This window comes from Streptomyces sp. NPDC007084 (assembly GCF_040703595.1).
GTDB lineage: Bacteria > Actinomycetota > Actinomycetes > Streptomycetales > Streptomycetaceae > Streptomyces.
Window position 1 is genome coordinate 172,466 of sequence record NZ_JBEYFY010000007.1, and the last position, 56,766, is coordinate 229,231.

Below are 56,766 nucleotides of genomic sequence, written 5' to 3' on the forward strand. Positions count from 1 at the left end.
CGCCGTGCAGGACGTCGCCGGTGCGCAGGGCCCGGCCGCCGTGCCCGCCGAACCGGCCGAGGGTGAAGGTGGCGGTACTGCCGAGGAAGGCGGGCACGTCCAGGCCGCCGCCCGCGAACAGCACGTAGGTCCGCAGGCCGTGGCCGGAGGGCGCGCCGATCTCCAGGACCGACCCGGCCGGCACCGTCACCGGGGTCCAGTGGCCGACCTCCGCGCCGTCCACCGTCACCGGCGCGGGCGCCCCGGTGACGCACACCGTGGTGGCCTGGGTGAACCTCAGCGCCGGTCCCTGCACGGTGCATTCGAGTCCGGGCGCGCCCTCGGGATTGCCGAGGGCGCGGTTGCCGAGCCGGAAGGAGAGGTCGTCCATCGGGCCGCACGGCGGCACCCCGACCTGCCAGTAGCCGGTGCGGCCCGGCCAGTCCTGCACGGTGGTGAGCGTGCCGCCGGACACCACCTCGATGCGCGGGGTGCGGTCGGTCACGCCGGTCAGGGTGGCGGTGGAGTGGTCCGCCCGCCGGAAGGCCGGCTCGGCGAGCGCGGCCCGCAGCAGCCCGAGGTTGGTCTCGATGCCGTCCACCCGGGTCCCGGCCAGCGCCTCGTCGAGCCGCTCCAGGGCGTGGGCGCGGTCCCGGCCGTGGGCGACGACCTTCGCGAGCATCGGGTCGTACGAGGCGGTGACCTCGGTGCCCGTCTCGACCCAGCCGTCCACGCGGACGCCGCCGGGGAACTCGACCCGCGTCAACAGGCCCGCGCTCGGCCGGTGTTCACGCGAGGGGTCCTCGGCGTACAGGCGGGCCTCGACGGCGTGCCCGCGCGGTGCCCCCGGGTCCCGTACGACCCCGGTCTCGCCGCGGGCCAGGCGCAGCATCCAGGCGACCAGGTCGACGCCGTAGATCTCCTCGGTGACCGGATGCTCCACCTGGAGACGGGTGTTGACCTCCAGGAAGTAGGCCTCCTCGCGTTTGGCGTCGTACACGAACTCGACCGTCCCGGCCGAGCGGTAGTCCACCGAGGCGCACAACTCGCTTGCCGAGCGGGCGAGTCGGTCCCGCACCGCCGGGGGGAGGCCGGGCGCGGGCGCCTCCTCCAGGACCTTCTGGTTGCGGCGCTGGAGCGAGCAGTCGCGGTCGCCGAAGGTGACGACCCGGCCGCGTCCGTCACCGAAGACCTGCACCTCGACATGGCGGGCGTCCGTGACCAGCCGCTCCAGGAACACCCCGGACGAGGCGAACGAGGCCGCCGCGACGCGCTGGACCCGCTCCCAGGCCTCGGTCAGCTCGGCTGCCGAGTGACAAGCCGACATACCGATACCGCCACCGCCGCCCGTGGCCTTGAGCATCACGGGATAGCCGATGCGCCCGGCGGCTTCCAGCGCCCCGGGGAGATCCGCCAGCAGCCCGGTGCCCGGGGCCAGCGGCACGCCGGCGGCCTTTGCCGCCGCCCGCGCGGTGTGCTTGGCCCCGAACAGCTCCAGCTGCTCCGGCGTCGGCCCGACGAACACGATCCCGGCGTCCTCGCAGCGCCGGGCGAACGCCGCGTCCTCGGACAGGAACCCGTACCCGGGATGGATCGCCCCGGCCCCGCTGTCCTTGGCCGCCTTCAGGACCAGGTCGGCGTCGAGGTAGGACTCCTTGGCGGGCGCGGGGCCCAGGCGTACGGCCTGGTCGGCGAGCCGGACGTGCGGGGCGGCGCGGTCGGCGTCGGAGTACACGGCGACCGTACGCAGGCCGAGTTCGCGGGCGGTGCGGATGATCCGGACGGCGATCTCGCCGCGGTTGGCGATCAGCAGGGTGTCGAAGGTCATGCGGACGCTCCGATCGACATGGCGACCGCGGTCGGTTCGAAGCCGTTGCACGGGTTGTTGATCTGGGGGCAGTTGGACACCAGCACGAGGACGTCGCGCTCGGCGCGCAGCGTCAGCCGCAGCCCGGGGGCGGAGATGCCGTCCACGATGCCGAGGGTGCCGTCCTTCTCGACCGGCACGTTCATGTACCAGTTGATGTTCGAGACCAGGTCGCGCTTGCCGAGGCCGTAACGGGCGCCCTCGGCGAGGAAGTTGTCCACGCAGGCGTGCTGCGACCAGGTGTGGTGCCCGTACCGCAGGGTGTTGGACTCCTTGGAGCAGGCACCGCCGACCGTGTCGTGCCGGCCCACCTCGTCCTCGGTGACGGTCATCAGCGGGGTGTGTTCGTTCGACATCAGCACACTGCCGGTCGTCAGGAAGATGTTCCCCTGCGCCTGGATGGTGTCGGGCGCGCTGTAGCGGACGGACGTGTCCCCGGCGTCGTACACCAGGAAGTCGACGGCCTGGTTGCCGTGCAGGTCGGTGACGGTGAGCGTCTCACCGGCGCGGACGATTGCCGACCAGGCGGCCCGGGCCGGGACGGTGACGTGGGTCATGCGAGCCCCCTCGTGGCAAGAAACTCGGCGGTGTTGAGGAAGGCGCGGCGGCCCTCGGGGGTGGCCTCCCACAGCGGGTCGCCCGCGGAGGTCGGCCCGGCGCGCCAGGCCAGCACCTCCAGCGGGGTGCACGTGTACGCGGGGCGCGGGTCGGCCGGGTGGGGCACGTTGGCGATGAGCACGGTGACGTCCTGTTCGGCGCGCAGGGTGACGCTGCCGCCGGGGCCCGCCGAGCCGGTGAAGTCCAGCGAGCCGTCCTCGCGTACCTCGACGCCCTGGAAGAAGGAGAGCGACGGGGGCAGATCACGTGGGGCGAGCCCGTTCTTGGCGGCGGCCAGCGTGAACAGCTCGCGTCCGGCCGGGGACGCGGACTGCGGCGTACCGTCCCCGTAGCGGGCCGTGTTGCGTACGAGGGTGGAGGTGCCGCACAGGGCGTCGTGCCGGCCGGAGGAGTCGCTGACCACCGAGGCCAGGACGCGGCCCTGGTCGGAGAGCAGGAGTCGGCCCTCGCCCAGGTAGGCGTTCCACTGGACCTTGACCGTGTCCGCGACGTTCAGCCGCTCCCACGGGCGGTCCGCGACGTAGAGCAGCAGATGGGCGCAGGCGTCGCCCGCCAGGTCGGTCAGCCGCAGTTCCGTGCCCCTGGCCAGCACCTTGTGCGTGTAGTTGCCGCCCGCCACGGTCTCCGCCCACACCAGATGGCCCGCCTCGCAGGGCGGCGCCGGCCAGGCGTCCGCGGGCACCACGGGCATGGCCTCGGCGCCGGTTCCCTCCTGGGCGCGGGCGTGGTCGCGTGCTCCGTGCGTGGTCGCTGTCGCCATCGCGGGCCTCCGGCTCCTGGGTCGTTTCTGTCGCCCGACAGAAATTAGGCGCGGGGTGGGTCGGCGCCATGTCCCGTGTGTTGCCGCCCCGTTACCGGTCCCTCACGGGCGGCGGGTGCGCGGACGCCGGCGGACGGCGGGCCCGGGGCGAGGCCGGGCGTCCGCGTTCCGGCGCCGGGGCGGTGTACGTGTCCGCGCCGCGGCGCCCGGCCCGGGGCGCGCGTCCGCGTCCCCGAGTGCGGGGCTGGTGCGCGCAGCCCCGTCCCGGCCGACCGGCCGGTGTACGTCCCGCGTCCCGGCGCCCGGCCGGTGGGTGCCCGCGTCCCGGCGCCCGGCCGGCGGGTGCCGTGTGTGCGAGGATCGAACGTATGGGAACGGACGGCGGACGACGGGTCGGCAGGCCGCGCGCCGCGCAGCGGCCGGACAGCGGCCTCACGCCGCGCGCCGAACTGCTCGACGCGGCGGCCGAGTTGTTCACCACCCGGGGGTACGCCGCCACCACCACCCGCGCCGTCGCGGAGCGGGCGGGCATGCGCCAGGCCTCCATGTATCACTACGTGTCGGGCAAGGAGGAACTCCTCGCCGAACTCCTGGAGTCGACGGTCACCCCCTCGCTGGCCCTCGCCCGGCGGCTCCTCGCCGACGACGCGGCGCCCGCCCGGAGCCGGCTGTGGGAGCTGTGCCGCTCGGACGTGGAGCTGCTGTGCGGCGGACCGCACAACCTGGGCGGCCTGTATCTGCTGCCCGAGGTGCGCGCCGAACGCTTCGCCGGGTTCCATGCCGTGCGCGCCGAACTCAAGGACACCTACCGCCAGTTGCTGGCGGCGACCCCGGCGGGCGGCGCCCTCGCCAAGAGCGAGCTGGACCTGCGGACGGACCTGGTGTTCGGGCTGATCGAGGGGGTCATCCTGGTGCGCCGCTCCGACCCGGAGCGCCCCGTCTCCGCCTTCGCCGAGGCCACCGCCGACGCGGCGCTGCGCATCGCCGGACTCTGAGGCTCCGGCCCCCGGTCACCCCTGTGAGCTGCGGCTTTCGTATGCCCGTACGCGGTCACGCACCGTGTGCGAATGGAGGCTCAGCGTGCAAATGGGGCTGAGGGTACTCCAGTCGCGCGGGCGATTTCAGGTGGTTGCCGAATATGACACGGCGATGATCCGGTCGGACTAAGCTCGCCCGCAGCGCACCGAGTTGAGATGCATTCGTGCGCTTGTTCCCAAAAGTTCCGAAGATTCCGTTTGGCCCATGCCGATCCCTGCCGATACCCCCACAAACGTCCCCCACCCCCCAGCCGACCTGTCTCAGAGGGCATACATGGTGAGTGTTCAATCGCCTCCCGGTGGCCGTGAACTTCCCTACGCACGGGTGCTGTTGCTGCCCGCGATACTGATGGCCGTGGCCACCGGCGCCGCCGTCGCGCTGGTGACCGAGCCCGCCCGCTTCGCCGTCGCCCTGTGCGGCGGCTTCGCCACCCTGCTGGTCATCGCGACCGGCGGCGAGGCCGTCCGCCGCGGCCGCGTCGCCCGGGACCTGCGCGCCGACCTGACGCGCCGCACCGCCCACCTGGAACAGCGCATCGCCGCGCACGACCAGGAGATCGTGCACTTCACCGAGGTGATCGTCCCGTACGCCCTCGACCGGCTGCACGAGGGGTACTCCCCGTCCGACGTGGTGCGCACCCTGGGCCGCGACGACCCCGACCACCGCGAACTCCCGCAGTCCCAGAAGGACCTGCTGAAGAAACTGCTGAAGATCGTCGACACCGAGGAGGCGATGCGCGACGCCGCGCAGCGCTCCTTCGTCAACATCGCCCGGCGCGTGCAGGCCATCGTCCACCAGCAGAACAACGAACTCCGCGAGATGGAGGAGGACCACGGGCGCAACCCCGAGGTCTTCGACGACCTGCTGCGCATCGACCACGGCACCGCGCTCATCGGCCGCCTCGCCGACTCCATCGCCGTGCTCGGCGGCGGCCGCCCGGGGCGCCAGTGGCCCGAGCCCGTACCGCTGTTCAGCGTGCTGCGCGGCGCGATGTCCCGCATCCTCGAGTACCGGCGCATCGAGCTGCACAACATCGTCGACGTGGCCGTCAACGGCATCTCCGTCGAACCGATCATCCACGCCCTGGCCGAACTCCTCGACAACGCCACCCGCTACTCGCCCCCGCACACCAAGGTGCACGTCACCGCGATCGAGGTGCAGACCGGCATCGCCATCGAGATCGAGGACGGCGGCGTCAGCTTCAGCGACGAGGCCCGCGGCAAGATCGAGGAACTGCTCCGGCTGGCCGCGGCGGGCGTCGACCCGACCGTCATGGGCCAGGCACCCCGGCTCGGCATGGCCGTCGTCGGCCGACTCGCGGAGATGTACGGCATGCAGGTCTCCCTGCGGCAGTCCGCGTACGGCGGCGTCCGCGCCGTGCTCGTCGCCCCGCGCTCCATGCTGACCACCGACTTCGCGCCCGGTCTCGCGCACGGCATCGGAGCCGCCGCCGTCACGGGCATCGACAACGGCGGCGTCGAGGGCCCGGCCCGCAAGCCCAAGAAGCGCCGGCCCACCACCGGCCCCCGCGTCCCCTCGTCGGGCGGCGACCCGCTCGACCCCCGCACCGCCCGGCACCCCGGTGACACCCGGCACCCCGGTGACACCCGCCACCCGGGTGACACCCGTGACCCCCGTGAGGACGACGTCCCGGTCGTCACCGAGTGGACGCCGAACGGCCTGCCGCAGCGCCGCAGCAGGGTCAAGGTCCCGCTCAGCCAGCGGATCGCCGAGGCGAGGGCGCTGGAGGCCGCCGAGGCCGCGGGCACGCCGTCCGTGTGGTCGCCCCCGCCCGCACCCGAACCGGAGGAGAAGGAACCCGAACCCGGCCTGTGGGTCGAGGCGTTCATGAACGGCCTCAAGGGCGACCCGGACCCGACCGCGCTCAGCACGGACAACCAGCCGGCCCCTGCCGAGGGCGACGACGAAGGGGACCTCAAGTGATCCAGCAGCGAGCGAACTTCGACTGGATGCTCAAGGACCTCGCCGACGGCGTGCCCGGCATCCAGCAGATCGTGGTGCTCTCCGCCGACGGCCTGCGCATCGCCCGCTACGGCGGCGACCCGGACGCCGCCGACCGCGTCGCCGCGGCCTGCGCCGGCCTGCAGAGCCTCGCCGGAGCCGTCGCGGGCGAGATCCCCGCCAGCGACGGCCGGATGCGCATGGTGATCATCGAGGTCAACGGCGGCTACTTCTACCTGATGTCGGCGGGACCCAACGCCTACCTCGCCGTCCTCGCCAACCAGACCGCCGAACCCGGCCTGATGAGCAACCGCATGCGCGACCTCGTCGTCCGCATCGGCGCCCACCTGACCAGCCCGCCGCGGCGCAACGGGCAGACCGTATGACTCCTCCGCAACGCCGCCGGCGCAGTCGCCAGGAAGGGGTGCCCGGCCCCGTCACGACCGACGTCCCCCTCGCGGGCCCGGAGAGCCCCGAGGGGGAGGACGGCGAGGGCAAGCCGAAGAACCCCGAGCGCCTCTACGTGCTCACGGGCGGGACCGAGGGCGGCGACCGGGCCGAACTCGACCTCGTCACGCTGATCGTGGCGCGCGCCGAGTCACCGCCTCCCGCCACCAAGCCGGAGCAGTCCGTCGTGCTGCGGCTGTGCCGGGCCCCTCTGTCCGTGGCCGAACTCTCGGCCTATCTCAACCTGCCGTTCAGCGTGGTGACCGTCCTGCTCACCGAGCTGCTGGCGGCCGAACTGGTCTCGGCACGCGCCCCGATCGTCCGTCAGGCGCTGCCCGACCGTTCCCTCCTCGAAGCGGTGATGCATGGACTTCAAAAGCTCTGACACCATCACGGGCCCTCGCGCCGAGGACCACCTCCCGCACACCACCCAGGCGGCGGTCAAGATCGTGATCGTGGGCGGCTTCGGAGTCGGCAAGACGACCATGGTGGGCTCCGTCAGCGAGATCAAACCGCTGACGACCGAGGAGACCATGACGCAGGCCGGCATCGGAATCGACGACAACTACGGGTCCGAGACCAAGACGGCCACCACCGTGGCCATGGACTTCGGCCGGATCTCGATCACCGACCAACTGGTGCTCTACCTCTTCGGCACCCCCGGCCAGGAACGCTTCTGGTTCCTGTGGAACGGCCTGTTCGAAGGAGCCCTCGGCGCCGTCGTGCTGATCGACACCCGCCGTCTGGAGGTCAGCTTCGACGTCATCGGCCGCCTGGAGGAACGCGGCGTGCCGTTCGTCGTCGCCATAAACGACTTCCCCGACGCGCCGCGCTACCCCGTCGAGGACCTGCGGGCCGCGCTCGACCTGCCCGAGGAGATCCCGATCATCAAGTGCGACGCCCGGCGCAGGGCCTCCAGCCGGGACACCCTGATGACCCTTATGCGGTTCCTGCACTCGCTGGCGATGACCTCCACGACCGCCTGAGTCCCGCACGGCGACGGCACCGCACGCCAACTGCCCTTCAAAAGCTCACCTTTCAGCTTCGGAGCGATCACCGTGACGCCTGAATCACACGCCCTGACCGGCACGGAAGACCCCACGCTCGGACCCCCGCCCGGCTGCCCCGCCCACGGCACCGGCCCCGGCGGACTGCGCCGTCTGTACGGCCCCGAGGCGGAGGACCTGGGCGCCCTGTACGAGAAGCTCCGCGCCGAGCACGGCGCCGTCGCCCCGGTGCTGCTCCACAACGACGTGCCGATCTGGGTCGTCCTCGGGCACGGCGAGAACCTGCACATGGTCAGCACCCCCTCGCACTTCGCCCGCGACAGCCGGCTGTGGACCGCCGTCCAGGACGGCACGGCCGGCGACGACCACCCGCTGGCCCCGCACATCGCCTGGCAGCCCATCTGCTCCCACGTCGAGGGCGACGAACACCTGCGGCTGCGCGGCGCGGTCACCGGCGCCATGTCGACCATCGACTTCCGCAGCCTGCGGCGCCACATCAACCGTGCCAGCCAGCGCCTGGTCAACGAGTTCTGCGAGACCGGCGAGGCCGACCTGGTCGCACAGTTCACCGAGCACCTGCCGATGGCCGTGCTCTGCGGGATCATCGGCATGCCCGAGGAGTACAACGACCGCATGGTGCACGCCACCCGCGACCTCCTCAAGGGCACCGAGACCGCCATCGCCAGCAACGAGTACGTGATGAGCGTGCTCACCCAGCACACCGCGCGGCGCCGCGCCCAGCCCGAGGACGACTTCGCCAGCCACCTCATCAACCACCCCGCCCGGCTCACCGACGACGAGGTGGCCCAGCACCTGCGGCTGGTCCTCCTCGCCGCCTACGAGACCACCGCCAACCTCATCGCCAACGTGCTGCGCATGGTCCTCACCGACCCGCGCTTCCGCGCCCAGCTCAACGGCGGGCAGATGACCGTCCCGGAGGCGGTCGAGCAGTCGCTGTGGAACGAGCCGCCGTTCAGCGCCGTCCTCGGCTACTTCGCCAAGCAGGACACCGAGCTGGGCGGACAGCGCATCCGCAAGGGCGACGGGCTCCTCTTCGGTATCGCGCCGGGCAACGTCGACCCCCGGGTCCGCCCCGACCTGGCCGCCAGCATGCAGGGCAACCGCTCCCACCTCGCCTTCGGCGGCGGGCCCCACGAGTGCCCCGGCCAGGACATCGGCCGTGCCATCGCCGACGTCGGCGTCGACGCGCTGCTGCTGCGCCTGCCCGATATCGAACTCGACTGCCCCGAGAGCGAGTTGCGCTGGCGCGGGTCCATGTCGGCCCGCCACCTCGTGGAGCTGCCGGTCCGCTTCGAGCCCCGGCCCCCGCAGGATGTCGCCCAGCGGCCCGCGATCCGGCCGCTGCCCGTCCAGCGGCCCCCCTGGCAGGTCACCAGCGAGGCACCGGCCCAGACCGCACCCGCCCCGGCCCCGGCGCCCGCCCCGCCGGCCTCGGAACCCGAGCCCGCCCACCGGCTCGGCGCCTGGCAGCGCCTGGTGCGCTGGTGGCGCGGCTACTGATCCTGTGACGGCCACGCCGACCACACGTCGGGGGCGCCCACGCTTACCAGGCGTCGGGCACGGCTCACGCCTACCAGACGTCGGGCGCATCCCACGCCGTCAACTCCCGCCCGCTGACGAACCGGTGGGCCAGCCCGGTGACCGGGTCGGTGAACTCCAGGACGCGCGCCAGCAGTTGCAGCGGACGCCGGAAGTCACCGGCCGGCACCGGCCCGGTCACCTCCGGGTAGAGCGGATCGCCGAGCAGCGGCACCCCCAACGTGCTCATGTGGACGCGGAGTTGATGGGTCTGACCGGTGCTCGGCGTGAGCCGGTAGCGGCCGAGTCCGCGCCGCTGCTCCACCAGCTCCACCCGGGTGACCGCGTTCGGCTCACCCGCCACCTCGCGCGCGGCCATCACACCGCGCTCCTTGAGGATGCGGCTGCGGACCGTGCGCGGGAGGACGAGCCCCGGATCGTACGGGGCGATGGCCTCGTACTCCTTGGCGATCAGCCGGTCCCGGAACAGCGACTGGTACGCCCCGCGCTCCGCCGGCCGCACGGTGAACAGCACGAGACCGGCGGTCAGCCGGTCCAGCCGGTGCGCGGCGCCCAGTTCCGGCAGCTCCAGCTCCCGGCGCAGTCTCGCGAGGGCGGTCTCGGCCACATGGCTGCCGCGCGGGGTGGTGGCGAGGAAGTGCGGCTTGTCGGCGACGACGATGTGCTCGTCGCGGTACACCACGTCCAGCGCGAACGGCACCCGCTCCTCGTCCGGCAGCTCCCGGTGGAACCACACGAACATCCCCGGCGCGTACGCCGTTTCGGCCGTGACCGCCCGCCCGTCCTCCCCGACGAACAGGCCCTCGCCGAGCATCGCGTCCACGACCCCGTCCCCGGCCGCGAGCCGCGCCACCAGATGCTCTCGCACGGTCGCCCAGCTCCCCTCCCGCGGCAGCCTGATCCGCACGGGGTCGACCCCGTGGCGCTGCGGGAGGGGAGAGGGCGGGATCCGGGGCTTGCGTCTCACCTGGTCAAGCGTACGAGGCCCCCGCCGGGTCGGGAGCCTTGGCCGCCGTCCGTGCGCGGTACGCCCGGTAGGCGGCGCCCGCCACCAGGGTCGCGCCGAGGAAGAGCAGGGTGAACCACTGGAAGTACCAGTGCCCGCCCGCCGGGTCGTACACCGCGGCGCGCGGCCACGCGAGGTTGACGCTCATGCAGAGGCCGTAGACGAGCGCGAGCGCGTTGACCGGCACGCCCCAGCGGCCGAGCGAGAACAGCGGGGCGCCCGTCTCGTCGGTGCCCTCGGGGGTGAACCGCCCGCGCAGCCTGCGCACCAGCAGCGGCCCGGTCACCATCGCGTACGCGAGATACAGCATCACGATGCAGGTGGTGCCGATGGCGAGGAAGGCGTCCGGGGAGGCGAAGTTCAGGAGCAGCAGCGCGGCGGCGAGCAGGCCGACGACCACGGCCGGGGCGCTCGGCATGCCGGTGCGCGGGTTGACCTTCGCGAGCCGGCCGGAGAAGGGGAGCTGCCGGTCGCGCGCCATCGAGAAGAGCATCCGGCAGGCGGCTGTCTGGATCGCCAGGGTGGCCACCGTGACGGCCACCACGACATCGGCGAGCAGGGCGCGCCCGACGCCGTCACCGAGGCTGCTGGTGAGGACGTAGCTCAGGCCGTCGACGCCGAGGCGTCCGTCGGTCAGGCTCGGCGCGGCGAGCAGCCCGCCGAGCACCAGCAGCCCGGCGAGCAGTCCGGCGCCGCCGAGGGCGATGAGGATCGTACGGGGCGCGGTACGGCGGGGGTTGTGGGTCTCCTCGCTCATCTCACCGGCGCTGTCGAAACCGATCATCACGTACGCCGCCGCGAACGAGCCCACCATCAGCGCCCCGAGCAGGCCCGTACCGCCCGCGCCGGTGTGCAAGGTGATGCCGGGGGAGCGCTCGGAGTGGGTGAACAGCAGCACGATGATCAGGACCGCGCCGATGATCTCGGCGGTCACGCCGACGCGGTTGACCGTGGACATCACGCGGTTGTCGAGGACGTTGACCAGCGTGGTGAGCACGAGCAGGACCACGCCGAGGACGGCCGCGTTGGCCGCGCCGTCCGCACTGGTCGGGGCGGGATCGTCGCCGACGAACTGGAAGCCGGACCAGATGGCGGGCAGCACCATCTGGAGCGCGAGCGCCGCCGCGGCGACCACCACGACCTGCCCGATCACCATGATCCAGCCGGCGAACCAGCCGAAGGAGAGGTTCGACAGGCGCGAGGACCACTGGTAGATCGCCCCGGAGATCGGATAGCGGGCGGCCAGTTCGGCGAAACAGGCGGCGACGGCGAGCTGTCCGGTCAGGACTGCCGGCCAGGTCCAGAAGAAGACGGGACCGCCGAAGGCGTAGCCGAACGCGAAGAACTGGAAGACGGTCGTCAGTACGGAGATGAAGGAGAACCCGGCGGCGAAGGACGCGTACCGGCCGAGACTGCGGTGCAGCTCCTGGCGGTAGCCGAACGCGCTCAGCGAGCGGTCGTCGGGGGACTGCGGCGGATCGGGGCGTACGTCGGAGGGAGCGGTGGTGGTCACGGGCGGCACCTGCCTTCGGCGCGGAGGGCGAACGGGATTCCTGTCGGGTGACAGAAATTAGGGAGGCCCTGTTTCGCTCGCGTGACGCGTCCGTGTCGACAACGGGCCGAAGTCCTCACGGGGCTGCTGGCCGCGGGGCGCCGGGGGTTCTCGCCGTCGCGCCCGGGCGGTCCGCAACGGCGGGGCGCACGGGCGAGTTCCCTGCCCCGCACAGGTGCCGGCCTGGCCGACTCGACTGTCCCGCGCGGGCGCCGACCCGGCGAACCGGCCTGCCCGCGCGGGCGCCCGCCCGGTTCGCGCGCATACGCCAAGAGGCGGCCCGCGTCGCGGTGGCCGCCTCTTGGTGCCGGTGAACTGAAGTTGCTGAAGTTGCTGAAGTTGCTGATGTTGCCGGTCCTGCCGGTCCTGCCGGTCCTGCTGGGTGGTGGGATGCCCGCCGGGGTGTCCGGGGTGTCCGGGGTGTCCGGGGCGTCCGGGGCGTCCGGGGCTGCCCCGCGCCCTCGGCGGACCCTCGGCGTGATCGGGCGTCAGGCCGAAGCCGGCACCTCCTGCTCCGCCTCGACCTGGGCGTTCCACTCGCGCTTGGAGGCCTGCCAGCCGTCCTCGTTGTGACCGAGGCGCCAGTAGCCGGAGATGGACAGGTCGTCGCGGGGGATCTGACGTTCGACGCGGAGCAGCTTGCGCAGCTCCTTGACGAAGCCCGCCTCGCCGTGGACGAAGGCGTGCACCCGGCCCGCCGGGAAGTCCAGGCCGCGTACGGCCTCCACCAGCGCGGCGCCGACCGGGCGGTCCCCGCGGTGCAGCCAGACGACCTCCGCGTCGGAGTCGATCTTCTGCTCCTCCTCGGGGCCCGAGACCTCCACGAAGGCGCGCACGACGGCTCCGTCGGGCAGCGACTCCAGGGCGGCGGCGATGGCCGGCAGCGCGCTCTCGTCACCGGCGAGCAGATGCCAGTCGGCCTCGGTGTCGGGGGCGTAGGCGCCGCCGGGGCCCATGAACCGGACGACCTCGCCCGGCTGTACCCGCAGCGCCCAGGGCCCGGCGAGGCCCTCGTCCCCGTGCACCACGAAGTCCAGCGTCAGCTCGCGCGCCTCGGGGTCCCAGGCGCGCACGGTGTAGGTGCGGGTCACCGGCCACTGCTCGCGCGGGAACTCCTCGCGGATGCGCTGCACGTCGAAGGGCTCCGGGTAGGTGACGCCCGGCGTGCCGAACAGCAACTTCACGTAGTGGTCCGTGCTGGACCCCGTGGCGAAGTCGGCGAGGCCCTCGCCGCCCAGTACGACCCGCTGCATGTGCGGGGTCAGCCGCTCGGTGCGGACGACCGTCGCGGAGTGCGGCTTCCTGGGCTTGCGATCCTGGCGCTCTGCCATGACTGCCTCCTGGTCAACATAGTTAGGCTTACCTAAGTTAGCACTCCTTCCTCGCTGCCACCTATGCGTGAGCGGTACCAGTTATGCCGGAAGGGTTCTGCTATGTCTCCAGTGTGACGAGGAGTCGGTGCAGTGAGCCGCCGAGTCCCCAGCGCGCCGCGAGTCCGTCCAGCGCGGCGGGGTCGCGCGGGGCATGGGGCAGCGCCGTGTCCACCTCGGGGAGGGGGACGTCACCGGCGACCTTCACCACCGTAGGCGCCACGGCGACATACGGGCGCGACTCGTGCAGGCGTTTGCGCTGGGAAGGGGTCAGCTTTGCCTTCGGGTCGTCGAGCGCGGCCATGATCCCGGCCAGGTCGCCGAACTCGGCGAGCAGCTTGGCCGCCGTCTTCTCCCCGATCCCGGGCACACCGGGCAGCCCGTCGCTCGGGTCGCCGCGCAGCAGCGCCAGATCCGCGTACCCCGGGCCGTCCACGCCGTACTTCTCGCGCAGCCAGGACTCGTCCGTGACCTGGAGCGTGCCGACGCCCTTCAGGGGATACAGGACGCGCACCCCCCGCCGGTCGTCCACTAGCTGGTAAAGGTCGCGGTCACCGGTGACGATGTCGACCGGGCCGGTGGCGTGGCCGGTGAACGTGCCGATCACGTCGTCGGCCTCGTATCCGGCGACGCCCACCCGGGCGATGCCCAGCGCGTCCAGCACGGCCTCGATGACGGGCACCTGCGGCGAGAGCGTGTCCGGCACCTCCTCCTCGTCCGGGCCCGTCTCGGTCTCGGCCGCCACCCGGTGCGCCTTGTACGACGGGATCAGGTCGACCCGCCACCGCGGCCGCCAGTCCGCGTCCATACAGGCCACCAGATCGTCCGGGCGGTGGTCCTTGACCAGGCGGTCGATGAACTCCAGCAGGCCGCGCACCGCGTTCACCGGCGTGCCGTCCGGGGCGCGCACGGATTCCGGGACGCCGAAGTAGGCGCGGAAGTACAGCGAGGCGGTGTCGAGGAGCATGAGTCGTCGAGTCTGCTGTGTCACGGTCCGCATCATGCCGTACGCCACTGACAGTGACCTGGACCACTCCTGTGTTTGCTCCGGGTAAGTGTGGGCAGGCGCCGCCTCTGAACGAAGCCGGTTGTGCATTCAACCGTCACCAGTTGTCGGGAACGGCGTGGGCGTTCGTTCAGCCCGTTCCCCTGTCCGACCGAGAGGCACCACGTGTCATCCAGGCTTGAGGCCGACCATCTGTACAAGGTGTTCGGCAGACGACCAGAAGCGGCCGTGGAGCGGCTCCGTGACGGAGTCGACCGTGAGGAACTGCGCGCCGACGGCACCACAGCCGCCGTGATCGACGCGTCGTTCACGGTGGAGCCGGGCCAGATCTTCGTCGTCATGGGCCTGTCCGGATCCGGCAAGTCCACGCTGCTGCGCATGCTCAACGGACTGCTGGAGCCCACGTCCGGACACGTGCGCTTCGACGGACAGGACCTCACCGCCCTGAGCGCCCGCGAGCTGCGCGAGGTCCGCTCCCGCAAGATCAGCATGGTCTTCCAGCACTTCGCGCTGTTCCCGCACCGCAGCGTGCTGGAGAACGCCGCCTACGGCCTGGAGGTCCAGGGCGTCCCGGCGGCCGAGCGCAAGGAGCGGGCCACCAAGGCCCTGGAACTGGCCGGGCTCGCCGGCTGGGAGAAGTCCTGGCCCGACGAACTGTCCGGCGGTATGCAGCAGCGCGTGGGCCTGGCCCGCGCGCTCGCCACGGACGCCGACCTGCTGCTCATGGACGAGTCGTTCAGCGCCCTCGACCCGCTGATCCGCCGCGACATGCAGGACCAGCTCATCGAACTCCAGAAGAAGCTGAAGAAGACCATCGTCTTCATCACCCACGACCTCAACGAGGCCATGCGCCTCGGCGACCGGATCGCCGTCATGCGCGACGGCCGGATCGTCCAGATCGGCAGCGCCGAGGACATCCTCGTCCGGCCCGCCGACGACTACGTGGCCTCCTTCACCCAGGACGTCGACCGCTCGCGGGTGCTGACCGCGGGCGCCGTCATGGACACCGCGATACGCGGCGACGAGGCCGACTGCGACTGCGAGACCGCCACCCCGGACACCTCCTTCGTGGACCTCTGCGCGATCAGCGCCCGGCTCTCCCACCCCGTCGCCGTCGTCGACTCGGACGGCACCCTCGTCGGCGCCGTCCCCCGGCAGCGTCTGGTCGGCTTCCTCGGCGACGAACAGGGCACGCCCGAGCAGTGTCCGAGCCCGCGTGGCGAGGAGGTGACGGCCGGTGCCTAGGATCCCCTTCGGCGACTGGGTCAACGACGCGGTCGACTGGCTGCTGAACCACATGGCGTGGCTCTTCGACTTCCTCAAGACCGTCTTCTCCGGCACCTACGACGGCATCAACGCCGTCCTCCAGGCCCCCCAGCCGCTCCTGCTCGCCGGCATCTTCGCCGTGATCGCGTTCTGGCTGCGCGGCACCTCCGCCGGTGTCCTCACCTTCGTGGGCTTCGCCTTCATCGACTCCCTCGAACTGTGGGACGACGCGATGGTGACCCTCTCCCTGGTCCTCGTCGCGACGCTCATCGCGCTCGTCGTCTCGGTGCCCGTCGGCATCTGGGCCGCCCGCTCCGACCGGGTCAGTGGCATCGTGCGCCCCGTCCTCGACTTCATGCAGACGCTGCCCGCGATGATCTACCTCATCCCGGCCATCCTGTTCTTCGGCACCGGCGCCCCCGCCGGCATCGTCGCCACCCTGATCTTCGCGCTGGCCCCCGGCGTCCGCATGACCGAACTGGGCATCCGCCAGGTCGACAAGGAACTGGTCGAGGCCGCCGACGCGTTCGGCACCTCCCCGCGCGACACCCTGCTGCGCATCCAGCTCCCGCTGGCGCTGCCCACCGTCATGGCGGGCGTCAACCAGGTCATCATGCTGGGCCTGTCCATGGCCGCCATCGCCGGCATGGTCGGCACCGGCGGACTCGGCGGCGACGTCAACGAGGCCATCGGCCAGCTCAACGTGGGCCTCGGCTCCGAGGCGGGCGTCGCCATCGTCATCCTCGCCATCTACCTCGACCGCATGACCAGCGCGCTCGGCACCCAGGTGTCCCCGCTCGGCCGCCGCGCCGCCGCCAAGCTGCGCGCCGCGCAAGGCCTGAAGATCTGGTCGTACCGCCCCCGTCCCGTCGTCGCCATGGTGGGTGTCGTCGTCCTCGCCCTGGTCGCGGGCGGCATGGGCGTCTTCGGCGGCGCGGGTTCCCCGTCGACCGCGGCCGACGCCGAGAACGTCGGCCAGGGCAAGAAGGTCACCATCGGCTACATCCCCTGGGACGAGGGTGTCGCCTCCACCTTCCTCTGGAAGGAGATCCTGGAGGAGCGCGGCTACCAGGTCGACGTCAAGCAGTTCGACGCCGGCCCGCTCTACACCTCGCTCGCGCAGGGCGACGTCGACTTCGAGACCGACTCCTGGCTGCCGACCACGCACGCGCAGTACTGGAAGAAGTACGGCAAGCAGCTGGACGACCTGGGCTCCTGGTACGGCCCGACCTCCCTGGAGCTGTCGGTGCCCGCCTATATGAAGGGCATCGACTCCCTGGACGACCTCAAGGGAAAGGCCGGCACCTTCGGGGGCAAGATCACCGGCATCGAGTCCAGCGCCGGAATGATGGGCCTGCTCAAGAGCAAGGTCCTCAAGGAGTACGGGCTCGACAAGGAGTACAAGGTCGTCGACAGCTCCACGCCGGCGATGCTGGCCGAGCTGAAGCGCGCGTACGCCAAGCAGCAGCCGATCGTCGCCACCCTCTGGTCGCCGCACTGGGCCTACAGCGACTACAAGCTCAAGAAGCTCAAGGACCCGAAGGGCGCCTGGGGCAAGGGCGACGGTGTGCACACGCTGTCCCGCAAGGGCTTCGCGCAGGACAACCCGGTCGTCGGCGGGTGGCTGAAGAACTTCAAGATGACCGAGAAGCAGCTCACCGACCTCGAAGCCGAGATCAACAAGGTCGGCAAGGGCAAGCAGCAGGACGCGGTGCGCGCCTGGCTGAAGAAGAACCCCGGCGTCGTGGACAAGCTGGCCCCGGTCAAGGGCGCCTCCGCCGCCGCCCCGGCCGAGGCCAAGCGGGCGCTGGACGTCGCCTGGTTCCCCTGGGACGAGGACGTCGCCGTCACCTACCTCTGGAAGAACGTGCTGGCCCGGCGCGGCTACACGCTCAACCTCAAGCAGATGGACGTCGGCCCGGTCTACACCGGTCTCGCCTCCGGTGACCTCGACCTCAACTTCGACGCCTGGCTGCCGTACGCCCAGTCCAACTACTGGGACAAGCACAAGAACGACCTGAAGGACCTCGGCACCTGGTACAAGCCGACCTCCCTGGAGATCGCGGTCCCCTCGTACGTGAAGGACGTCAAGTCCCTCGCCGACCTCAAGGGCAAGTCGAAGACCTTCGGCGGAAAGATCATCGGGATCGAGCCGGGCACCGGTGAGATGAACCTCCTGAAGAAGAAGGTGCTCCCCGGCTACGGGCTCGACAAGGAGTACAAGGTCGTGGACGGTTCGACGCCCGCGATGCTGGCCGAGCTGAAGCGCGCGTACGCCAAGAAGGAGCCGATCGCGGTCGTCCTGTGGTCGCCGCACTGGGCCTACAGCGAGTACAAGCTGACCAAGCTGGGCGACGACAAGAAGCTGTTCGGTGAGGGCAACACGATCCGCACCATCTCCAGCAAGACGTTCCCGGGCCGGTACCCGAAGCTCACCGAGTGGATCAGGAACTTCAAGATGAGCGAGGCCGAACTCGGCAGCCTGGAGAGCGAGATCAAGCAGCGCGGGCAGGGGCACGAGGAGGACGCCGTGGCCGCGTGGATCAAGGAGCACCCGGACATGGTGCAGCGCATGACCCCGCAGTAGCGGCCGGCCGGTTCACCCCGAGGGGTGGCGGAGGGCTTCACCCCGAGGGGTGGTCCTCGTCGTACGGGTCTTGACCCGTGGGGCGGGGACCACCCCTCGGGGCCTTTCCGCGACCGGCGGCCCTTCGTCTCCGGGCGCCCGGCCGGCCTCCACCGGTCGCCGGTCCGCACACGCGGGCGACGGCCGCGCCGGGCACGTACGGGCGTATGAGAAGAGATCCGGACAACCGTGTCCGAGGGCCGGGTCACGTCCGTCGATCCGCGCGGACCGCCAAAAGCCTTGCGCGTCAAGGGACTTCGCCTCGCCGGAGCGTGGCGGACCGGCCCGGGCCAGGGGACTCCCAGTCCCGGCCGGCCGGTCCGTGGCGCCGACGGGAACCGGGTGCCGGGGGGCGCGAAGACACCGGTGTGGCGCGAACTGTAACCCTCGCACTCCCTCCGCGTGACAGGGATGTGACGGGTGCATGAAACGGTTTGCCGAACATGCGTAGGGTGCAGACAAGTCAGCAGAAGGAGCGGGCCGGAAACCGGGCGGTTCGCGGACCGACGAGACGAGGGAGGGAGCCGGAGCGATGGGCGACCACAAAGACCAGCCGCTGCGCGTGGGCGCGGCCGTACGCCGAAGGCGCCGGGCACTGCGACTCACCCTCGCCGTCGTGGCCGAGCGCAGCGATCTGTCGGTTCCCTTTCTCAGCCAGGTCGAGAACGAGCGGGCGCGGCCCAGCAGAAGCTCCCTGGAGCGCGTCGCCGGAGCCCTCGACACCACCGCCGCCGAACTCCTCGCCGCGGCCGACCCGGCGTGCAGCGTCGACGTCGTACGCGCCGAGGCGGGGGCCGAGTTCCCGCCCGACGCCGAGGTGCGGCCCCTGGTGCGCGGCCACCACCAGTTGCACGCCACCGAGTTCACCGGCGACCACGACGAGGGCCGCGAACTCCAGCACCGCAACGACAAGTTGATGTACGTGTGCGACGGCGCCGTGGAGGTCGAGGCGGAGGGCCGTGCCCATCGCCTGGGCCGCGGCGACACGCTCTACCTGACCGGCGGGGTCCGGCACCGCTGGCGCGCCACCGTGCCGGACACCCGGGTGATCGTCGTGGAGGTCGCCGACCACATCGACGCGGTGGAGGACCGGCACCGCTTCGGCAGGCGCTGACCGGTGGCACCGGAGGCCGCGGACGGCGCGCGGGTGGCGGGGGATCTCCCGGCGCCGGGTGACCTCGGGGCGGCGGGGGACCTCCCGGCGGAGGGGGAGCGGCGCGGACCGGGGGAGCGGCGCGGACCCGGCGGCCCGCGCGTGGTGTCGCTCGTGCCCTCGCTCACCGAGGCCGTGGCGGTGTCCCTGCCGGGCGTCCTGGTGGCCGCCACCGACTGGTGCACCCATCCTGCGGGCCTCGACGTCACCCGGATCGGCGGCACGAAGAACCCCGATGTCGACGCCCTCGTACGGCTCGCGCCCGACCTCGTCCTCGCCAACGAGGAGGAGAACCGGGAGCCCGATCTGACCGCCCTGCGCCAGGCCGGCATCGAGGTGCTGGTCACCGAGGTACGGGACGTGCCCGGCGCCCTGTCCGAGCTGGACCGGGTGCTGCGGGCCTGCGGCGCCCGCACCCGCCCCCGCTGGCTGGACGAGGCCGAGGCCGCGTGGGAGGCGCCGCCCGCCCCGGCGCACCGCCAAAGGGCGATCGTGCCGGTCTGGCGGCGCCCCTGGATGGTCCTCGGCCGGGACACCTTCGCCGGTGACGTCCTCGCGCGCCTCGGCGTCGACAACGCGTACGCCGGCCACCAGGACCGCTACCCGCGCGTTCCGCTCCCCGAACTCACCGCCGCCGCCCCCGACCTCGTGGTGCTGCCCGACGAGCCCTACCGCTTCACCCCCGACGACGGCCCCGAGGCCTTCCCGGGCATCCCCTGCGCCCTGGTCGACGGCCGCATGCTGACCTGGTACGGCCCCTCGATGGCGCGCGCGCCGGAGCTGCTCAGCGAGGCGCTGCGAGCAGCCGGCCGCTGATCAGCCCCCGGACCGTGCCGGCCGTGGCCGCCGCCCACGCCGTCACCAGCAGGACGTAGAGCGCGACGGCCAGCGCGTCGAAGGCGGTCACGCCCGTGTGGCCAGCGAGGGACCGCGCGCCGGTCACACAGGTGCCCAGCGGGAAGGTGAACGCCCACCAGGTCATCGCGAAGCCCATGCCCCGGCGGCGGGCCCGCACGGTCAGCGCGACGGCGAACGCCAGCCAGAACAGGGCGAACCCCATGACGGGGACACCGTAGAGGACGGCGAAGAGCGCGAAACCCCGGTCGTACGGGGCGGCCATCGTGCCGGGCGCCGCATCCGCGAACTTGCCCGCGGCGGTCGTCGACTGGCCCAGCGGCCCGAGCACCAGGAACAGCGTCGGTGTCAGCGCGAGGGGCAGCGGACCCGAGGTGACCAGCCGGGCGAACACCATCGGCAGCACGACGAGCACCGCCAGCAGGCTCAGCCCGAACAGCGCGACACACCCGAGGAACAGCGTCTCCCTCGCCTGCCCGGCCGGCAGACGGGGAACCAGCAGCGGTCCGACGGCCGCCGACACCATCGGGGCGACGAGCGGCAGCAGCCACACCGGGGACGCCTGCCCGGGCTCGGTCCGGTGGCGGACGACCATCAGATACGGGACGGCCACCGCGGCGGCCAGCCCGAGCAGCGTCCCGGCCGTGAACAGGACCGCGTCCACGGCCACCGCCGCCCCCGCTCCGATCCAGTCCGCCCCCACCACCAGGGTCGACCCGCCGACGGCGAGCAGCGCCATCGCGAGACACCCGTAGAACGGTGCCGTCGCCGGGTCCAGGAGATGCGCCCTGGCCTGGTCGGGGTGGTACCTCCAGTGCGCGGCACGGGCGGCCAGGAGTGCCGCGAGGATCGCGAGGGACAGCGCCCAGAGGACCGCGCAGGCCGTGCGCAGACCCGGCACCCCACCCGGCAGGCCCGCACCCGCCGTCGCCAGGATCGCGGTGCCCATCACCGAGGCGTACCAGTTGGGGCCGAGATGGCGGACCGCGGCGACGGCCCGGTTCCCTTTAGGGCGCGGCGAGCGCGGGGCACGGACGGGGGTGAGCGCCGGGTCGGCGGTGAAAGGCTGGGCAGCGGTGACCATGCCCTCACCCTCGCGCCCGTCCGGCCTGCCCACCAGGGAGTACTTACCTATGAGGGCATAAGCTGGCTTTATGAGCAATGGCGGTGAAGAACGGCCCGGCGGCCCCGGGATCGCGCACCGGGTGCCCGATCTGGGCGCCCTGGAACTGCTGCTCGCGGTGGCGCGGCTCGGCAGTCTCGGGCGCGCCGCACGCGAACTGGGGATCACCCAGCCCGCCGCCAGCAGCCGCATCCGCTCCATGGAACGCCAGCTCGGCGTGGCTCTCGTCGACCGGTCGCCGCGCGGGTCCCGGCTCACCCACGAGGGCTCCCTCGTCACCGACTGGGCGCGCCGGGTGCTGGACGCGGCCGAGGCGTTCGACGCGGGGGCGCAGGCGCTGCGGGACCGGCGGGACTCGCGGCTGCGCGTCGCCGCCAGCATGACGATCGCCGAGTACCTGCTGCCCGGGTGGCTGATCGCCCTGCGGGCGCAGCGGCCCGACACGGCCGTCTCACTCCGCGCCGGGAACTCGGCCGCCGTCGCCGAGCGGCTCCTCGCCGGGGACGCCGACCTCGGCTTCGTGGAGGGGCTCACCGTGCCGACCGGGCTCGACGCCACCGTCATCGCGCGCGACCGGCTGATCGTGGTGACCGCCCCCGGGCATCCCTGGGCGCGCCGCCGCTCGCCGCTCGCCGCGGCCGAGTTGTCGCGGACGCCGCTCATTCTTCGGGAGGAGGGGTCGGGGACGCGGCAGGTGCTCGACGCGGCGCTCGGGGGGCTGGCCCGGCCGCTGATCGAGCTGTCGTCCACCACCGCGGTGAAGGCGGCCGCCGTGAGTGGGGCGGGGCCGGCGGTGCTCAGTGAGCTGGCGCTGGGGGAGGAGTTGTCCGGGCGGCGGCTGGTGAGTGTGCCCGTCGCGGAGGTGCGGTTGGCCCGTGACCTGCGCGCCGTCTGGCCCACGGGGCACCGGCCCACGGGGCCTGCGCGCGACTTGCTGTCGTTGACGCGGGGCGCGTAGGCGGGTTTTCGCCCCCTCCGCCCCTGCCCGTCCCGTTCCCGGGGGCGCTGCCCCCGGACCCCCGCTCCTCAAACGCCGGAGGGGCTGAAGATTCTCAGCCCGTCCGGCGTTTGAGGACGAGGCCGTTCAGGCCGAAGCGGGGGTCTGGGGGCGGCAGCCCCCAGGCACGGGACGGGCAGGGGCGGAGGGGGCGAGGAAACCGTCAGCTCGCCGCCGCGATCAGGCCCCGCATCACCCGCAGGTCGGCGTCCATCTCCGGATGCCACTGGACCCCCAGGACCCACCCGGGACCGGGGAGTTCGACCGCCTCCACCACCCCGTCCGCCGCGTACGCGGAGACCACCAGCCCCTCCCCGAGGCGGTCCACCGCCTGATGGTGGTGGGTCGGGACGTCGCACGGCTCCGGTACGAGCGAGCCGTACAACGTCCCCGGCACGGGCGTCACCTCGTGGTGCCCGAAGACGCCCGGTTCCTTGACGTGGCCGTCGATGTGCTGGACGAGCGTGCCGCCGAGGGCGACGTTCAGGAGCTGCTGCCCCCTGCAGATGCCCAGCAGCGGGGTGCCGGAGTCCAACGCGGCCCGGATCAGGGCGAGTTCCCAGGCGTCCCGCTCATGGGCGGGCGGCCCCGTCCGCGGGGAGCGCTCGGCACCGTACCGCCCGGGGTCGACGTCGGCGCCGCCCGCCACCACCAGCCCGTCGAGCCGGGCGACGGTCTCGGCCGCCCGCGCCGCGTCGTCGGGCGGCAGCATCGCGACGAGTCCGCCCGCCCGCTGTACGAGCCGCGGGTAGGCGGCCGGCAGCAGCGCGGCCTCCAGGTGCCATACCCCCCAGCGCGCCCCGGTCTCCAGATACGTACTCACGCCGATCAGCGGCCTGCCCACGCGGTTCTCCCTCGGATCACTTTCACCCTCGGATCACATTCAACGGACGTCGATGCGGCCCATGCACGCCGGTGCGGCCCATGCGTGTCAATGGAACGGTCTCATACCTTTTGGCGGCGGGGGAGGGAAACTCGTGGGTCACTCGCGTCCCGCCCGCTCACGTCAGAAAGCCGCGCAGCAGCGCCGCCGTCCCCGCGCAGTGCTCGCGCATCATCTCCCGCGCGCCGTCCGCGTCCTGGTCGAGGACCGCCTCGACCAGGGCGGTGTGCTGGCGCTGGGAGTGCTCCAGGTTGCGGACGAGCAGCGGGATGCAGTCCAGGAGGTCGTTCACCCCGGCGCGGACGGCGGCGTAGTGGGCGGTGAGGGAGGGGGAGCCGCTCAGCTCGGCGAGGGTGAGGTGCAGCAGCGTGTCCCGGCGGCGGTAGTCGGGCAGGGGTGCGTCGTTCGTGCGGGCGAGCGCTTCGCGCAGCCGGTCCGCCCCCTCCTCGTCGAGGCCGTGCGCCGCGCACAGCCCGGCCGCCCCCACCTCCAGGACCTCCCGGAACCGCAGCACGTCCTCGATGTCGACCGCGGCGACCCGGCGGCGCAGTTCGTGCTCGTCCGGGGCGTCCGTGCGCGCCAGCACGAACGTGCCGCCGTACCGGCCGCGCCGGGACTCCACCAGCCCCTGGTCCTGGAGCACCTTCAGGACCTCGCGCAGGGTGACCCGGCTGATCCCGAGCCGCTCCGCCAGCTCCCGCTCGGCGGGCAGCCGCTCCCCGCCGGGCACCAGGCCCAGCCGGACGATCTGGAGGATCTGCTCCAGCGCCTCCTCGAAACCGTTGCCCGCCCGCACCGGCCGCAGCACCGGCGTCAGCCGGTCCGCCGCCCCGCGGCCGGCATCCCCTTCCGCCCCTGTCATCCGGTCGCGCCCCCTTCCCAAGCAATGGTTCTCGGCAATACCTTATGGCTCTCGGCTGACCCAAGGAGGCTTTTCCGGTGGCAGACCGCACACCCCCGCTCGCCGTCGAGGAGCTGCGCGCCCTCGTGGCGGCCGGTGAGATCGACACCGTCGTCCTGGCCTTCCCCGATATGCAGGGGCGGCTCCAGGGCAAGCGGTTCGCCGCGCCCTTCTTCCTCGACGAGGTCCTGGAACACGGCACGGAGGGCTGCAACTACCTCCTCGCCGTCGACACCGACATGAACACCGTCGACGGCTACGCCATGTCCTCCTGGGAGCGCGGCTACGGCGACTTCGCCATGCACCCCGACCTCACCACCCTGCGCCGCGTCCCCTGGAACGAGGGCACGGCCCTGCTCATCGCCGACCTCGCCTGGAACGACGGCTCCCCGGTGGTCGCCGCGCCCCGGCAGATCCTGCGCCGCCAGCTCGACCGCCTCGCCGAACTCGGCTACACCGCCCAGGTCGGCACCGAGCTGGAGTTCATCGTCTTCAAGGACACCTACGAACAGGCCTGGGACACCGGCTACCGCGGACTCACCCCGGCCAACCAGTACAACATCGACTACTCCGTCCTCGGCACCGGCCGCATCGAACCCCTGCTGCGCCGCATCCGCAACGAGATGCAGGCCGCCGGCCTCACCGTCGAGTCCGCCAAGGGCGAGTGCAACCCCGGCCAGCACGAGATCGCCTTCAAGTACGACGAGGCCCTCGTCACCTGCGACCAGCACGCCGTCTACAAGACCGGCGCCAAGGAGATCGCCTCCCAGGAGGGCGTCTCGCTCACCTTCATGGCGAAGTACAACGAGCGCGAGGGCAACTCCTGCCACATCCACCTCTCCCTCGCCGACGCCGACGGCACCAACGTGATGGCCGGCACCGCCCAGGACCCCGGCGGCATGTCCGAGGTCATGCGGCACTTCCTCGCCGGACAGCTGGCCGCCCTGCGGGACTTCTCGCTCCTGTACGCGCCCAACATCAACTCGTACAAGCGCTTCCAGCCCGGCTCCTTCGCGCCCACCGCCGTCGCCTGGGGCTACGACAACCGCACCTGCTCGCTGCGCGTGGTCGGTCACGGCCGCTCGATGCGCTTCGAGAACCGGCTGCCCGGCGGCGACGTCAACCCGCACCTGGCCGTCGCCGGACTCGTCGCGGCCGGGCTGTACGGCGTCGAGCGGAAACTGGAACTGCCCGAGCCGTGCGCGGGCAACGCGTACACCTTTGCGTACGACCACGTCCCCACCACCCTGCGCGAGGCCGCCGACCTCTGGGAGAACAGCCCCATCGCCCGGGCCGCCTTCGGTGACGAGGTCGTCGCGCACTACCGCAACATGGCGCGCGTCGAACTGGAAGCCTTCGACGCCGCGGTGACCGACTGGGAGCTGCGCCGCTCCTTCGAACGCATGTGAGGCCCCCCTTGCCGTACCCGTACACCGCGCCCCCCTACGAGCACGAACTCCAGGTGCTCAACCCGGCCACCGAGGAGATCGTCGCCACCGTCCCCGCCGCCTCCGCCGCCGACGTCGACGCCGCCGTCACGCGGGCCGCGGCGGCACAGGCCCGCTGGGCCGCCCTCGCGCCCGGCGACCGGGCCCGGCTGCTGCGCCGCTTCGCGGCCGTCGTCGACACGCACGCCGAGGAACTCGCCCTCCTGGAGGTCCGCGAGGCCGGCCACACCCTCGGCAACGCCCGCTGGGAGGCGGGCAACGTCCGCGACCTGCTCGACTACGCGGCGGGCGGCGTCGAGCGGCTGACCGGCCGTCAGATCCCGGTCGCCGGCGGCCTCGACATCACCCTCCTCGAACCCCTCGGCGTCGTCGCGGTCATCGCGCCCTGGAACTTCCCGCTGCCGATCGCCGCCTGGGGCACCGCACCCGCCCTCGCCGCCGGCAACGCCGTCATCCTCAAGCCCGCCGAGACCACCCCGCTCACCGCGCTCCGGCTCGCCGAACTCGCCCTGGAGGCAGGGCTTCCCGAGCACCTCTTCCAGGTGCTGCCCGGCGCCGGACCCGTGGCGGGCGACGCGCTGGTCGAACACCCCGGCGTCGCGAAGATCGTCTTCACCGGTTCGACGGCCGTCGGCAAGCAGGTGCTCGCCAAGGGCTCCGCCCTCCTCAAGCGCGTCACCCTCGAACTCGGCGGCAAGAGCCCCAACATCGTCTTCGCGGACGCCGACATCGAGGCCGCCGCGGCAGCCGCCCCGATGTCATTCCTCGACAACTCCGGCCAGGACTGCTGCGCCCGCACCCGCATCCTCGTCCAGCGCTCCGTCCACGACCGCTTCCTCGAACTCCTCGCCCCCGCCGTCGAATCCGTCGTCGTCGGCGACCCCTCCGACGAGCGGACCCAGATGGGCCCGCTCATCTCCCGGGTCCAACTGGACCGCGTCCGCTCCTACGTCGACGCCGACGCGCCCGGCATCCGCGGCAAGGCCCCCGAGGGCCCCGGCTTCTGGTTCGCGCCCACCGTCCTCACCGGCGTCGACGCCGAGGCGCGGGTGGCCGTCGAGGAGGTCTTCGGACCCGTCGCCGTGGTGCTGCCCTTCGACGACGAGGCCGACGCCGTGCGGCTCGCCAACGCCACCGAGTACGGCCTGTCCGGCTCCATCTGGACCCGGGATGTCGGCCGCGCCCTGCGCGTCTCCCAGGCTGTCCGGGCCGGCAATCTGTCCGTCAACTCGCACTCCAGCGTGCGCTACTGGACCCCGTTCGGCGGCTTCAAGCAGTCCGGCATCGGCCGCGAACTCGGCCCGGACGCCCTCACCGCCTTCACCGAAACCAAGAACGTCTTCATCAGCACGGAGGGCCCCGCACTGTGACCGAAGCGACCGAAGCGACCGAAGCGACGACCGACGCCTCCGCGGCGTCCGAAGCGAACATCTGCCGCCGACTGGTCGGCCGCACCGCCGTCATCACCGGCGCCGGCAGCGGCATCGGCCTCGCCACCGCCCGCCGGCTCGCCTCCGAGGGCGCCCGGGTGGTCTGCGGCGACATCGACGAACGCGGCGGCAAGGCCGCGGCCGAGGAAATCGGCGGCACCTTCGTCCAGGTCGACGTCACCGACCCCGAACAGGTCGAGGCCCTCTTCAGGACGGCGTACGACACCTACGGCTCCGTCGACATCGCCTTCAACAACGCCGGCATCTCACCGCCCGACGACGACTCCATCCTGGACACCGGCCTGGAGGCCTGGAAGCGCGTCCAGGAGGTCAACCTGACCTCCGTCTACCTGTGCTGCAAGGCCGCCATCCCCTACATGCGCCGCCAGGGCCGGGGCTCCATCATCAACACGGCCTCCTTCGTGGCCCGGATGGGCGCGGCCACCTCGCAGATCTCGTACACGGCCTCCAAGGGCGGCGTCCTCGCCATGTCCCGTGAACTCGGCGTCCAGTTCGCCCGGGAGGGCATCCGGGTCAACGCGCTGTGCCCCGGCCCGGTCAACACCCCACTGCTGCGAGAGCTGTTCGCCAAGGACCCCGAGCGGGCCGCGCGCCGGCTCGTGCACATCCCGGTCGGACGGTTCGCCGAGGCGGACGAGATCGCGGCGGCCGTCGCCTTCCTCGCCAGCGACGACTCCTCCTTCGTCAACGCCACCGACTTCCTCGTGGACGGAGGCATCTCCGGCGCGTACGTCACCCCCCTGTAGGCCTGTGCCGGGTACCGTCCACTGGTCATGGGACACCGACAGAACCGACGAAACCCGCTCATCCTCGCGTGGACCCTGGCCGCGGCCGCCCTCCTGGCGGCCGCGCCGCCCACCACCGCCACGACCGCCACCACCGCGCCCACCACCGCGACCCCGGAGCGTCCGAACTGCCCCCGGCTGTCCGGCGGTTGGTACGGCGACAACCGCGCCCACCTGCAAGAGGTGATCGACGCCCGCGGCACCTGCTCGGGCACTCCCGGGCACGGCCGGCGGCCGGTCGCCGCGTTCGACTGGGACAACACGGTCACCAAGAACGACGTCACCGACGCCACGATCTCCTGGGCCCTGCGGCACGACAAGATTCTGCGCCCGGCCCGCTGGAAGGCCACCAGCGCCTGGCTCACCGACGCCGCCGACACCGCGCTCACCACGGCCTGCGGCACCGCCGTCCCCGTCGGCGCGCCCCTGCTCACCTCGACGAACACCCGCTGCGCGGACGAGATCTTCGAGATCCGCGACACCGGCCGCACCATGAGCGGCGCCGCCGCCTTCGCCGGGACCTGGAACCACCGGCGCACCGTCCCGCAGTACGCCTGGGTGCCCCAGCTCTTCGCCGGACACACCCTCGCGGAACTGTCCTCGTACGCCCGCCAGGCCCGAGCCGAGGCCCTCGCCGCGCCCGTCGGCTCCACCCGCACGCTCGGCACCCACACGATCCCCGCCTACGTGCGCTACTACGACCAGCAGCGCGACCTCATCCGCACCCTGCGCCGCGCCGGATTCGACGTCTACATCGTCTCGGCCGGCTCCGAACCCGTCACCGAGGTCTGGTCGCGCGCCGTCGGCGTCGACGCCGCGCACACCATCGCCATCCGTTCCGTCCTCGACCGGCACGGCCGGATCACCACCCGCAACCAGGGCTGCGGCGACGTCCCCGCCGGCCGCGGCGCGGCCATCCCGTACATCGACGGCAAGCGCTGCTGGATCAACCAGGAGATCTACGGCGTGCGCGGCGCCGCGGCCTGGCAGCGGCAGGACGCCGCGCACCGTCCCGCGCTCGCGGGCGGCGACGCCGACACCGACGTCACCTTCGTCTCGGACGCCACCGGCGCCCACCTCGTCCTCAACCGCAACAAGAACGAACTCATGTGCCGCGCCTACGACGACGCTGACGGCCGCTGGGTGATCAACCCCATGTTCATCGAGCCGCTGCCCCGCAAACAGGGCCTCTACCCGTGCTCCACCAGCGCCTACACCGCACCCGACGGCACCCCGGGCCCCCTCCGCAGGCCGGACGGCACGATCGTGCCGGACCTCGCGGACACCGTGTACTGAGCCGGGCGGTACGTCCTAGAGTGCCGGGATGAGCATGTCGCCGCCGCCCGGCTGGTACCGCGATCCCGCGTACCCGCTCGTCGAGCGCTGGTGGGACGGCACGGCCTGGACCGATCACCGGCGCCAGGCCGACACCGCCCCGCCGTCGCCACCGCCAGGGCCGCGGACACCGCCACCGGGGGGTGCCTCCGGCCGGGCCAGGGCCGTCGCGCTCGGCGCAGCCGCCGTCGTCCTCGTCGCCGCGATCGTCACGGGCGCCGTCCTGCTGCGCCTCGACCACGGCGACGGCGACGCCGGCGCGCAGACCACCCCGGCTGCCGCGTCCCCCACGGACACCGGCGCCCCCACACCCACCCCGTCCGCGCCCTCCGCCGGTGACCCCTCCGTCGTCGTGGACCAGCTCGACGGCATCACCCTGCCGCTGCCGGACGGCTGGACCCGGCCGAAGTACGTCAGCGACCACGACGTCGTGATGACCACCCCGGGCACCTACGACTGCCCCGGCGACCCCGGTCTGTGCCGGCACGGCCAGGTCAGCACCCGCACCGCCACCGCCACCGACGTGACCTCCCCGAAGGCCCTGGCCGAGGGCGACATCAAGGACGCGGCGGACAGCGTCTACGACCGGGACCTTCTCGGCAGCAGGCCCTTCCGGGGCGTCACCTCCCACGAATCGGTCAAGGCCGGCTCGGTCGCCGTCGCGGGCCGCCCCGGGTACTTCGTGCGCTGGAAGGTCAACACCCGGGTGGGGCCCGGCGGTTACGTGGAGTCGCTGGCCTTTCCGTCCAGCGTCGGCACCCAGTCCCTCGTCATCGTCCGGTTCGCCTTCGACGCCGGTGCCGACGGGCCGCCGCTGTCCGACATGGACCGGATCACCAAGGGAATCCGCTCCGTCGGCGCCACCGGGACGGGCGGCGGGGTGGGCAGCAGCATCGGCCCGTCGCGGTGAACGCATGGCCCGGCGGGAGCGTGTCGCTCGGCGGGGAGCCGGTGGCCCAGCGCCGAGCGTACGGTCCGGCCGGGGGTGCGGTCCGGCCGCGGGCGTGCGGCCCGGCGGCGGAGGCGTGGCCCGGCGGTTGGCGCCTGGCTCAGAGGAACGTGTGCCCCTCGCCCCGGTACGTCGGCACGGTCGCCGTCACCACATCACCCTCGACCAGGTGCAACGCGTCGAACCGCTCGCACAGTTCACCCGCCTTCGCGTGCCGGAACCACACCTTGTCGCCGATGAGCAGATCGTCCGCCGGGGCGCCCAGCAGCGGTGTCTGCACCTCGCCGGGGCCCTCCTGCGGGTCGTACGCCAGCCCCTCGGGCAGGTACGGGACCGGCAGCCGGTCGGGGCCCGCCGCACCGGACGCCGGATAGCCGCCGCCGAGCACCGTCACCACCCCGACACCCGGCCGGCGCACGACCGGCTGGGCGAACAGCGCCGCCGGACGGCCGCTGAACGACGTGTAGTTGTCGAACAGCCGCGGCACGTACAGGCCCGAGCCCGCCGCGATCTCGGTGACCGCGTCCTCGGCGGCCGTCTGCTGGACGCTGCCGGTGCCGCCGCCGTTGACGAACTCCAGGTCCGGTTCCACGGCACGGACCGCGCGCACCACCTCGGCGCGCCGCTGCGCCAGCTCCTTGCGCGCGGTGGCCTGCATCAGCCGCACCGCCCGCGAGCGCAGCGGACGCCCCGCGACGGAGTCGCCCACCCCCGCGATGTGACCCTCGTACGCCATGATCCCGACCAGCTTGAAACCGGGCGTGCGCTTGACCGCCCGGGCCAGGTCCGCGACCTGCGCGGGGGAGTGCAGCGGCGAGCGCAGCGCACCGACCCTGACCCGGCCCCCGAACAGCTTCAGCGAGGTGTCCAGCTCCAGGCAGACGCGCACCACTTCGGTGCCGCCTTCCCGCGCCTCCTCGATGAGGCGGAGCTGCGCCGGGTCGTCGACCATGACCGTCACCGCGGCGGCGAGCTTGGGGTCGGACGTCAGCTCGGCGTAGCCCTTGCGGTCGGCCGACGGATAGGCGAGCAGCACGTCGTCGAACCCCGATCGGGCCAGCCACAGCGACTCGGCGAGGGTGAACGACATGATCCCGGCGAAGCCGTCGCGGGCCAGGACGCGTTCCAGGAGGGCGCGGCAGCGCACGGACTTGCTGGCGACCCGGACGGGTTTGCCGTCGGCCCTGCGGACGAGATCGTCCGCGTTCGCGTCGAAGGCCTCCAGGTCCACGATCGCGACGGGGGCGTCGAGGTGAGCGGTGGCCCGGTCGTAGCGGGCCCTGTCGGAGGCACGGGCAGTCATGCACGCAGCCTGCCAGACTCGGTTACCCCAGGGTAGGGGGACGTTCCGGGCAGATGCCCCGGCGCTTCGTACTGGTTCCCTCCGGACGCGCGTCAACCCGTAGAGTGACGCGGACGCAGGGAGGCATGTCCTGCCCCGGGTGCCGTCCGGGGCGACGGTCCACCGGTACGGGTACGCGTGCCCGTGGCGGGCCCCTGCCGCACAGGAACGGCCCGGCTGGTCTTCGCGACAGGCCTCTTGCCCGGTACGAGGAAACGGGGGGTGCATGAGCACGGACGCGCGCCGCGCCGTCCCCCCACCCCCGGACGCACCCCCGGCCAGGGACCCCCAGACCCCGCCGCTCCGGCCGCCGACGGCTCCGTCATCGCCGGAGACGCCGGTGTCGGCGGCGCCGTCTGCGTCGGGGACCGGTACGCCGGTGTCGGCGGCTTCGTCTGCGTCGGGGACGCCGGGTACGCCGGTGCCGCTGGCTTCGTCTTCGTCAGGAACCCCGGGTCCGGCCGCCCCGCCTTCGCGGCACGCACAGGAATCGTCCAGCCCGTCTTCGCCGGGGGCGCCGGTATCGGCGGCGCCGTCTTCGCCGAGCACGCCGGTATCGGCCGGCCCGCCTCCGCCGACCGCCCCGCCCGCGTACGCCCCGCCGTCCGTTCCCTCGGCGTCCGCCCAGGCCCCGGGTTCCTTCGCCGCCCCCGCCTCACCCCCGGTGATCCCGCCGCGTCCGTCGGTCCCGCCTGTCGCGGCGGACTCTCGGGGCGGGGTGGCTCCGCCGATGCCCGCCGGGCCGCCGGTCGTCCCCGGTTCCCGGGGCTCAGAAGTGCCCCCGGCTCCCGCTCCCGCGCCCGCGCCGGGGTCGGAGCGGGTGCCGGTGGGCGGCGAAGCCTGGGAGTCGGATCAGCCGTCCTCGTGGGCCGGGAGCTTCGCGCCCGGACGTGGCTACGCGCCCCCCATCGAGGGGGAGTCCTGGTCCGACGAACCGCCCTCGCGCCGGGCGCAGGAACGACCCCCTGTACCTCCCGCACCTCCCGCACCTTCCCAACCCCCCTCACCCTCCGAGGCACACCCGGGACCCTCCGCCGCTCCGGAGCAGGCTCCCGCGCCCACGAACCCCTCGGCCCCCGGCCAGGGTTCGGCAACGCGGAACCCTCCGTCCCACGGCCGGGCCGCCGCTTCGCGGAACCCCTCGGCTCCGGGCCAGGGCGCCGCTTCGCGGAACCCCTCGGCTCCGGGCCAGGGCGCCGCTTCGCGGAACCCCTCGGCTCCGGGCCAGGGCGCCGCTTCGCGGAACCCTTCCTCCCCCGGTCAGGGCTCCGCCTCCCGGAATCCCTCGGCTCCCGGTCAGGGCTCCGCCTCCCGGAACCCCTCGGCTCCCGGTCAGGGCTCCGCCTCCCGGACTCCTGGGGTGCCCCACCCCTCCTCGCCCGGCCAAGGCGCCGCATCCCGCTCGCGGCAGGGTGCCGTGCCGTCGCCGTCGGTGGAGGGGAGTGCTCCGGCCGGTCAACAGGGCCGTTACGGGCGGGAGTTCGACGCCGGGGATGATGTCGCCTCGGCCTCCCGTCAGGCCTCCCCCCGCTTCCCGCACCTGCGTCCCGGTGTCACCTCGGGTGCGCGGCCCGGGCCCGTGACCCCGCCGCCGCCCGTCGCCACCGCCCGCTTCCCGGACGCGCCCCCCGCCTCCGCCGAACCCGTGCCGGCGGGAGCCACGCAGCGCCCCGAGGAGACGACCCGGCGACTCCGGCCCATCCGGACGGAGACACCATCCGCGCCCCCGCCCCCGCCCCCGCCTTCGGTGACCCCGGGCACGGGAACTCCGGTGACCCCGGCCACGGGAACCCAGGGGACGCCCGCGCCGGCCCGGCCGTTCCTCGCGCGGCCCCGGGCCCGTACGGTCGCCGCCGCTGTCTGTGTCGTCCTCGGGCTCGGGCTCATCGGCGGTGCGGTGACGGGGAGTTGGCTCACCGGTGACGACACGGACGCCCCCGGTTCGCGGGGCGCGTTCGCCGCCGCCGGGGAGCTGTGGCACAGCGTGCCCGTGGACCGGCTCTTCCCGCCGACCGTGCGGGGCGACGGAGCGGGCCCCGGCGGCTCCGACCGCACCTGGACGCGCGTCGCCGTCGCCCCCGACACCGGCTGCGCGAACGCCTTCGACCCGCTGCTGCGCAAGGCCCTCGCCCCCGTCGGCTGCCTGCGCCTGCTGCGCGCCACCTACGTGGACGCGACGCTGAGCCATGTCACCACCGTCGGCCTCCTGTTCACCAAGGCGGACGCGGCGGCGATGACCGCCCTGAAGGCCCGCTTCGCCAAGGAGGGCCTGGACCGGCGCACCGACCTGATGCCCCGCGCCTACCCGGCGAAGGGCACCCCGGCCGAAGGGTTCGGCGACGCCCAGCGCGCCTCGTGGACCGAGTCGGTCCTCACGGACGCCCCGGTCGTCGTGTTCGCCGTCTCCGGGTTCACCGACGGACGTACGGTCGGCGCGCCGCAGCCCGCCGCCGAGGCCATGAAGCCGGAGGCGACCACCGCCCCGGCGCAGGCCGGCCTCGGCCACGAGGCACAGGGCCTCGCCGACCGAGTTGAGCGGGGCCTCCGCAAGACCGTCACCTCGGCCACGGAGACACCGTCATGACCCGCGAGGCCACCGCCCACGACCGCGCCGGGCGCACCCCCCGACAAGCCCCCGCCCGCAACCCCCGACTCTCCCGCCGGCTCCCGCGCCGGTCCGCCGCGCTCAGCGCCCTGCTCGCCGCCTCCCTCGCGCTGGTCCCCACCACCGCCGCGCACGCGGACGGCATACGGGCCCAGCAGTGGGGCCTCGACGCGATGCACACGCGGCAGGCGTGGCAGACCACGAAGGGCAAGGGCATCACCGTCGCCGTCCTCGACACCGGCGTCGACGCCCGGCACCCGGACCTCACCGGCAACGTCCTGGCCGGCCGGGACATGGTCGGCTTCGGCGCCCGCCGGGGCGACCGCGCCTGGGCCCGGCACGGCACCGCCATGGCGGGCATCATCGCCGGTCACGGCCACGGCCCGGGCGACGCCGACGGAGTCATGGGCATCGCCCCCGAGGCCCGTATCCTGCCCGTCCGGGTCATCCTCGAGGACGCCGACCCGGCCCGCTCCAAGGCCCGCACCACCCGGGGCAACGCGCTCGCCGAAGGCATCCGCTGGGCCACCGACCACGGCGCGGACGTCATCAACCTCTCCCTCGGCGACGACTCCAGGTCCGCGCACCCCGAACCCGCCGAGGACGAGGCCGTCCAGTACGCGCTGAAGAAGGGTGTCGCCGTCGTCGCCTCCGCCGGCAACGGCGGAGAGAAGGGCGACCACATCTCCTACCCGGCCGCGTACCCCGGCGTGATCGCCGCGACCGCCGTCGACCGCTACGGCACCCGCGCCTCCTTCTCCACCCGCCGCTGGTACGCCACCGTCAGCGCCCCGGGCGTCGACGTCGTCATCGCCGACCCGGACGACCGCTACTACGAGGGCTGGGGCACCAGCGCCGCGTCCGCGTTCGTGTCCGGCGCGGTCGCGCTCGTCCGCGCCGCCCACCCCGACCTCTCCCCGGCGCAGATCAAGCGACTCCTGGAGGACACCGCCCGCAACGTGCCCTCGGGAGGCCGCGACGACGCGCGCGGATTCGGGTTCGTCGACCCGGCCGCGGCCATCGAGGCGGGCGGCAAGCTCAAGCCCGAGGGCCTCACGGCGGCGGCGTACGGCCGGAAGTACTTCGGCCCCGGCCCCGACACCCCGGACGACGGCAGCGGCCCCGCCGACTGGGCCGGCCCGCTCGCCGGCGGCCTGGGCGCGGCCCTGCTCGCGGCGGCCGTGTTCCTGTGGCGCGGCCGCAAGAACGACACACCCCGGCCCGGCCGGTCCTAGGTCCTGCCCGAACCCCGTCCCTCAGAAGGGGTGTTGACCCCGCGCCCGTCACTCCTCGGCCGAGTCCCGGAACGCGCCGACCGCCGCCTTCGACGCCGCCTCCACCAGTGAAATCCCGTCGGCCTGCGTGGAGTTGCCGTCCGACAGGGCCGCCACCAGGTAGTCGTGGCCGTCGACGGTCACGCGGCCGATGCTGTTGACGTCCCACAGCCCGGTCGCGGTACGCGGCAACCACCCGTTCTTCAGGGCCCATCGGTTACCGTCGGCCGCGGCCGACACCCCCCACCGCTGACCGGCCGCTATCGAGCCCATCAGCCCCTGGAGATAGCCGCGCGAGGCCTCGCTGAGTTCCGAGTCCTCCCCGAACACCTGCCGCAGCAGCGTGAGTTGATCGGCCGCCGTGGTCCGGGTCAGCCCCCACAGGTCACCGTCCCCGCCCCGCGTACCGGTGAGCCCGAAGCGCTTGTTCGCGGCGTCGAGCCCGCTCGCCCCGCCGATCGCGGCCCACAGCGCGGACGCCGAGGCGTTGTCGCTGTGCTCGATCATCGCGGTGGCGTACGCCTTCTCCTGGGCGGTGAGATGCCGGTCCGCGTCCTGGGCCCGCAGCAGCAGCGCGGCCAGGATGTCCACCTTGACGATGCTCGCGGTGTCGAAGGTGCCCTCGCCTTGCCCGGCGCTCTCGCCCGAGCCGACGTCGAGCACGGCGACCGACACCCTCGCCCCGTCCGGCACCGCCACCGCCGCCATCGCCTTCGCGAGCAGCGCGTCCCGGTCCGCCGACGGCTCCGCCACAGGTTCCACCGACGCCTCCTCGCTCACCGAGGGCGACGCCGAGGGCAGTGCCGACGCCGCCGCCGACGACGATACGAGGCCCTCCCGGTCGTGCGCGTGCGCCTGCACGAACACGGTCCCGGCCCCTGTGACGCCGACGAGTACCGCGACGGCCACCGCGACGGAGCGCAGCGGGCTGTGCCGAGGGGCCCTGGCGCGGCGCCCGCGGGGTCTGTGACGGTCCATGCCGCGATGCTGGACGGTCCGGCTGTGCGCCCGGTTAGCCGCGTGTTAGAGCTGTGTCAGCGCGGACTGAGAAACCCGTGAGTCCCGTCACCAGGGCGTTTCGGGGCCCGCACAACCGCAGCAGCATCCCCCCGATAGGGTCGGGGACCGTGGCGAACAAGAACATTCCCGACTCCGGCTACTCCGACGACGACGGCTCCGCCGACCCCCGGCTGAGCGCGGCGCTCGCCGCCTGGTCGGCCGACCGCACCGCCGTACCGCCGGTGCTGGAGGCGCTCAGGGACGCCCGGCTGCTCGTGCCGGTCGTGGCGGTCCTCGGCGAGGTCGAGGAGGACGAGAACGGGCTGCGCCGCGAGAAGACCAGCGACATGGCGGTGCCCACCCTCAAGGCCGGCGACCGCACGGCGCTGCCCGCCTTCACCTCCACGGACTCGCTGGCCCGCTGGGACCCCGAGGCCCGCCCCGTCGCCGTACCCCTGCGTCAGGTGCTGGAGGCCGCGGCCCACGAGAAGGCCGACACCATCGTGCTGGACCTGGCCGGACCCGTCGCCTTCCAGGTCACCGGGCCCGCCCTGCTGGCGCTCGCCGAGGGACGCACCACCACCGAGCCGCTGGCCGATCCCGCGGTCGTCGAGGCCGTACGGACCGCGGTCGCCGCCGAGCCCCGGGTGGTCCGCGCCCATCTCGGTCCCGGGCAGGCGGACGGCACCCTCGCGCTCGTCCTCGACCCGGCCGCCGTCCCCGCCGAGGCCGCCCGCGCGGTCGCCGAACGGCTCGCGGCCGACGAGACACTGCGGGCCCGCCTGGTCCGCGGCCTCGACCTGGCACTCCTGCCGGCCGAGGCGGCACCCCCGGGCGAGCCCCTGTACGTGCGCCGCTGAACGGGACGGACCGGCCGGATCAGCCGTAGACCGGGCCCGTGTACTTCTCGCCCGGGCCCTGGCCCGGCTCGTCCGGGACGAGGGAGGCCTCGCGGAAGGCGAGCTGGAGCGACTTCAGGCCGTCGCGCAGCGGGGCCGCGTGGAAGGAGCTGATCTCGGTGGTGCTCGCGTCGAGGAGCCCGGCCAGCGCCGTGACCAGCTTGCGGGCCTCGTCCAGGTCCTTGTGCTCGTCGCCCTCCTCGGTGAGACCGAGCTTCACCGCGGCGGCGCTCATCAGGTTGACGGCGACCGTCACGATGACCTCGACCGCGGGGACCTCGGCGATGTCGCGGGTCATGGTGTCGAAGTCGGGGTTCTGGGGAGGGGTGTCACTCATGCCTCACACGATAGGCCCCGGCGCGCCCGCCCCGGCCCGCGGGAGCGTTTCCCCGGCCGCGGCACGGCCGGGGGCTCTCCGGCGCGCCGCGGCCCCGGGTCCCGGCGCGGTACGTCCGCCGGCCAGCGGTGCGGTACGGCCGGGGGTCCGCCGGTTAGCGCGTACCCGGCGGAACTGCTAACCTTGTGTAACGACCGGCCGGACACGTATGTGCTCGGCCCACAAGTGGAGGCTCCGAACTCCCACCTGACCGTCCTCCGGGGCGGCGGGTCACCCGGTCAGGCGGCCGCCACCGTTCCGTACGGACGGTGGAGTTGTCGCCCGAATGCGCGCCCCGCGGTAGGACCGCGGCGGTGCTCCGGTCATCCATGGAGCCCCGCCTGTGTCCCGTCCCGGGGCATTTTTCATGCCCCACGGCGGTTGGTCCCAGTGTCATCAGAGACATACGCGGCTGTCCGCCAGACCGCCGTGTGGTGCTACCGAGGAGGATCCATCAGCGCCGAGCCCCGCATCAACGACCGGATTCGCGTTCCCGAAGTGCGACTTGTCGGTCCCAGCGGCGAGCAGGTCGGGATTGTTCCGCTTGCCAAGGCCCTTGAGCTTGCTCAGGAGTACGACCTCGACCTGGTCGAGGTGGCGGCGAACGCCCGTCCGCCCGTCTGCAAGCTCATGGACTACGGCAAGTTCAAGTACGAGTCGGCCATGAAGGCCCGTGAGGCGCGCAAGAACCAGGCGCACACGGTCATCAAGGAGATGAAGCTCCGGCCGAAGATCGACCCGCACGACTATGACACGAAGAAGGGTCACGTCGTCCGGTTCCTCAAGCAGGGCGACAAGGTCAAGATCACGATCATGTTCCGTGGTCGCGAGCAGTCCCGGCCGGAGCTCGGCTACCGACTGCTGCAGCGTCTCGCTTCGGACGTCGAGGACCTCGGGTTCATCGAGTCGAACCCGAAGCAGGACGGCCGGAACATGATCATGGTTCTCGGCCCGCACAAGAAGAAGACCGAGGCGATGGCCGAGGCCCGCGAGGCCCAGGCCGCCCGCAAGGCGGAAGCGAAGGCCAACCCCGGCCGCTCGCAGAACGCCGCCGACGGTGACCTGGACGAGGGCGAGATCGCCGAGGGCGAGATCACCGAGGCCGAGTCCGCCGAGGCTCCGGCCGAGGCATCCGCCGAGGCCTGATCCCAGGGTTCACCCCCCGGGATGGCAAACAGACACCTATGACGTTCCACCCCGTGCCCGGTCCCGCGACCGGGCACCGGAACGCCACTGACGAGGAGAGAACGGCGCTATGCCGAAGAACAAGTCGCACAGCGGTGCCAGCAAGCGCTTCAAGATCACCGGCTCCGGCAAGGTGCTCCGCGAGCGCGCCGGCAAGCGCCACCTGCTTGAGCACAAGTCGTCGCGCCTGACGCGCCGCCTCACCGGCAACGCCGAGATGGCCCCGGGCGACGCCAAGAAGATCAAGAAGCTTCTCGGCAAGTGACGTACCGGCGCCCAGGCGCCGCACGTCAGGACCGGGACCCCATCTATTCCGGGCCGTGTGAGTCCCACCACGGCCCCGCTACAAGGAGTTAAAAAGTGGCACGCGTCAAGCGGGCAGTCAACGCCCACAAGAAGCGCCGGGCGATCCTCGAGGCGGCCTCCGGCTACCGCGGTCAGCGTTCGCGCCTGTACCGCAAGGCCAAGGAGCAGGTCACCCACTCGCTGGTCTACAACTACAACGACCGCAAGAAGCGCAAGGGCGACTTCCGTCAGCTCTGGATCCAGCGCATCAACGCCGCCGCGCGCCAGAACGGCATGACGTACAACCGCCTCATCCAGGGTCTGAAGGCCGCCAACATCGAGGTGGACCGCAAGATCCTCGCGGAGCTGGCCGTCAACGACGCCAACGCGTTCGCCGCGCTCGTCGAGGTCGCGCAGAAGGCCCTGCCGTCGGACGTCAACGCGCCGAAGGCCGCCTGACGCTCCACCGGCCCCAGGCCGACGTGACTTGAGGACCCGCAGGCCGTTCGGTCTGCGGGTCCGCTTGTGTCCGGAACCCGACCGCACAGGTCCGGTGTCGTGTCCGGAACCCGACTGCGAAGGTTGAGAACCCATGGCCCCGGCCCACCCCGACGCCACCCCCGAGCTGATCTCCCCCCGCTCCTCGCGCGTCAGCGCCGCCCGCAGGCTCGCGCGCCGGAACTTCCGGGGCAAGGACCGGCTGTTCCTCGCGGAGGGGCCGCAGGCCGTGCGGGAGGGGGCCGCGCATCGCGGGGACGACGGCGGGGCCACGCTCGTGGAACTGTTCGCCACCGTCGAGGCCGCCGAGCGCTACGCCGACATCGTGGCCGAGGCGCGTGCCGCCGGGGCCCGGGTGCACCTGGCCTCCGAGGAGGTCATCGCCGACATCTCCACCACCGTCACCCCGCAGGGGCTCGTCGGGGTCTGCCGCTTCCTCGACACCCCCTTCGAGGACGTCCTCAAGGCCCGGCCCCGGCTCGTCGCCGTGCTCGCCCACGTCCGCGACCCCGGCAACGCCGGCACCGTGCTGCGCTGCGCCGACGCCGCGGGCGCCGAGGCCGTCGTCCTCACCGACGCCTCCGTGGACCTCTACAACCCCAAGGCCGTACGCGCCTCGGTGGGCTCCCTGTTCCATCTGCCCGTCGCCGTCGGCGTCCCCGTCGAACAGGCCGTCGCGGGGCTCAAGAACGCGGGGGTCCGGATCGTCGCCGCCGACGGAGCGGGCGAGGACGACCTCGACGACCAGCTCGACAAGGGCACCATGGGCGGCCCCACCGCCTGGGTGTTCGGCAACGAGGCCTGGGGGCTTCCGGAGGAGACCCGGGCGCTCGCCGACGCCGTCGTGCGCGTCCCGATCCACGGAAAGGCCGAGAGTCTGAACCTCGCCACCGCCGCCGCCGTATGTCTCTACGCGTCGGCCCGTGCACAGCGCGCCTCCACAGGGTGCCGCTCCGTGACCGACAGCTAGTAGGGTGACGGGCTCGGGGGCCCTCCGCGCCGGACGAGAGGTGGGGTACGGGGATGAGTGTCGGCACGGGTGGCGCGCACGGCGCGCTGCAACCACACGACACCCACAGCCCCCCCGCGCCCCGCTCGGCCGCCGAGCGGATACCCGAGGCCGCCGCCGACCACCCGGCACCTGACTCCGCTGACCACCCGGCACCCGGCTCCGCCGCCGCCCCGGCCTCCGAGGTCGCCGCCGACCCGCATCCCGGCTCCGCCGCCGACCCGCCCTCCGAGGCCACCGCCGATCGGGCCCCTGAGGCCGCCACCGGTCCCGCGCCTGAGGCCGCCACCGGTCCCGCGCCCGAGGCCGCCACCGGTCCGGCGCCCGAGACCGCCGCCCACCCGGCGGCCGAGGACTCCGCCGCCGGTCCGACGGCCGCGCCCCCCGTCGCCGCCTCGGTCGTCTCGCCGCCCGGTCTCGATCCCGATGACCTGCCCGACGGGCTCGTCATCGCCGACGAGCGCGGGCGGGTGACCTGCTTCAACGCCGCCGCCGCCCGGATCACCGCCGTGTCCGCCGAACAGGCGCTCGGGCAGCCGCTGGAGGCCGCGCTGCCGCTGGAGGACCTGGAGGGGCGCCGCTGGTGGCAGCTCACCGACCCCTACGGGGGCCTCGCCATCCGCAACGCCCAGCCGGAGCGGAACCTGTTGCTGCCCGGCGGCCGTGAGGTCCTCGTCGCCGCCCGGTACATACGCACCCGCCCCACCGGACCCGTCCGCCGCGTCGTCGTCTCCCTGCGCGACACCGAGGCCCGCCGCCGCACCGAGCGCAGCCACGCCGAGCTGATCGCCACCGTCGCCCACGAACTGCGCTCACCGCTCACCTCCGTCAAAGGCTTCACCGCGACCCTGCTCGCCAAGTGGGAACGCTTCACGGACGACCAGAAGAAACTGATGCTGGAGACCGTCGACGCCGACGCCGACCGGGTCACCCGGCTCATCGCCGAACTCCTCGACATCTCCCGTATCGACTCCGGGCGCCTCGAAGTGCGCCGCCAGCCCGTCGACATGGGCGCCGCCGTCGGCCGCCACATCCAGGCCTACGTCGCCTCCGGCCAGCCCGCCGACCGCTTCCTGCTGCGCATCGAGCAGCCGCTGCCCGACCTGTGGGCCGACCCCGACAAGGTCGACCAGGTACTGAGCAACCTGATCGAAAATGCGGTGCGGCACGGCGAGGGAACCGTCACCATCGAAGTGGCACCCTCCCTCTCCCCGCGCGAGCGGGCGGACGAGGAGGGCCCGCCGGGCGCCGTCACGTCGGTCACCGTGAGCGACGAGGGCGCCGGAATCCCGGAGGAGTCCATGAACCGCGTCTTCACCCGCTTCTGGCGGGGCAGCAAGCGCGGCGGCACCGGCCTCGGGCTCTACATCGTCAAGGGCATCGTCGAAGCCCACGGCGGCACCATCACCGTCGGCCGGGCCCCCGGCGGGGGCGCCCAGTTCCGATTTACGTTGCCCGTGGGCACCCCGGCGTACCTCCTCTGACACCGCCGCGGCCCCCACGGGCTCACCCGCCGGGAGCACCGCGAGGACGCCCCCTCATGGGCGGCGTCCTGGGCAGCGCCCCACCCCCGTTAGACTCGGCCTTTGGCACCTTTGCGTCCTCTCATCTGCGGACGATTCGTCTCCGAGTCGGTGACGGGGACCCTCAGCCAGCCAACCGGAAGCACGGGAAGAGATGTCGGCACCTAATAAGTCGTACGACCCTGTAGAGGTCGAGGCCTTGAAACCGGAAGAGATCGAGCGCATGCGGGACGAGGCGCTCGCCGCCTTCGCGGCCGCCGGCGACCTCGACGCGCTCCAGGAGGCCAAGGTCGCCCACACCGGCGGCACCTCTCCGCTGGCCCTCGCCAACCGCGAGATCGGCGCACTGCCCCCGCAGGCCAAGGCCGCCGCCGGCAAGCTCGTCGGCCAGGCCCGGGGCGCGGTGAACAAGGCCCTCGCCGCCCGCCAGGCCGAGCTGGAGGCCGAGCGCGACGCACGCGTCCTGGTCGAGGAGGCGGTCGACGTCACCCTGCCGTACGACCGCGTGCCCGCCGGCGCCCGGCACCCGCTGACCACCATGATGGAGCGGGTCGCGGACGTCTTCGTGTCCATGGGATACGAGGTCGCCGAGGGCCCCGAGGTCGAGGCGGAGTGGTTCAACTTCGACGCCCTGAACTTCGGCCCGGACCACCCGGCCCGGCAGATGCAGGACACCTTCTTCGTCCAGGGCCCCCAGGGCACCGAGGGCGACGAGTCCGGAGTCGTGCTGCGCACCCACACCTCCCCGGTGCAGGCCCGCGCCCTGCTCGACCGGGAGCCGCCCGTCTACATCGTGTGCCCCGGCCGCGTGTACCGCACGGACGAACTCGACGCCACGCACACCCCGGTCTTCCACCAGATCGAGCTGCTCGCCGTCGACGAGGGCCTGACCATGGCCGACCTCAAGGGCACCCTCGACCACATGGTCCAGTCGCTCTTCGGTCCGGACATGAAGACCCGGCTGCGCCCGAACTACTTCCCCTTCACCGAGCCGTCCGCCGAGATGGACATGCTCTGCTACGTCTGCAAGGGCGAGTCCGTCGGCAACCCCGACCGCCCCTGCCGGACCTGCTCCTCCGAGGGCTGGATCGAGCTGGGCGGCTGCGGCATGGTCAACCCGCGGGTGCTCGTCGCCTGCGGCGTGGACCCGGAGAAGTACAGCGGGTTCGCCTTCGGGTTCGGAATCGAGCGGATGCTGATGTTCCGCCACAACGTCGAAGACATGCGAGACATGGTCGAGGGTGACGTCCGGTTCACCCGGCCGTTCGGGATGGAGATCTGATGCGGGTCCCGCTTTCTTGGCTGCGGGAGTACGTCGACCTGCCGGCGACGGAGACCGGGCGCGACGTCCAGGCCAAGCTCATTTCGGCCGGCCTCGAGGTCGAGACCGTCGAGCGGCTCGGCGCCGACCTCAAGGGTCCCCTCGTCGTCGGCCAGGTGCTCACCATCGAGGAGCTGGAGGGCTTCAAGAAGCCCATCCGCTTCTGCACCGTCGCCGTGGGTACGGCTGGGGGCACCTCCCAGGCTTTCGGCTCTGGGGGAGGCACCGGCGAGTCCCAGGAGATCGTCTGCGGCGCCCGGAACTTCACCGTCGGCGACAAGGTCGTCGTAGCGCTGCCCGGCGCCGTCCTGCCCGGCAACTTCGCGATCGCCGCGCGCAAGACGTACGGCAAGACCTCGCACGGCATGATCTGCTCCGGAGACGAGCTGGGCATGGGCGACGACGGCAGCGGCGGCATCATCGTGCTGCCGCCCGAGGCCGAGGTCGGCACCGACGCGATCGAGCTGCTCCAGCTCGTCGACGAGGTCCTCGACATCGCCGTCACCCCCGACCGCGGCTACGCCCTGTCGATGCGCGGCGTCGCCCGCGAGACCGCCATCGCCTACGGACTGCCGCTGCGCGACCCGGCGCTGCTTGACGTCCCCGCGCCGAACGCCTTCGGCCACCCGGTGCGGGTCTCCGACCCGATGGGCTGCGACCGCTTCACCGCCCGTACGGTGACCGGTCTCGACCCCGACGCGCGTTCCCCGATCTGGCTCCGCCGCCGCCTCCAGAAGGCCGGCATGCGCCTGATCTCCCTCGCCGTCGACATCACCAACTACGTGATGCTGGAGCTGGGCCAGCCCCTGCACGCCTACGACCGGTCCCGCGTCCAGGGCGCCATCGGCGTGCGCCGGGCCGAGCAGGGCGAGAAGCTCACCACCCTCGACGGCGTCAAGCGCACGCTGAACGCCGAGGACCTGGTGATCACCGACGACCGCGGCCCGATCGGCCTCGCGGGCGTCATGGGCGGCGCCAACACGGAGATCGACGACACCGAGGGCACCACCACCGAGGTCGTCGTCGAGGCCGCGCACTTCGACGCCATCTCGATCGCCCGCACGGCCCGCCGTCACAAGCTGGCCTCCGAGGCGTCCAAGCGCTTCGAGCGCGGCGTCGACCCGCAGGCGGCCTCCGCGGCGGCCCAGCGGACCGTCGACCTGCTCGTCCTCCTCGCCGGCGGCACCGCCGACGCCGGGGTCACCGAGGTGATCGCGCCGTCCGCGCCGCACACCATCACCATCCCGGCCGACCACCCGGACAAGGTGGCCGGTGTCGAGTACGGCCGCGAGACCGTCGTCCGCCGCCTCCAGCAGGTCGGCTGCGACGTCTACGGGCAGGACGAGCTGATCGTCACCGTCCCGTCCTGGCGGCCCGACCTGACGGACCCGAACGACCTGGCGGAGGAGGTCATCCGCCTGGAGGGCTACGAGAACCTGCCCTCCACACTGCCCAAGCCCCCGGCCGGCCTCGGCCTCACGGACCGGCAGCGACTGCACCGCCGTATCGGCCGCGCCCTCGCCGGCGCCGGATACGTCGAGGCGCTGAACTACCCGTTCATGGGCGAGCAGGTCCTCGACCAGTTCGGGCTGGCGGCCGACGACCCGAACCGCAAGGTCGTCACGCTGGTCAACCCGCTCTCCGACGAGGAGCCCGCGCTCCGTACGACGCTGCTGCCGGGCCTGCTCCAGACCCTGCGCCGCAACGACGGACGCGGCAGCCACGATCTGGCGCTCTTCGAGACCGGGCTCGTCTTCCACCCGCGTGAGCAAGCGCGCGTCGCCGGGCGGCTGCCCGTCGACCGCCGTCCCACCGACGAGGAGATCGCGTCCCTGACCGCCGCGCTGCCCGTCCAGCCCCGGCACGCCGCCGTCGTCCTCGCGGGCGCCCGCGAGCAGGCCGGCTGGTGGGGCAAGGGCCGCCCGGCCGACTGGGCCGACGCGATCGAGGCCGCCCGGGTGGTGGCGCGCGAGGCGGGCACCGACCTCCTCGTCCGCTCCGGCCAGTACGGTCCGTGGCACCCCGGCCGCTGTGCCGCCCTCGCGGTCGTCGTGGACGGCACCGAGCGGGTCATCGGATACGCCGGTGAACTCCACCCCCGGGTGCTGAAGGCGCTGGGCCTGCCCGCGCGCACCTGTGCGATGGAGCTGGACCTGGACGCGCTGGAGGAGGCGAGTTCCGGCCACCCCAAGGGGCCGAAGATCTCGACCTTCCCGATCGCCACGCAGGACGTCGCGCTGGTCGTCGACAAGTCCGTCCCGCACGCGGACGTCGAGGCGGCGCTGCGCGAGGGCGCGGGTGAACTCCTGGAGTCCATCCGGCTGTTCGACGAGTACGAGAGCGAGCAGCTCGGCGGGGACCGCAAGTCCCTCGCCTACGCGCTGCGCTTCCGGGCCGACGACCGCACGCTGACCGTGGACGAGGCCTCCGCGGCCCGTGACGCGGCGGTGGCGCTGGCCGCCGAGCGCACCGGAGCCGTGCTGCGCGGGGCCTGACGCCCGGCGGGCCGGGGGCCTGACCCAGCAGGTCGTGCCGGGGAGTCGTGCGCCGGACCGCGGATCGTTCCGCGGCCGGCCGCACGGCTCCCCGCCGTCTTTCCCGGGTCCCTTCGCCGGGCATCCGGAGGGGGTTGGTCCGTGCCTGGTCCGTGCCCCTGCCTGCGGCGATACGGGCGGCGCGGGTGTCCGAAGACACCTCACTCATTCGGGTGACATGTCCGGACGCTCTGGCCCGATCGGGCGGGCGGTCGACAGAATCGGACCGGTCTCGCCGAGGCCGTCTGCGCTGTCAGGGCCTATTGGGGGGCCAATCGGCATGATCCGTATCAAGGCTGGGGTTCCCCGCCGGGCGAGGCCCCGGACACACGGACGGGAGCCGGTCCGCCCGGTCCAGGAGGCAGTGCGCCGGCGCGGCCGGCTGCGCGTGGGGTTCGCCCGCGCCTCCGACCGGACGCCGCTGCGCCGGGCGCTGAGCCTCGGGCTGCCGACCGCCTGGGGCGCGCTGGCGATCTCGTACCGGATGGCCTGTCCGCTCGCGCAGCAGGACGGCGTGGGCGCGCGTATCGCCACGAGCGCCGTCTTCTTCGCCGTCGGCACCGGTCTCGTGGTGCACGTCAGGACGGTGCTGTTACGCGAACTGCGGCAGGTCCGCAAGATCGCGGGCGCCGCCCAGAGCGTGCTGCTGCGGCCGTTGCCACCGCGCATCGAGGGGCTCGGCATCGCGGCGACGCAGCTGTCCGCCGAACGCGAGGCCGTCGTCGGAGGCGATCTGTACGAGGTGATCGCCACCGAGCACGGCGTGCGGGTCGTCATCGGCGACGTCCGCGGGCACGGACTCGGCGCCATCGGGACCGTCGCCGCCGTCCTCGGCAGCTTCCGCGAGGCCGCGCACGACGAACCCGAACTCGGCGGTGTCCTCAGGAGACTCGACCGCGCCCTCGCACGGCATCTGCGCGAGCGGGCCCGCTCCGACCCCCTCTCATCGGGCCCTGTCGCGTCCGGCCCTGGCTCGTCCAGCTCCGTGCCGGCCGGCCCTGGCCCGTCCGGGCTCGATCCGGACAGCCCCGTCGCCGAGGACTTCGTCACCATCCTGCTGCTGGAGATCCACCCCGACGGCACGGTGTACGCCCTCAACTGCGGTCACCCGTGGCCGTATCTGCTCGGTCCCGGCCGGGTCGCGCAGCTCGCGGGCGCCGAACCCCTGCCTCCGCTCGGGCCGTTCCCGCTCCCGGCGGGACTGCCGGCCGAGCCCTGCGGCCAACTCCTGCCCGGCGAAGGGCTCTTCCTGCACACGGACGGGGTCGAGGACGCCCGGGACGCCCGCGGCCGGTTCTTCCCGCTGCTGCCCGCCCTCGCGGAGGCCGTCCGTGACCGGCCGGTCGTACCCGAGGCGGTCCTGCGGGCGGTCCTGGCGGGGCTGCTGCGGCACAGCGGCGGCCGGCCCGCCGACGACGTGGCCCTGCTGGTGCTGCACAACGACCGCAGCCGCGTCCCGCTCCGCCAGAGCCCCGACACCGCGCGCCATGCCCCGCGCTGACCGGGCGACGAGGTCCTATCGGACCCCCCGGAGGACACGGGCCCGGCATCGGACCCCCCGGACGTCACGGGCCCGGCAACGGACCCCCCCCGGACGACACACGCCCGGCGGCCCAGCCTCCGCGCCCGCCCCGCGCGGGGCCCGAACGGGCCCCGTCCGTCACGCCTGTCTCTGAGATGCCGACGGCGGCCGTCCGCCCCGCCACGGAGTGTCGGGCAGGCAGCCGGGCGGACGGCGCGAAACGGGCCGCCGCACTGTACGAGGGGGAGCCGGCGGCCCGGCCGGCCTCTTGCGAGACAGCTCAGTCAACCGGCCCGCGACGCTCCGCGACAGCGCGCACACCCCCCGATCACGGGTATTCGCTTCACACCCCGTGTGAAACGGACTCGCTACGCTGACTGGCGCCGCCGGCCGCCGAAGAGGACGATCGGCGCCGTCGGCCACGAGCCACCCCGGGGGGCCTTCCATGCAGCCCAACACCCTGCTTGACGCGATCCTCGACGAGGCGGGCATCTCGCACGCGGGACTCGCCGCCCACGTCAACCAGGCGGGGCGGGCCCGCGGTCTCGCCCTGCGCTACGAACACACGGCCGTGGCGCGGTGGTTGAAGGGCCAGCGCCCGCGCGGCCAGGTGCCCGACCTGATCTGCGAGGTCCTCGCGGCACGCCTGCACCGGCCCGTCACGCTGGACGACATCGGCCTCGGACTGCCCGGCGAGCCGGCCGCCCCGCACGCCACCTCGCTCTCCGGCTTCGTGGAGCGCGCCACCGCCCTGTGGCGCTCCGACGAGCAGCAGCGCCCGCACCTCCTCGGCGCGCCGGCCGTCACCGGCACGCCCGCCGTGATGCCTGTCTGGGAGTGGGAGAACCCGCCGGAGGACGTGGACGTCTCCCGGGGCGGCCGCCACCAGGTCAGCATGGCCGACATCGAGATGCTGCGGGCGGCCCGCGCGCACTACGAGCAGATGTACCGCAAGGCCGGCGGCATCGCGACCCGCACCCGCATCGTCGGCTTCCTCAACTCCGAGACCGCGCCCCTGCTGCGCGGCAGCTACCCCGACGCCACAGGACGCCAACTCCACCGCGCCACCGGCGGGTTGGTCGCGATCGCCGGTATCTGCGCCTACGACTCCGACGCGCACGGCCTCGCCCAGCGCTACTTCCACCAGGCCCTGCGCCTCGCGAAGGCCAGCGGCGACCGGGGACTTGGCGCGTACGTGATAGCTCTGCTGGTCAACCAGTCGCTGTTCATGCGGGAGTACCGGCAGGCGGTCGCCTTCGCGGAGGCCGCGCTGCGCGCCGCGGGCCGGCACATCACACCGGCGCTCGCCTCCGACCTCTACGCGATGCAGGCCAAGGCGTACGCACACCTCGGCGACGGCAGCAGCGCGCTGTCCTGCATCCGGCGTGCCGAACAGGCCGCCGAGCGCATCCGGCGCGGTTACGAGCCGGACGAGACCGGCTATGTCCAGCCGGGACTGGTCAACGTACAGGTGGCGGAGGCGCTGCTCAGCCTCGGTGACCTGGTGGCGGCGGCCGAGCACGCGGCGGCGGCCGTCGACAATCCCGCGCACGACCGGGGGCGGGTGCACCGGCTCGCCATGCTCAGCCAGATCGAGCTGCGCCAGGGCAACGCCGACAAAGCGGTGGAGACCGCGGTCCAAATGGCCGAGCAGGCACGGGGGATGGAGTCCCAGCGGCTGCGCGACAGACTCCGGGCGGTACGCGAACACCTGGTGCGCAGCGGCTGCGCGGGGACGACCCAGGCCGCTGAACTCATCGACGGCGCACTGCGCGTACCGCTTTAGTACCGCTGTAGTACCGCTGTCGGCGCGGTCCGCCGACGGGCCGTGCCGGGTGTGTCCGTCCGGCTCCCTCGCCACCGTTGTGGCACACCGTCTTCACCGTCACCGCACGCCACCCGACCGCCGTGAGTCTGCTGCCAGGACGCTCCTGCTGCGATATTGCCACTTACTTAGCGGAAGGTGGCAGAACTGTGCAGTGGACGAAACAGAACGAACAAACTGTGTATGAAAACCGCTGGTTCAGCGTCAACCTCGCTGATGTGCGCCTGCCGGACGGGCGGCATCTCGACCACTTCCTGATACGGCTGCGGCCCGTCGCCGTGGCCACGGTGGTGAACGAGGCCAACGAGGTACTGCTCCTGTGGCGGCACCGCTTCATCACCGACAGCTGGGGCTGGGAACTGCCGGCCGGCGTGGTCGAGGACGGCGAGGACGTCGTCGCCGCGGCGGCCCGTGAACTGGAGGAGGAGACCGGCTGGCGGCCGGGACCCCTGCGGCATCTGATGAGCGTCGAGCCCTCGAACGGACTCACCGATGCCCGGCACCACATCTACTGGGCCGACGAAGGGGAGTACATCGGGCACCCCGTGGACGACTTCGAGTCCGACCGCCGGGAGTGGGTCCCCCTGAAGGTCGTCCCCGACCTGGTCGCCCGCGGTGAGGTCCCGGCCGCCAACATGGCTGCCGCGCTGCTGCTCCTGCACCATCTCCGGCTCGGACAGGACACGTTGCCCTGACCGGGCCCCGCCCCGGTGCGCCCATGGCTCTAGTGGCCCAGGGCCTGCCAGACCGTCACGGCCAGTGCTCCGACGGCCGCGACGACGGACACGGTGGGCAGCGGCCAGCGGGTGTGCTCCAGGGCGACGATCCGTGTGCTGAGGTCGTCGAGATCCTTGGCCGTCTGGTCGTCGCGCTGGGTGAGCAGTGCCAGTCCTCCCTCGATGCGGGTGAACCCCACTTCGAGGGACCGGCGTAACTCGGCGAGTTCCTTCGGTGCCACGGGATGCTCGGAGTCGGCGGTCACGAGTCCGCTCCTTTCCGTAGTCGGAAATCCCTTGCGTGCGCACGGAAAGTCAACTCGCCTGGTGGACGCGTGGGGAGCGTGTGCGCGGGGCATATGCGGGCCCGGCGCGCACACTCCGTGTGAACGGCGCGGGCCCGGCACCGCGAAAGGGTGCCGGGCCCGCGCTCATGCCGCCCGCCGACGGCCTGTCGTCACTGACCGTAGGTGTAGAACCCGGAGCCCGACTTCCGGCCCAGGCGGCCGGCGTCGACCATGCGCTGGAGCAGCGGGGGAGCGGCGTACAGCGGCTCCTTGTACTCCTCGTACATGCTGAAGGCGACCGAGGCGACCGTGTCGAGGCCGATCAGGTCGGACAGCTTCAGCGGGCCCATCGGGTGGGCGCAGCCCATCTCCATGCCGTTGTCGATGTCCTCGCGGCTCGCGATGCCCGACTCGAACATCCGGATCGCGGACAGCAGATACGGGATCAGCAGCGCGTTCACCACGAAGCCGGAGCGGTCCTGGGCGCGGATCGTGTGCTTGCCGAGCGCCTTCTCGGCGAAGAGCTGGGCCCGGCCGATGGTGCCCTCGGAGGTGGTCAGCGCCGGGACCAGCTCCACGAGCTGCTGGACCGGGGCCGGGTTGAAGAAGTGGATGCCGATGACCTGGTCGGGGCGCGAGGTGGCGACCGCCAGCTTGACCAGCGGGATCGAGGAGGTGTTGGAGGCGAGGATCGCGTCAGGCCGGGTCACCACCTGGTCGAGCACCTGGAAGATCTCGGTCTTCACCTGCTCGTTCTCCACGACGGCCTCGATCACCAGGTCGCGGTCGGCGAACTCGCCGAGGTCCGTGGTGAACGTCAGCCGGTTCTGGGTGGCCGCCAGCTCCTCTTCGGAGATCTTGCCTCGGCCCGCGGCCTTGGAGAGGGAGTTGAAGAGCCGTGTCCGGCCGATCTCCAGGGCCTCGCCGGTGGTCTCCGCGACCTTGACGTCCAGGCCGGCGCGGGCGCACACCTCGGCGATGCCCGCCCCCATCTGGCCGCAGCCCACCACTCCGACGCGTTCGATGTCGGTCACATCGTCCCCTTCGCTGATCCGCACGAGCCTGGCAGACCTCCGTTGTCGGGCGCCTGCTCCGACCGTGCACGTTACCGCCAAGTATCGATGATCGATCGCCGGGGTCGGGCATGCTGGGCGGCGGGACGATCCGTGACCGGGCGGATCCACTGCGTAGGGGGTACGGACATGGGGCGACTGCCACGCCGGGCGTTCGCGGCGGCGGCGCTGGCCACCCTCACGGGACTGGGCGCGGCCGGAGACGCGGCGGCGGCCCCGGCTCGCAGGCCCAGAGCGGCGCGTGCCCTGCGCGGGATGTGGCTCGCGACCGCCTCGCACCGCGACTGGCCCTCCCGGACCGGGCTGAGCGCGGCCGAGCAGCGCGCCGAACTCCTCGCCCATCTCGACCGGGCCGCCCGGCTGGGACTGAACACCGTGTTCTTCCAGGTCCGTCCGGCCGCCGACGCCCTGTGGCCCTCGCCGTACGAGCCGTGGTCGCAGTACCTGACCGGTGTCCAGGGCCAGGACCCCGGCTGGGACCCGCTGGGCACGGCGGTACGGGAGGCGCACGCGCGCGGACTAGAACTGCACGCCTGGTTCAACCCCTACCGCGTCTCGGGGCAGCCGGACCCCAGCCGGCTGGCCGCCACCCATCCGGCGCGTCTCCACCCCGAGTGGGTCGTCCCGTACGGCGGGAAGCTCTACTACAACCCCGGGCTGCCACAGGTCCGCGCGTTCGTCCGCACGGCGATGCTCGACGCGGTCGGCCGGTACGCGGTCGACGGCGTGCACTGGGACGACTACTTCTATCCCTATCCGGTGGCCGGCGAGGAGTTCGACGACACCGCCGCCTACGAGGAGTACGGCGCCGACTTCCCGGACCGGGCCGCCTGGCGGCGCCACAACATCGACAGGCTGGTGCTGGAGATGGCGGCGGGCATCCGCGAGACCCGCCCCGGCGTCCCCTTCGGGATCAGCCCCTTCGGCGTCTGGCGCAACGCCGCGACCGACCCGGCCGGTTCACCGACCAAGGCCGGCGTCCAGACGTACGACGACCTGTACGCCGACACCCGCAAGTGGGTCCGGGAGCACTGGATCGACTACATCTGCCCGCAGTTGTACTGGCACATCGGCTTCGCCGCCGCCGACTACGCGGAACTGCTGCCCTGGTGGGCGCGGGTCGCCCGGGGCACGGGCGTCCGGCTGTACGTGGGGGAGGCGCTGTACAAGGCCGGCGCGGCGGGGCAGCCCGCGCCCTGGCAGGACCCGGCCGAGCTGTCCCGCCACCTCACCCTCGCCGCCGGGTTCCCCGAGGTCGGCGGGCACGTCTTCTTCGCGGCCACGGAGATCGCCGAGGACCGCGTGGGCGCGTTCGCCCGGGTGGTCGCCGAGCACTATGGGGCGCGGGCTACACCCCTGCGCTGACCCCGGGGTCCGCGGGACGGTCCTGGTCCGTTCTCCGGGTTCCGCCGGCCGCCGCGCACCGGCTGCCCCCCCGGATCGTCCCGCCGGTCAGCCGCGTGACCGCTGGGTCAGCGCGATGCACACCAGTACGGCGGCGGCGGTCAGCGGGGCGGCCGGGGTCAGATGTTCGCCGAGCAGCAGCACCGACCACACCAGCGTGAGCAGCGGCTGGGCGAGCTGCAACTGGCTGGCCTTGGGAATCCCGATCGACGCCATCCCCCGGTACCAGACGACCAGACCGAGGAACTGCGAACCGGCCGCGACCCACAGCACCCCCGCCACACTGTGCGCGGTCAGGTGTACCGGCTCGTACGAGAGTGCCAGCAGCGCGCCCGGCACGCTGAGCGGCAGACACAGGACCAGCGCCCAGCCGATGACCTGCCAGCCCGGCATCACCCGGGCGAGCCTGCCGCCCTCCGTGTAGCCCGCCGCGCAGATCAGCAGCGCGCCGAAGAGATAGGCGTCGGCGCCGGTCAGGGCGCCGCCGCTCTGCCGCACGGTGAACGCGATCACGGCGGTCGCGCCCGCGCAGGCCGCCAGCCAGAACATCCGCGAGGGGCGCGCCCCGGTGCGGAGCGCCGAGAACAGCGCCGTCGTCAGCGGCAGCAGCCCGACGACGACGGCCGCGTGCGCGGTGGTCGACGTACGGAGCGCGAGCGTCGTCAGCAGCGGGAAACCGAGGACGACACCGGCTGCGACCACGGCGATGCCCGCCAGATGCCGGCGGGCCGGCACGGGGACCCGCAGCGCGAGAAGGCAGCCGCCCGCGATGGCCGCGGCGAGGACACAGCGCACGGCCACCAGGGACCAGGGGCCGAAGCCCTCCAGGCCCCAGGCGGTGGCGGGGAAAGTGAGGGAGAAGGCGATGACGCCGAGGACCGCTTGCAGCGTGCCGGCCCGGCGGTCCGTCCGGGACGGGCCACCCGGCGCGCGGACGCCGGACGGGGAGCCGGGGGTCTCGGTCTCAGGGGCAGGTGGGCCGGTCGGGGTGGACGCGGTGGCGGCGCCGGTCATTGCTCCGGTGGGTTCGGTGCCGCTGCTGACCGCTATCCCGGTCGGCTCGATAGCGCTACTCTCTGCTCTCATGCAAGAGCGTAGCAGCGTAGGGGACCTGGCGAACCGGCTGCGACAGGAGCTGGACCGCTACTCGCCCGGTGGAAAGCTGCCGTCGAGCCGGGCGCTCGTCGAGCGGTACCGCGTGAGTCCCGTGACCGTGTCGCGGGCCCTCGCCCAGCTGGCCGCCGAGGGGCTCGTGGTCACCCGGCCCGGAGCGGGCGCCTTCCGCGCGGAGCCCCGGACCGCCGTCCCGGCCGGCGGGGACACCTCCTGGCAGGAGGTCACGCTCAGCGCGGACGCCGCCGCCGAACCCGCGCCCCGCACCGTCGACGCCTCCGGAGTCCTCGCGTCGCTCGCCGCCCCGCCGCCCGGGGTGGTCGAGTTCAACGGCGGCTACCTTCACCCCTCCCTCCAGCCGGAGCGGGCCATGGGCGCCGCCCTCTCCCGGGCCGGCCGCCGCCCCGGCGCGTGGTCCCGCCCACCGATGGAAGGGCTGCCGGAGTTGCGCGAGTGGTTCGCGCGGGGGATCGGCGGAGCGGTCGGTGCCGCCGAGGTGCTGGTCACGGCGGGCGGCCAGTCCGCCCTGACGACCGCGCTGCGCGCCCTCGCGCCGCCCGGCGCACCCGTGCTGGTCGAGTCGCCCACCTATCCGGGCATGCTGGCCATCGCGCGGGCCGCGGGCCTGCGACCCGTCCCGGTCCCGGTGGACCCCGACGGGGTGAGGCCCGGCCTGCTCGCGGACGCCTTCCGGGCGACCGGGGCACGGGTCTTCGTCTGCCAGCCGCTGTTCCAGAACCCCACCGGCGCCGTGCTCGCGCCCGCGCGCCGCGCCGAGGTGCTGCGCATCGCGCGGGACGCCGGAGCGTTCGTGGTCGAGGACGACTTCGTACGCCGGCTCGTGCACGCCGACGCGGGCCCGCTGCCGCGTCCGCTGGCCGCCGAGGACCAGGACGGCGTGGTCGTGCACGTCGGCTCCCTCACCAAGGCGACCTCGCCGAGCTTCCGGGTGAGCGCGCTCGCGGCCCGCGGCCCGGTCCTCGAACGGCTCCGCGCGATCCAGGTCGTCGACACCTTCTTCGTGCCGCGCCCGCTCCAGGAAGCCGCGCTCGAACTCATCGGGTCGGCCGCCTGGCCCCGCCATCTGCGCACCGTGTCCGCCGAGTTGAAGACGCGCCGCGACGCCATGACCGCCGCGCTGCGGCTGCGGCTTCCCGAACTCGCCCTGCCGCACGTCCCGTTCGGCGGCTACCACCTCTGGGTCCGACTGCCCGACGGCACCGACGAGGCCGCGCTCGTCGCCGCCGCCCTGCGCGCGGGCGTCGCCGTCGCCCCCGGCCGCCCCTACTTCAGCGCCGAACCACCCGCCGCCCACGTCCGGTTGAGCTTCGCGGCGGTGGCCGGGACGGAGGAGATCACCGAGGGGGTGCGCAGGCTTCGAGCGGCGTACGAGGAAGTCCGGATCTGAACCACCGCCGCTCGATGGTCCGCCCCGCGGATTGCTCGGTTCCTCCCGGCCGGACACCCGGTGACGAGAGCGTTCTCCGAGGGTTCGGACAGCGTGCCCACAGGGTGGGACGACGGCTCCGGTGAACTTTCGGACACCCTGAGTAACCCCTATTGACCTGCGGAGTCCCGCGTTCCACCATCTGGCCATGCATCTTCGGGTCACGTTCGTCGCCGCCGCGCGCAGCTCCTCGCTGCTCGCGGAACGCTTCGAGGACGACCGGCCGCTGGACCAGGCCGGCTGGGAAGAAGTGCTGCGCGCCGCCAACGATCTCGTGCCCCTCGCGGCGGCGGAACTGCGCTACTGCTCGCCGACGCCCCGCAGCCGGGCGACCGGCGACGCCCTCGGCTACGCGCCGCTGGTCCAGCTCGCCCTGCGCGACTGCGACATGGGCCGCTGGCGCGGCTTCACGCTCGGCGAGGCGATGGCCCGCGAACCCGACGCGGTGGACGCCTGGCTGGCCGACCCGCGCTCCACTCCGCACGGCGGGGAGTCCCTGCTGTCCTTCATCGGCCGGGTCGGCTCCTGGCTCGACACCCGGCCCGTCGACGACGGCGGCAGCATCGTCGCGGTCGCCGAACCGGCCGTCGTACGGGCCGCGTTGGTCTACGCCCTGAAGGCGCCGCCCGCCACCTACTGGAACATCGACGTCCGGCCGCTGTCGGCGATAGCGGTGACCGGCCGCGCGGGCCGCTGGAGCCTGCGCTTCGACCCGTCCTTCACCCAGGTCCCGCGCGTCTGAGGTCAGTGTCTGAGGTCAGTTTGTCCGGCGCCCGCGCGTGTAGTCGGTGGTGAGCACCAGGTCCTTCGCCGGTCCCCGGACCCGCCAGACGGTCCGCCAGTGGTCCTCGTCCCGGACCGTGAACTCCCCCCGGTACAGGTCCGCCGAGCAGGGGTGGTCGGCGACGTACCGGCCGGTCGCGAGGTCCAGGTCGTGGAACGGGCGGCCGTCGGAGAACCGTACGAGAACGCTGCCCGCCCCCTGCCCCGGCAGGAACCGCAGGGTCCGCTCGGCGGGCCGGGCGACCCCGTGCCACACGAACGTGCCCGACTCGTGGTGCAGGAGCCCGGCGCCGGCAGACGGTGCCGGGGAGGCGGCGAGCGAGGGGCCCGTATCGGCGCCCTGCGACGGCAGTTCACCGTCCGGGAGCGGGGGCCCGTCCTCGGGCAGCGGCCCGAAGAGCGTCGTGCCGGTGAAGCGGCCCTCCGCGCCGTCCGCGAGGTCCCGGACCGTGCGGCGCACCTGCCAGGTCCCGGCGAGATACGTCAGCGTGTCCCGCACCGGCCAGAACTCGCCCATACCGACCCGCTCTCCGTCCCGTCCACGGCCCCTGTCCGTGCCGCCGCCGTCTCCCATTCTGCCGGGGCCCCGCGGATCACGAGGCGGCGGTGCCATCGGAGGGCTCCTGGCCGGCCGGGAGCGCGACTCCGGCTGTCAGTGGTGTTCTCGGCCGTCAGCCGCCGTCAGCCGCCGTCAGCCGCCGTCAGCCGCCGTCAGCCGCCGTCAGCCGCCGTCAGCCGCCGTCAGCCGCCGTCAGCCGCCGTCAGCCGCCGTCAGCCGCCGTCAGCCGCCGTCAGCCGCGGT

General features: G+C 73.0%; 49 protein-coding genes (1 of these 49 running past the window's edge). 32 read left to right on the forward strand and 17 right to left on the reverse strand.

All coding sequences use genetic code 11. From position 1 onward, the window contains the following. The 3 genes in view from uca to AB0912_RS09440 are tightly spaced (each overlapping or abutting the next) and all read right to left on the reverse strand, a layout consistent with a single transcriptional unit that may run on beyond the window. Positions 1-1,807, reverse strand: partial view of an urea carboxylase gene (gene uca, locus AB0912_RS09430; RefSeq protein WP_366697415.1) — the 5' portion only. Its footprint begins 1,721 nt before the window's first position; 1,807 of the gene's 3,528 nt are visible here — the first part of the coding sequence; it begins with the start codon at positions 1,805-1,807; its stop codon lies beyond the left edge, outside the window. Next, positions 1,804-2,403 carry an urea amidolyase associated protein UAAP2 gene (locus tag AB0912_RS09435; protein ID WP_366697417.1) on the reverse strand — a complete coding sequence of 200 codons (600 nt, stop codon included), beginning with the start codon at positions 2,401-2,403 and terminating at the stop codon, positions 1,804-1,806. The genes uca and AB0912_RS09435 overlap by 4 nt, the downstream gene beginning before the upstream one ends. Then, positions 2,400-3,224 (reverse strand): urea amidolyase associated protein UAAP1, encoded by an 825-nt coding sequence (locus AB0912_RS09440; RefSeq protein WP_366697420.1) that lies wholly within the window; start codon positions 3,222-3,224, stop codon positions 2,400-2,402. Before AB0912_RS09440 ends, AB0912_RS09435 begins: the two co-directional genes overlap by 4 nt. A gap of 368 nt (positions 3,225-3,592) precedes the next feature. On the opposite strand from AB0912_RS09440, the gene AB0912_RS09445 reads away from it, so the two are divergent. From AB0912_RS09445 to AB0912_RS09470, 6 genes are all read left to right on the forward strand, one after another. Beyond that, positions 3,593-4,219 carry a helix-turn-helix domain-containing protein gene (locus AB0912_RS09445; RefSeq protein WP_366697422.1) on the forward strand — a complete coding sequence of 209 codons (627 nt, stop codon included), beginning with the start codon at positions 3,593-3,595 and terminating at the stop codon, positions 4,217-4,219. A gap of 316 nt (positions 4,220-4,535) precedes the next feature. Further along, positions 4,536-6,206: an ATP-binding protein gene (locus tag AB0912_RS09450; RefSeq protein ID WP_366697424.1), complete on the forward strand. Its 1,671-nt coding sequence runs from the start codon at positions 4,536-4,538 to the stop codon at positions 6,204-6,206. Further along, positions 6,203-6,610 carry a roadblock/LC7 domain-containing protein gene (locus tag AB0912_RS09455; protein ID WP_366697426.1) on the forward strand — a complete coding sequence of 136 codons (408 nt, stop codon included), beginning with the start codon at positions 6,203-6,205 and terminating at the stop codon, positions 6,608-6,610. The genes AB0912_RS09450 and AB0912_RS09455 overlap by 4 nt, the downstream gene beginning before the upstream one ends. Beyond that, the gene (locus AB0912_RS09460; RefSeq protein ID WP_366697428.1) at positions 6,607-7,056 is read left to right on the forward strand and encodes a DUF742 domain-containing protein; all 450 of its coding nucleotides are present in this window, start codon (positions 6,607-6,609) and stop codon (positions 7,054-7,056) included. Before AB0912_RS09455 ends, AB0912_RS09460 begins: the two co-directional genes overlap by 4 nt. Continuing rightward, entirely contained in the window at positions 7,037-7,657 is a 621-nt protein-coding gene (locus AB0912_RS09465) for an ATP/GTP-binding protein (RefSeq protein WP_366697430.1), read from the forward strand. Before AB0912_RS09460 ends, AB0912_RS09465 begins: the two co-directional genes overlap by 20 nt. A 72-nt stretch (positions 7,658-7,729) precedes the next feature. Beyond that, positions 7,730-9,199 (forward strand): cytochrome P450, encoded by a 1,470-nt coding sequence (locus AB0912_RS09470; protein WP_366697432.1) that lies wholly within the window; start codon positions 7,730-7,732, stop codon positions 9,197-9,199. Positions 9,200-9,269: 70 nt separating this feature from the next. On the opposite strand, the gene AB0912_RS09475 is transcribed toward AB0912_RS09470, so the two are convergent. From AB0912_RS09475 to AB0912_RS09490, 4 genes are all read right to left on the reverse strand, one after another. Beyond that, positions 9,270-10,205: an RluA family pseudouridine synthase gene (locus tag AB0912_RS09475; RefSeq protein ID WP_366697434.1), complete on the reverse strand. Its 936-nt coding sequence runs from the start codon at positions 10,203-10,205 to the stop codon at positions 9,270-9,272. Positions 10,206-10,209: 4 nt separating this feature from the next. Then, a complete protein-coding gene (locus AB0912_RS09480; protein ID WP_366697436.1) occupies positions 10,210-11,757 on the reverse strand; it encodes an amino acid permease in 1,548 nt (515 codons plus the stop codon). 527 nt (positions 11,758-12,284) lie between these two features. Further along, entirely contained in the window at positions 12,285-13,127 is an 843-nt protein-coding gene (locus AB0912_RS09485; protein ID WP_366697438.1) for a siderophore-interacting protein, read from the reverse strand. 100 nt (positions 13,128-13,227) lie between these two features. Next, entirely contained in the window at positions 13,228-14,166 is a 939-nt protein-coding gene (locus AB0912_RS09490) for a 5'-3' exonuclease (protein WP_366697512.1), read from the reverse strand. 171 nt (positions 14,167-14,337) lie between these two features. Between AB0912_RS09490 and AB0912_RS09495 the strand changes: the two genes are divergently transcribed. The 4 genes from AB0912_RS09495 (at position 14,338) to AB0912_RS09510 (ending at position 20,033) form a co-directional block, all read left to right on the forward strand. Then, positions 14,338-15,417: a glycine betaine/L-proline ABC transporter ATP-binding protein gene (locus AB0912_RS09495; RefSeq protein WP_366697441.1), complete on the forward strand. Its 1,080-nt coding sequence runs from the start codon at positions 14,338-14,340 to the stop codon at positions 15,415-15,417. Beyond that, a complete protein-coding gene (locus AB0912_RS09500) occupies positions 15,410-18,025 on the forward strand; it encodes an ABC transporter permease/substrate binding protein (protein WP_366697443.1) in 2,616 nt (871 codons plus the stop codon). The genes AB0912_RS09495 and AB0912_RS09500 overlap by 8 nt, the downstream gene beginning before the upstream one ends. Before the next feature lie 571 nt (positions 18,026-18,596). Beyond that, the gene (locus tag AB0912_RS09505) at positions 18,597-19,178 is read left to right on the forward strand and encodes an XRE family transcriptional regulator (RefSeq protein WP_366697445.1); all 582 of its coding nucleotides are present in this window, start codon (positions 18,597-18,599) and stop codon (positions 19,176-19,178) included. A gap of 141 nt (positions 19,179-19,319) precedes the next feature. Beyond that, positions 19,320-20,033 carry a helical backbone metal receptor gene (locus AB0912_RS09510; RefSeq protein WP_366697514.1) on the forward strand — a complete coding sequence of 238 codons (714 nt, stop codon included), beginning with the start codon at positions 19,320-19,322 and terminating at the stop codon, positions 20,031-20,033. Here the strand turns inward: AB0912_RS09510 and AB0912_RS09515 are convergent. After that, positions 20,002-21,156: a TDT family transporter gene (locus AB0912_RS09515; RefSeq protein WP_366697447.1), complete on the reverse strand. Its 1,155-nt coding sequence runs from the start codon at positions 21,154-21,156 to the stop codon at positions 20,002-20,004. The two genes, AB0912_RS09510 and AB0912_RS09515, sit on opposite strands and share 32 nt — an antisense overlap. A gap of 70 nt (positions 21,157-21,226) precedes the next feature. Between AB0912_RS09515 and AB0912_RS09520 the strand changes: the two genes are divergently transcribed. Beyond that, positions 21,227-22,153 carry a LysR family transcriptional regulator gene (locus AB0912_RS09520; protein WP_366697450.1) on the forward strand — a complete coding sequence of 309 codons (927 nt, stop codon included), beginning with the start codon at positions 21,227-21,229 and terminating at the stop codon, positions 22,151-22,153. A gap of 202 nt (positions 22,154-22,355) precedes the next feature. On the opposite strand, the gene AB0912_RS09525 is transcribed toward AB0912_RS09520, so the two are convergent. Together AB0912_RS09525 and AB0912_RS09530 are read right to left on the reverse strand one after the other, a co-directional pair. Then, on the reverse strand, positions 22,356-23,036 hold the full coding sequence (locus tag AB0912_RS09525) for a gamma-glutamyl-gamma-aminobutyrate hydrolase family protein (RefSeq protein WP_366697452.1): 681 nt from the start codon (positions 23,034-23,036) through the stop codon (positions 22,356-22,358). A 157-nt stretch (positions 23,037-23,193) separates the two neighbouring features. Continuing rightward, positions 23,194-23,937: an FCD domain-containing protein gene (locus AB0912_RS09530; protein WP_366697454.1), complete on the reverse strand. Its 744-nt coding sequence runs from the start codon at positions 23,935-23,937 to the stop codon at positions 23,194-23,196. A 77-nt stretch (positions 23,938-24,014) separates the two neighbouring features. Here AB0912_RS09530 and AB0912_RS09535 point away from each other — a divergent pair, with 77 nt between their 5' ends. From AB0912_RS09535 to AB0912_RS09555, 5 genes are read left to right on the forward strand one after another with little or no spacing between them, the layout of a single operon-like run. Beyond that, positions 24,015-25,385: a glutamine synthetase family protein gene (locus AB0912_RS09535; RefSeq protein ID WP_366697456.1), complete on the forward strand. Its 1,371-nt coding sequence runs from the start codon at positions 24,015-24,017 to the stop codon at positions 25,383-25,385. A gap of 8 nt (positions 25,386-25,393) precedes the next feature. Further along, positions 25,394-26,794, forward strand: coding sequence for an aldehyde dehydrogenase family protein (locus AB0912_RS09540; protein WP_366697458.1), 1,401 nt, complete (start codon positions 25,394-25,396; stop codon positions 26,792-26,794). Positions 26,795-26,853: 59 nt separating this feature from the next. Further along, positions 26,854-27,621, forward strand: coding sequence for a 3-oxoacyl-ACP reductase (locus AB0912_RS09545; protein WP_366697516.1), 768 nt, complete (start codon positions 26,854-26,856; stop codon positions 27,619-27,621). Positions 27,622-27,648: 27 nt separating this feature from the next. After that, positions 27,649-28,956: a haloacid dehalogenase-like hydrolase gene (locus tag AB0912_RS09550; protein ID WP_366697460.1), complete on the forward strand. Its 1,308-nt coding sequence runs from the start codon at positions 27,649-27,651 to the stop codon at positions 28,954-28,956. A 28-nt stretch (positions 28,957-28,984) separates the two neighbouring features. After that, positions 28,985-29,905 carry a DUF2510 domain-containing protein gene (locus AB0912_RS09555; RefSeq protein WP_366697462.1) on the forward strand — a complete coding sequence of 307 codons (921 nt, stop codon included), beginning with the start codon at positions 28,985-28,987 and terminating at the stop codon, positions 29,903-29,905. A gap of 139 nt (positions 29,906-30,044) precedes the next feature. Here AB0912_RS09555 and AB0912_RS09560 read toward each other — a convergent pair whose 3' ends face one another. After that, positions 30,045-31,247: an amino acid deaminase/aldolase gene (locus AB0912_RS09560; protein ID WP_366697464.1), complete on the reverse strand. Its 1,203-nt coding sequence runs from the start codon at positions 31,245-31,247 to the stop codon at positions 30,045-30,047. A gap of 1,810 nt (positions 31,248-33,057) precedes the next feature. Here AB0912_RS09560 and AB0912_RS09565 point away from each other — a divergent pair. Both AB0912_RS09565 and mycP read left to right on the forward strand, forming a co-directional pair. After that, positions 33,058-33,870: a hypothetical protein gene (locus tag AB0912_RS09565; RefSeq protein WP_366697466.1), complete on the forward strand. Its 813-nt coding sequence runs from the start codon at positions 33,058-33,060 to the stop codon at positions 33,868-33,870. Beyond that, the gene (mycP, locus tag AB0912_RS09570) at positions 33,867-35,126 is read left to right on the forward strand and encodes a type VII secretion-associated serine protease mycosin (protein WP_366697468.1); all 1,260 of its coding nucleotides are present in this window, start codon (positions 33,867-33,869) and stop codon (positions 35,124-35,126) included. The genes AB0912_RS09565 and mycP overlap by 4 nt, the downstream gene beginning before the upstream one ends. Positions 35,127-35,174: 48 nt before the next feature. Here the strand turns inward: mycP and AB0912_RS09575 are convergent, their stop codons facing one another. After that, complete coding sequence (locus tag AB0912_RS09575; protein ID WP_366697470.1) at positions 35,175-36,143, reverse strand: serine hydrolase; 969 nt, start codon at positions 36,141-36,143, stop codon at positions 35,175-35,177. 149 nt (positions 36,144-36,292) lie between these two features. Here AB0912_RS09575 and AB0912_RS09580 point away from each other — a divergent pair, with 149 nt between their 5' ends. Continuing rightward, positions 36,293-37,024 carry an SseB family protein gene (locus tag AB0912_RS09580; RefSeq protein WP_366697472.1) on the forward strand — a complete coding sequence of 244 codons (732 nt, stop codon included), beginning with the start codon at positions 36,293-36,295 and terminating at the stop codon, positions 37,022-37,024. 19 nt (positions 37,025-37,043) lie between these two features. On the opposite strand, the gene AB0912_RS09585 is transcribed toward AB0912_RS09580, so the two are convergent. After that, the gene (locus AB0912_RS09585) at positions 37,044-37,400 is read right to left on the reverse strand and encodes a DUF1844 domain-containing protein (protein WP_164371095.1); all 357 of its coding nucleotides are present in this window, start codon (positions 37,398-37,400) and stop codon (positions 37,044-37,046) included. Positions 37,401-37,868: 468 nt separating this feature from the next. Here AB0912_RS09585 and infC point away from each other — a divergent pair, with 468 nt between their 5' ends. The 10 genes from infC to AB0912_RS09635 all read left to right on the forward strand — a co-directional run bounded on the left by infC (position 37,869) and on the right by AB0912_RS09635 (position 49,836). Beyond that, the gene (infC, locus tag AB0912_RS09590) at positions 37,869-38,585 is read left to right on the forward strand and encodes a translation initiation factor IF-3 (RefSeq protein ID WP_366697518.1); all 717 of its coding nucleotides are present in this window, start codon (positions 37,869-37,871) and stop codon (positions 38,583-38,585) included. A 109-nt stretch (positions 38,586-38,694) separates the two neighbouring features. After that, positions 38,695-38,889: a 50S ribosomal protein L35 gene (gene rpmI / locus AB0912_RS09595; RefSeq protein WP_003947156.1), complete on the forward strand. Its 195-nt coding sequence runs from the start codon at positions 38,695-38,697 to the stop codon at positions 38,887-38,889. Positions 38,890-38,984: 95 nt separating this feature from the next. Beyond that, on the forward strand, positions 38,985-39,368 hold the full coding sequence (gene rplT, locus AB0912_RS09600; RefSeq protein ID WP_003970214.1) for a 50S ribosomal protein L20: 384 nt from the start codon (positions 38,985-38,987) through the stop codon (positions 39,366-39,368). Between the two features lie 133 nt (positions 39,369-39,501). Next, the gene (locus tag AB0912_RS09605) at positions 39,502-40,377 is read left to right on the forward strand and encodes an RNA methyltransferase (RefSeq protein WP_366697474.1); all 876 of its coding nucleotides are present in this window, start codon (positions 39,502-39,504) and stop codon (positions 40,375-40,377) included. A gap of 53 nt (positions 40,378-40,430) precedes the next feature. Then, entirely contained in the window at positions 40,431-41,900 is a 1,470-nt protein-coding gene (locus tag AB0912_RS09610) for an ATP-binding protein (RefSeq protein ID WP_366697476.1), read from the forward strand. A 193-nt stretch (positions 41,901-42,093) separates the two neighbouring features. Further along, on the forward strand, positions 42,094-43,221 hold the full coding sequence (pheS, locus tag AB0912_RS09615; RefSeq protein ID WP_366697478.1) for a phenylalanine--tRNA ligase subunit alpha: 1,128 nt from the start codon (positions 42,094-42,096) through the stop codon (positions 43,219-43,221). Further along, positions 43,221-45,755 (forward strand): phenylalanine--tRNA ligase subunit beta, encoded by a 2,535-nt coding sequence (pheT, locus tag AB0912_RS09620; protein WP_366697480.1) that lies wholly within the window; start codon positions 43,221-43,223, stop codon positions 45,753-45,755. Before pheS ends, pheT begins: the two co-directional genes overlap by 1 nt. Positions 45,756-46,074: 319 nt before the next feature. Next, complete coding sequence (locus AB0912_RS09625) at positions 46,075-47,295, forward strand: PP2C family protein-serine/threonine phosphatase (RefSeq protein ID WP_366697482.1); 1,221 nt, start codon at positions 46,075-46,077, stop codon at positions 47,293-47,295. 466 nt (positions 47,296-47,761) lie between these two features. Next, positions 47,762-49,102: a transcriptional regulator gene (locus tag AB0912_RS09630; protein WP_366697484.1), complete on the forward strand. Its 1,341-nt coding sequence runs from the start codon at positions 47,762-47,764 to the stop codon at positions 49,100-49,102. Between the two features lie 188 nt (positions 49,103-49,290). Continuing rightward, positions 49,291-49,836: an NUDIX domain-containing protein gene (locus AB0912_RS09635; RefSeq protein WP_366697486.1), complete on the forward strand. Its 546-nt coding sequence runs from the start codon at positions 49,291-49,293 to the stop codon at positions 49,834-49,836. A gap of 29 nt (positions 49,837-49,865) precedes the next feature. Here the strand turns inward: AB0912_RS09635 and AB0912_RS09640 are convergent, their stop codons facing one another. Then, positions 49,866-50,123: a hypothetical protein gene (locus tag AB0912_RS09640; protein WP_366697488.1), complete on the reverse strand. Its 258-nt coding sequence runs from the start codon at positions 50,121-50,123 to the stop codon at positions 49,866-49,868. A gap of 191 nt (positions 50,124-50,314) precedes the next feature. Next, a complete protein-coding gene (locus AB0912_RS09645) occupies positions 50,315-51,178 on the reverse strand; it encodes a 3-hydroxybutyryl-CoA dehydrogenase (RefSeq protein WP_366697490.1) in 864 nt (287 codons plus the stop codon). 168 nt (positions 51,179-51,346) lie between these two features. Here AB0912_RS09645 and AB0912_RS09650 point away from each other — a divergent pair, with 168 nt between their 5' ends. Continuing rightward, positions 51,347-52,582, forward strand: a complete 1,236-nt coding sequence (locus AB0912_RS09650) for a family 10 glycosylhydrolase (RefSeq protein ID WP_366697492.1) — start codon at positions 51,347-51,349, stop codon at positions 52,580-52,582. Between the two features lie 87 nt (positions 52,583-52,669). On the opposite strand, the gene AB0912_RS09655 is transcribed toward AB0912_RS09650, so the two are convergent. After that, entirely contained in the window at positions 52,670-53,707 is a 1,038-nt protein-coding gene (locus tag AB0912_RS09655) for a DMT family transporter (RefSeq protein WP_366697494.1), read from the reverse strand. On the opposite strand from AB0912_RS09655, the gene AB0912_RS09660 reads away from it, so the two are divergent. Further along, entirely contained in the window at positions 53,706-55,142 is a 1,437-nt protein-coding gene (locus tag AB0912_RS09660; RefSeq protein WP_366697496.1) for a PLP-dependent aminotransferase family protein, read from the forward strand. The two genes, AB0912_RS09655 and AB0912_RS09660, sit on opposite strands and share 2 nt — an antisense overlap. Before the next feature lie 187 nt (positions 55,143-55,329). Then, positions 55,330-55,923 (forward strand): histidine phosphatase family protein, encoded by a 594-nt coding sequence (locus AB0912_RS09665; RefSeq protein WP_366697498.1) that lies wholly within the window; start codon positions 55,330-55,332, stop codon positions 55,921-55,923. A gap of 15 nt (positions 55,924-55,938) precedes the next feature. Here the strand turns inward: AB0912_RS09665 and AB0912_RS09670 are convergent, their stop codons facing one another. Then, complete coding sequence (locus AB0912_RS09670) at positions 55,939-56,481, reverse strand: DUF6314 family protein (protein ID WP_366697500.1); 543 nt, start codon at positions 56,479-56,481, stop codon at positions 55,939-55,941. Positions 56,482-56,766 lie beyond the last annotated feature (285 nt).

Bases quoted from the DNA above. Each gene is read 5' to 3' on its own strand.
- AB0912_RS09435 (WP_366697417.1), bottom strand. From the start codon at position 2,403: ATGACCCACGTCACCGTCCCGGCCCGGGCCGCCTGGTCGGCAATCGTC.
- AB0912_RS09440 (WP_366697420.1), bottom strand. From the start codon at position 3,224: ATGGCGACAGCGACCACGCACGGAGCACGCGACCACGCCCGCGCCCAG.
- AB0912_RS09445 (WP_366697422.1), top strand. From the start codon at position 3,593: ATGGGAACGGACGGCGGACGACGGGTCGGCAGGCCGCGCGCCGCGCAG.
- AB0912_RS09450 (WP_366697424.1), top strand. From the start codon at position 4,536: ATGGTGAGTGTTCAATCGCCTCCCGGTGGCCGTGAACTTCCCTACGCA.
- AB0912_RS09460 (WP_366697428.1), top strand. From the start codon at position 6,607: ATGACTCCTCCGCAACGCCGCCGGCGCAGTCGCCAGGAAGGGGTGCCC.
- AB0912_RS09465 (WP_366697430.1), top strand. From the start codon at position 7,037: ATGGACTTCAAAAGCTCTGACACCATCACGGGCCCTCGCGCCGAGGAC.
- AB0912_RS09485 (WP_366697438.1), bottom strand. From the start codon at position 13,127: ATGGCAGAGCGCCAGGATCGCAAGCCCAGGAAGCCGCACTCCGCGACG.
- AB0912_RS09490 (WP_366697512.1), bottom strand. From the start codon at position 14,166: ATGCGGACCGTGACACAGCAGACTCGACGACTCATGCTCCTCGACACC.
- AB0912_RS09505 (WP_366697445.1), top strand. From the start codon at position 18,597: ATGGGCGACCACAAAGACCAGCCGCTGCGCGTGGGCGCGGCCGTACGC.
- AB0912_RS09515 (WP_366697447.1), bottom strand. From the start codon at position 21,156: ATGGTCACCGCTGCCCAGCCTTTCACCGCCGACCCGGCGCTCACCCCC.
- AB0912_RS09520 (WP_366697450.1), top strand. From the start codon at position 21,227: ATGAGCAATGGCGGTGAAGAACGGCCCGGCGGCCCCGGGATCGCGCAC.
- AB0912_RS09530 (WP_366697454.1), bottom strand. From the start codon at position 23,937: ATGACAGGGGCGGAAGGGGATGCCGGCCGCGGGGCGGCGGACCGGCTG.
- AB0912_RS09550 (WP_366697460.1), top strand. From the start codon at position 27,649: ATGGGACACCGACAGAACCGACGAAACCCGCTCATCCTCGCGTGGACC.
- AB0912_RS09555 (WP_366697462.1), top strand. From the start codon at position 28,985: ATGAGCATGTCGCCGCCGCCCGGCTGGTACCGCGATCCCGCGTACCCG.
- AB0912_RS09560 (WP_366697464.1), bottom strand. From the start codon at position 31,247: ATGACTGCCCGTGCCTCCGACAGGGCCCGCTACGACCGGGCCACCGCT.
- mycP (WP_366697468.1), top strand. From the start codon at position 33,867: ATGACCCGCGAGGCCACCGCCCACGACCGCGCCGGGCGCACCCCCCGA.
- AB0912_RS09575 (WP_366697470.1), bottom strand. From the start codon at position 36,143: ATGGACCGTCACAGACCCCGCGGGCGCCGCGCCAGGGCCCCTCGGCAC.
- AB0912_RS09585 (WP_164371095.1), bottom strand. From the start codon at position 37,400: ATGAGTGACACCCCTCCCCAGAACCCCGACTTCGACACCATGACCCGC.
- rpmI (WP_003947156.1), top strand. From the start codon at position 38,695: ATGCCGAAGAACAAGTCGCACAGCGGTGCCAGCAAGCGCTTCAAGATC.
- AB0912_RS09605 (WP_366697474.1), top strand. From the start codon at position 39,502: ATGGCCCCGGCCCACCCCGACGCCACCCCCGAGCTGATCTCCCCCCGC.
- AB0912_RS09610 (WP_366697476.1), top strand. From the start codon at position 40,431: ATGAGTGTCGGCACGGGTGGCGCGCACGGCGCGCTGCAACCACACGAC.
- pheS (WP_366697478.1), top strand. From the start codon at position 42,094: ATGTCGGCACCTAATAAGTCGTACGACCCTGTAGAGGTCGAGGCCTTG.
- pheT (WP_366697480.1), top strand. From the start codon at position 43,221: ATGCGGGTCCCGCTTTCTTGGCTGCGGGAGTACGTCGACCTGCCGGCG.
- AB0912_RS09625 (WP_366697482.1), top strand. From the start codon at position 46,075: ATGATCCGTATCAAGGCTGGGGTTCCCCGCCGGGCGAGGCCCCGGACA.
- AB0912_RS09630 (WP_366697484.1), top strand. From the start codon at position 47,762: ATGCAGCCCAACACCCTGCTTGACGCGATCCTCGACGAGGCGGGCATC.
- AB0912_RS09650 (WP_366697492.1), top strand. From the start codon at position 51,347: ATGGGGCGACTGCCACGCCGGGCGTTCGCGGCGGCGGCGCTGGCCACC.
- AB0912_RS09660 (WP_366697496.1), top strand. From the start codon at position 53,706: ATGCAAGAGCGTAGCAGCGTAGGGGACCTGGCGAACCGGCTGCGACAG.
- AB0912_RS09655 (WP_366697494.1), bottom strand. From the start codon at position 53,707: ATGAGAGCAGAGAGTAGCGCTATCGAGCCGACCGGGATAGCGGTCAGC.
- AB0912_RS09665 (WP_366697498.1), top strand. From the start codon at position 55,330: ATGCATCTTCGGGTCACGTTCGTCGCCGCCGCGCGCAGCTCCTCGCTG.
- AB0912_RS09670 (WP_366697500.1), bottom strand. From the start codon at position 56,481: ATGGGCGAGTTCTGGCCGGTGCGGGACACGCTGACGTATCTCGCCGGG.